At 72.1% G+C, this 57,671-nt stretch carries 46 protein-coding genes and 1 tRNA gene (1 of these 47 running past the window's edge); 27 read left to right on the top strand and 20 right to left on the bottom strand.

The annotated features are described in order from the left end of the window. On the top strand, nt 1-785 hold the 3' portion of the coding sequence (locus tag MTF69_RS16670; RefSeq protein WP_243335209.1) for a cyclopropane-fatty-acyl-phospholipid synthase family protein. Its footprint begins 538 nt before the window's first position; the window shows 785 of its 1,323 coding nt (coding positions 539-1,323); the start codon falls outside the window, past its left edge; the stop codon is at nt 783-785. Between the two features lie 84 nt (nt 786-869). Here the strand turns inward: MTF69_RS16670 and MTF69_RS16665 are convergent, their stop codons facing one another. Next, entirely contained in the window at nt 870-3,422 is a 2,553-nt protein-coding gene (locus tag MTF69_RS16665) for an ABC transporter permease (RefSeq protein ID WP_243335207.1), read from the bottom strand. Nucleotides 3,423-3,477: 55 nt separating this feature from the next. Further along, entirely contained in the window at nt 3,478-4,242 is a 765-nt protein-coding gene (locus MTF69_RS16660) for an ABC transporter ATP-binding protein (protein ID WP_243335608.1), read from the bottom strand. Between the two features lie 568 nt (nt 4,243-4,810). Here MTF69_RS16660 and MTF69_RS16655 point away from each other — a divergent pair. Together MTF69_RS16655 and MTF69_RS16650 are read left to right on the top strand one after the other, a co-directional pair. Beyond that, nucleotides 4,811-4,892, top strand: a tRNA-Leu gene (locus MTF69_RS16655). A gap of 191 nt (nt 4,893-5,083) precedes the next feature. Further along, the gene (locus MTF69_RS16650; protein ID WP_243335204.1) at nt 5,084-5,941 is read left to right on the top strand and encodes a Bax inhibitor-1/YccA family protein; all 858 of its coding nucleotides are present in this window, start codon (nt 5,084-5,086) and stop codon (nt 5,939-5,941) included. A 149-nt stretch (nt 5,942-6,090) separates the two neighbouring features. Here the strand turns inward: MTF69_RS16650 and MTF69_RS16645 are convergent, their stop codons facing one another. Next, on the bottom strand, nt 6,091-6,321 hold the full coding sequence (locus MTF69_RS16645; protein ID WP_243335202.1) for a DUF4287 domain-containing protein: 231 nt from the start codon (nt 6,319-6,321) through the stop codon (nt 6,091-6,093). 101 nt (nt 6,322-6,422) lie between these two features. On the opposite strand from MTF69_RS16645, the gene MTF69_RS16640 reads away from it, so the two are divergent. Continuing rightward, the gene (locus tag MTF69_RS16640) at nt 6,423-6,809 is read left to right on the top strand and encodes a hypothetical protein (protein WP_243335200.1); all 387 of its coding nucleotides are present in this window, start codon (nt 6,423-6,425) and stop codon (nt 6,807-6,809) included. A 37-nt stretch (nt 6,810-6,846) separates the two neighbouring features. Here MTF69_RS16640 and MTF69_RS16635 read toward each other — a convergent pair whose 3' ends face one another. The 3 genes from MTF69_RS16635 to MTF69_RS16625 all read right to left on the bottom strand — a co-directional run bounded on the left by MTF69_RS16635 (nt 6,847) and on the right by MTF69_RS16625 (nt 10,443). After that, nucleotides 6,847-7,656, bottom strand: a complete 810-nt coding sequence (locus MTF69_RS16635) for a hypothetical protein (protein ID WP_243335607.1) — start codon at nt 7,654-7,656, stop codon at nt 6,847-6,849. Nucleotides 7,657-8,072: 416 nt separating this feature from the next. Continuing rightward, entirely contained in the window at nt 8,073-9,293 is a 1,221-nt protein-coding gene (locus MTF69_RS16630; RefSeq protein WP_243335198.1) for an acetyl-CoA C-acetyltransferase, read from the bottom strand. 67 nt (nt 9,294-9,360) lie between these two features. Beyond that, on the bottom strand, nt 9,361-10,443 hold the full coding sequence (locus tag MTF69_RS16625) for an SGNH/GDSL hydrolase family protein (RefSeq protein WP_243335196.1): 1,083 nt from the start codon (nt 10,441-10,443) through the stop codon (nt 9,361-9,363). Between the two features lie 167 nt (nt 10,444-10,610). Here MTF69_RS16625 and MTF69_RS16620 point away from each other — a divergent pair, with 167 nt between their 5' ends. Next, nucleotides 10,611-11,996, top strand: coding sequence for a cystathionine beta-synthase (locus MTF69_RS16620; RefSeq protein WP_243335605.1), 1,386 nt, complete (start codon nt 10,611-10,613; stop codon nt 11,994-11,996). Between the two features lie 395 nt (nt 11,997-12,391). Here the strand turns inward: MTF69_RS16620 and MTF69_RS16615 are convergent, their stop codons facing one another. Further along, complete coding sequence (locus MTF69_RS16615; protein ID WP_243335194.1) at nt 12,392-12,781, bottom strand: hypothetical protein; 390 nt, start codon at nt 12,779-12,781, stop codon at nt 12,392-12,394. Between the two features lie 9 nt (nt 12,782-12,790). Beyond that, entirely contained in the window at nt 12,791-14,053 is a 1,263-nt protein-coding gene (locus tag MTF69_RS16610) for an MFS transporter (protein WP_243335193.1), read from the bottom strand. Between the two features lie 244 nt (nt 14,054-14,297). On the opposite strand from MTF69_RS16610, the gene MTF69_RS16605 reads away from it, so the two are divergent. Next, the gene (locus MTF69_RS16605) at nt 14,298-15,140 is read left to right on the top strand and encodes a MurR/RpiR family transcriptional regulator (protein WP_243335191.1); all 843 of its coding nucleotides are present in this window, start codon (nt 14,298-14,300) and stop codon (nt 15,138-15,140) included. A gap of 16 nt (nt 15,141-15,156) precedes the next feature. On the opposite strand, the gene MTF69_RS16600 is transcribed toward MTF69_RS16605, so the two are convergent. After that, nucleotides 15,157-16,320, bottom strand: a complete 1,164-nt coding sequence (locus MTF69_RS16600) for an NAD(P)/FAD-dependent oxidoreductase (protein ID WP_243335189.1) — start codon at nt 16,318-16,320, stop codon at nt 15,157-15,159. A 94-nt stretch (nt 16,321-16,414) separates the two neighbouring features. Between MTF69_RS16600 and MTF69_RS16595 the strand changes: the two genes are divergently transcribed. Further along, entirely contained in the window at nt 16,415-17,002 is a 588-nt protein-coding gene (locus tag MTF69_RS16595) for a TetR/AcrR family transcriptional regulator (protein ID WP_243335188.1), read from the top strand. 856 nt (nt 17,003-17,858) lie between these two features. Here MTF69_RS16595 and MTF69_RS16590 read toward each other — a convergent pair. Continuing rightward, the gene (locus tag MTF69_RS16590; RefSeq protein WP_243335186.1) at nt 17,859-19,235 is read right to left on the bottom strand and encodes a diaminopimelate decarboxylase; all 1,377 of its coding nucleotides are present in this window, start codon (nt 19,233-19,235) and stop codon (nt 17,859-17,861) included. A gap of 104 nt (nt 19,236-19,339) precedes the next feature. Here MTF69_RS16590 and hutU point away from each other — a divergent pair, with 104 nt between their 5' ends. The 8 genes from hutU to MTF69_RS16550 all read left to right on the top strand — a co-directional run bounded on the left by hutU (nt 19,340) and on the right by MTF69_RS16550 (nt 29,591). After that, nucleotides 19,340-21,019 carry a urocanate hydratase gene (gene hutU, locus MTF69_RS16585; protein ID WP_243335184.1) on the top strand — a complete coding sequence of 560 codons (1,680 nt, stop codon included), beginning with the start codon at nt 19,340-19,342 and terminating at the stop codon, nt 21,017-21,019. A gap of 35 nt (nt 21,020-21,054) precedes the next feature. Then, nucleotides 21,055-22,245, top strand: a complete 1,191-nt coding sequence (locus MTF69_RS16580) for an allantoate amidohydrolase (RefSeq protein ID WP_243335604.1) — start codon at nt 21,055-21,057, stop codon at nt 22,243-22,245. Continuing rightward, on the top strand, nt 22,236-23,600 hold the full coding sequence (locus tag MTF69_RS16575; protein ID WP_243335180.1) for a formimidoylglutamate deiminase: 1,365 nt from the start codon (nt 22,236-22,238) through the stop codon (nt 23,598-23,600). The genes MTF69_RS16580 and MTF69_RS16575 overlap by 10 nt, the downstream gene beginning before the upstream one ends. A 242-nt stretch (nt 23,601-23,842) precedes the next feature. Continuing rightward, nucleotides 23,843-25,021: an imidazolonepropionase gene (gene hutI, locus MTF69_RS16570; RefSeq protein ID WP_243335178.1), complete on the top strand. Its 1,179-nt coding sequence runs from the start codon at nt 23,843-23,845 to the stop codon at nt 25,019-25,021. Nucleotides 25,022-25,253: 232 nt separating this feature from the next. After that, on the top strand, nt 25,254-25,949 hold the full coding sequence (locus tag MTF69_RS16565) for an LPXTG cell wall anchor domain-containing protein (protein ID WP_243335176.1): 696 nt from the start codon (nt 25,254-25,256) through the stop codon (nt 25,947-25,949). A gap of 17 nt (nt 25,950-25,966) precedes the next feature. Continuing rightward, nucleotides 25,967-27,058 (top strand): hypothetical protein, encoded by a 1,092-nt coding sequence (locus MTF69_RS16560; protein ID WP_243335174.1) that lies wholly within the window; start codon nt 25,967-25,969, stop codon nt 27,056-27,058. Between the two features lie 89 nt (nt 27,059-27,147). Beyond that, entirely contained in the window at nt 27,148-28,248 is a 1,101-nt protein-coding gene (locus MTF69_RS16555) for a hypothetical protein (protein WP_279345874.1), read from the top strand. Then, a complete protein-coding gene (locus MTF69_RS16550; RefSeq protein WP_243335172.1) occupies nt 28,245-29,591 on the top strand; it encodes a hypothetical protein in 1,347 nt (448 codons plus the stop codon). Before MTF69_RS16555 ends, MTF69_RS16550 begins: the two co-directional genes overlap by 4 nt. 94 nt (nt 29,592-29,685) lie before the next feature. On the opposite strand, the gene MTF69_RS16545 is transcribed toward MTF69_RS16550, so the two are convergent. Then, nucleotides 29,686-31,182: a peptide MFS transporter gene (locus tag MTF69_RS16545; RefSeq protein ID WP_243335170.1), complete on the bottom strand. Its 1,497-nt coding sequence runs from the start codon at nt 31,180-31,182 to the stop codon at nt 29,686-29,688. Between the two features lie 487 nt (nt 31,183-31,669). On the opposite strand from MTF69_RS16545, the gene MTF69_RS16540 reads away from it, so the two are divergent. Both MTF69_RS16540 and MTF69_RS16535 read left to right on the top strand, forming a co-directional pair. Next, on the top strand, nt 31,670-32,347 hold the full coding sequence (locus MTF69_RS16540) for a response regulator transcription factor (protein ID WP_243335168.1): 678 nt from the start codon (nt 31,670-31,672) through the stop codon (nt 32,345-32,347). Nucleotides 32,348-32,433: 86 nt separating this feature from the next. Continuing rightward, nucleotides 32,434-33,699, top strand: coding sequence for an ATP-binding protein (locus MTF69_RS16535; RefSeq protein ID WP_243335165.1), 1,266 nt, complete (start codon nt 32,434-32,436; stop codon nt 33,697-33,699). Between the two features lie 30 nt (nt 33,700-33,729). Here MTF69_RS16535 and MTF69_RS16530 read toward each other — a convergent pair whose 3' ends face one another. Next, nucleotides 33,730-34,278 (bottom strand): GtrA family protein, encoded by a 549-nt coding sequence (locus MTF69_RS16530; protein ID WP_243335149.1) that lies wholly within the window; start codon nt 34,276-34,278, stop codon nt 33,730-33,732. Between the two features lie 121 nt (nt 34,279-34,399). Between MTF69_RS16530 and MTF69_RS16525 the strand changes: the two genes are divergently transcribed. From MTF69_RS16525 to MTF69_RS16510, 4 genes are all read left to right on the top strand, one after another. Next, on the top strand, nt 34,400-35,641 hold the full coding sequence (locus tag MTF69_RS16525; protein ID WP_374323193.1) for a 5-(carboxyamino)imidazole ribonucleotide synthase: 1,242 nt from the start codon (nt 34,400-34,402) through the stop codon (nt 35,639-35,641). Beyond that, complete coding sequence (purE, locus tag MTF69_RS16520) at nt 35,638-36,174, top strand: 5-(carboxyamino)imidazole ribonucleotide mutase (protein WP_243335148.1); 537 nt, start codon at nt 35,638-35,640, stop codon at nt 36,172-36,174. Before MTF69_RS16525 ends, purE begins: the two co-directional genes overlap by 4 nt. Continuing rightward, complete coding sequence (locus tag MTF69_RS16515) at nt 36,171-37,382, top strand: dipeptidase (protein WP_243335146.1); 1,212 nt, start codon at nt 36,171-36,173, stop codon at nt 37,380-37,382. The genes purE and MTF69_RS16515 overlap by 4 nt, the downstream gene beginning before the upstream one ends. Before the next feature lie 205 nt (nt 37,383-37,587). Next, on the top strand, nt 37,588-38,667 hold the full coding sequence (locus MTF69_RS16510) for a membrane dipeptidase (RefSeq protein WP_243335144.1): 1,080 nt from the start codon (nt 37,588-37,590) through the stop codon (nt 38,665-38,667). A 7-nt stretch (nt 38,668-38,674) separates the two neighbouring features. On the opposite strand, the gene MTF69_RS16505 is transcribed toward MTF69_RS16510, so the two are convergent. Both MTF69_RS16505 and MTF69_RS16500 read right to left on the bottom strand, forming a co-directional pair. Continuing rightward, nucleotides 38,675-39,991 (bottom strand): glycosyltransferase family 87 protein, encoded by a 1,317-nt coding sequence (locus tag MTF69_RS16505; RefSeq protein ID WP_243335142.1) that lies wholly within the window; start codon nt 39,989-39,991, stop codon nt 38,675-38,677. A gap of 205 nt (nt 39,992-40,196) precedes the next feature. Then, nucleotides 40,197-41,549: a UDP-glucose/GDP-mannose dehydrogenase family protein gene (locus tag MTF69_RS16500; RefSeq protein WP_243335140.1), complete on the bottom strand. Its 1,353-nt coding sequence runs from the start codon at nt 41,547-41,549 to the stop codon at nt 40,197-40,199. 208 nt (nt 41,550-41,757) lie between these two features. Here MTF69_RS16500 and MTF69_RS16495 point away from each other — a divergent pair, with 208 nt between their 5' ends. The 3 genes from MTF69_RS16495 (at nt 41,758) to MTF69_RS16485 (ending at nt 44,946) form a co-directional block, all read left to right on the top strand. Continuing rightward, nucleotides 41,758-42,930 (top strand): acyl-CoA dehydrogenase family protein, encoded by a 1,173-nt coding sequence (locus tag MTF69_RS16495; protein WP_243335139.1) that lies wholly within the window; start codon nt 41,758-41,760, stop codon nt 42,928-42,930. Between the two features lie 141 nt (nt 42,931-43,071). Continuing rightward, nucleotides 43,072-43,722 (top strand): hypothetical protein, encoded by a 651-nt coding sequence (locus MTF69_RS16490; RefSeq protein WP_243335137.1) that lies wholly within the window; start codon nt 43,072-43,074, stop codon nt 43,720-43,722. Nucleotides 43,723-43,863: 141 nt separating this feature from the next. After that, on the top strand, nt 43,864-44,946 hold the full coding sequence (locus tag MTF69_RS16485) for an NDP-sugar synthase (RefSeq protein ID WP_243335135.1): 1,083 nt from the start codon (nt 43,864-43,866) through the stop codon (nt 44,944-44,946). A 68-nt stretch (nt 44,947-45,014) separates the two neighbouring features. Here MTF69_RS16485 and MTF69_RS16480 read toward each other — a convergent pair whose 3' ends face one another. Then, nucleotides 45,015-46,388 (bottom strand): LCP family protein, encoded by a 1,374-nt coding sequence (locus tag MTF69_RS16480; RefSeq protein WP_243335132.1) that lies wholly within the window; start codon nt 46,386-46,388, stop codon nt 45,015-45,017. A 106-nt stretch (nt 46,389-46,494) separates the two neighbouring features. On the opposite strand from MTF69_RS16480, the gene MTF69_RS16475 reads away from it, so the two are divergent. Next, nucleotides 46,495-47,037, top strand: coding sequence for an acyl-CoA thioesterase (locus tag MTF69_RS16475; protein WP_243335130.1), 543 nt, complete (start codon nt 46,495-46,497; stop codon nt 47,035-47,037). Nucleotides 47,038-47,058: 21 nt separating this feature from the next. Here MTF69_RS16475 and MTF69_RS16470 read toward each other — a convergent pair whose 3' ends face one another. Continuing rightward, nucleotides 47,059-48,582 (bottom strand): LCP family protein, encoded by a 1,524-nt coding sequence (locus MTF69_RS16470; protein ID WP_243335128.1) that lies wholly within the window; start codon nt 48,580-48,582, stop codon nt 47,059-47,061. 141 nt (nt 48,583-48,723) lie between these two features. Here MTF69_RS16470 and MTF69_RS16465 point away from each other — a divergent pair, with 141 nt between their 5' ends. Further along, the gene (locus MTF69_RS16465; RefSeq protein ID WP_243335126.1) at nt 48,724-49,764 is read left to right on the top strand and encodes a glycosyltransferase family 2 protein; all 1,041 of its coding nucleotides are present in this window, start codon (nt 48,724-48,726) and stop codon (nt 49,762-49,764) included. A gap of 94 nt (nt 49,765-49,858) precedes the next feature. Here MTF69_RS16465 and MTF69_RS16460 read toward each other — a convergent pair whose 3' ends face one another. The 4 genes from MTF69_RS16460 to MTF69_RS16445 form a co-directional block, all read right to left on the bottom strand. Continuing rightward, nucleotides 49,859-51,538 carry an LCP family protein gene (locus MTF69_RS16460; protein WP_243335125.1) on the bottom strand — a complete coding sequence of 560 codons (1,680 nt, stop codon included), beginning with the start codon at nt 51,536-51,538 and terminating at the stop codon, nt 49,859-49,861. 101 nt (nt 51,539-51,639) lie between these two features. Then, the gene (locus tag MTF69_RS16455) at nt 51,640-53,376 is read right to left on the bottom strand and encodes an LCP family protein (RefSeq protein ID WP_243335123.1); all 1,737 of its coding nucleotides are present in this window, start codon (nt 53,374-53,376) and stop codon (nt 51,640-51,642) included. Between the two features lie 222 nt (nt 53,377-53,598). Continuing rightward, nucleotides 53,599-54,825, bottom strand: a complete 1,227-nt coding sequence (locus tag MTF69_RS16450; RefSeq protein WP_243335121.1) for an LCP family protein — start codon at nt 54,823-54,825, stop codon at nt 53,599-53,601. Between the two features lie 179 nt (nt 54,826-55,004). Beyond that, the gene (locus MTF69_RS16445; RefSeq protein WP_243335119.1) at nt 55,005-55,754 is read right to left on the bottom strand and encodes a TIGR03089 family protein; all 750 of its coding nucleotides are present in this window, start codon (nt 55,752-55,754) and stop codon (nt 55,005-55,007) included. A gap of 149 nt (nt 55,755-55,903) precedes the next feature. On the opposite strand from MTF69_RS16445, the gene MTF69_RS16440 reads away from it, so the two are divergent. Continuing rightward, on the top strand, nt 55,904-57,331 hold the full coding sequence (locus MTF69_RS16440; RefSeq protein WP_243335116.1) for a peptidoglycan recognition protein: 1,428 nt from the start codon (nt 55,904-55,906) through the stop codon (nt 57,329-57,331). The last annotated feature ends 340 nt before the right edge of the window (nt 57,332-57,671 follow it).

Raw genomic sequence — 57,671 nt, 5'->3', positions numbered from 1 at the left:
CCTACTGGACCCCCGGCGGGAGCCTGGAGGACGCCCAGCAGGACAAGCTGGACCTGGTCTGCCGCAAGCTCGCGCTGGGCCCCGGGGACCGGCTCCTGGACGTCGGCTGCGGCTGGGGGTCGATGGCCCTGCACGCGGCCCGGGAGTACGGGGCCAAGGTCACCGGGATCACGCTCTCGCGCGAACAGGCCGCCTACGCCCGCAAGCGGGTCGCGGAGGAGGGCCTGGCCGACCTCGTCGAGATCCGGGTCCAGGACTACCGGGACGTCAAGGACGGTCCGTACGACGCCGTTTCCTCCATCGGGATGGCCGAACACGTCGGCGCCGACCGCTACCGCACGTACGCCCGGAGCCTGTACGGACTGCTGCGGCCGGGCGGGAGACTGCTGAACCACCAGATCGCGCGGCGCCCCGAGCCGGACGAGGAGGCCTACCGGATCGATGCGTTCATAGACGCCTACGTCTTCCCCGACGGCGAGCTGTCCCCGCTGGGCACCACCGTCGGCGAGCTGGAACGGGCCGGCTTCGAGGTCCGCGACGTGGAGGCGCTGCGCGAGCACTACGCGCTCACCCTGCGGGCCTGGGTGGCCCTGCTGGAGGAGCACTGGGAGGAGGCCGTACGGCTTACCTCGCCCGGGAGGGCCCGGGTCTGGCAGCTGTACATGGCCGCCTCGGCGCTCGCCTTCGAGCACAACCGGCTCGGCGTCAACCAGGTGCTCGCGGTGCGCACCGGGACCCGCTCGGCCTCCGGGATGCCGCTGCGCGCCCGGGAGTGGCCGCAGTAGCCGTACGGGCAGGGAGACGGCGAAGGGCCCCGCGACCGGAGAGGTCGCGGGGCCCTTGGCATGCGCACGGGTGGGGCCGTACGGCTACTCCGTCTTGATCGCGGTCAGCATGTTCAGCCGGGCCGCGCTGCGGGCGGGCCACATGGCCGCCAGGGCGCCGACGATGCCGGCCAGCAGCATGAAGATCGCGATCCGGTCGAAGGGGATCTCCAGGGCGTAGTTCGGGATCGAGCCCTTGATGGTCTCGCCCACGGCCCAGGCGATGAAGGTGCCCAGCGCCACGCCGATGACCGCGCCGAAGAGCGAGATCACGATGGCTTCCAGCCGGATCATGTTCTTGACCCGGCCGCGGTCGAGGCCGATGGCCCGCAGCATGCCGATCTCCTGCGTCCGCTCGTACACCGACATCGCCAGGGTGTTGACGACGCCGAGGACCGAGATGATCAGCGCCATGGCGAGCAGGCCGTACATGATGTTCAAGGCGGTGTTGATCATGCCGCCCATCTCGTTGCGGATGTCCTGCTGGGTGGCGAAGGTGATCGCCGGGTTCTTGCCGAGGGCGTCGACGAGGGACTGCTCGGCCTTCTCGGAGGGTCCGCCGTCCATCTTGACGAGGACCTCGCGCAGGTACGGCTTCTCGCTGTGCTTGTCGAGGATCCGGGAGTCGATCACGTACGGGGAGAGCATGCCCTCCATGTCCTTGTAGACCGCGCCGACCTTCAGGTTCGCCTTCTTGTCGTCCAGGAAGGTGACCTTCAGGGTGGAGCCGACCGACAGGCCGTCCTCCTTCGCGGTCTTCTCGGCGACCGCCACCTCGCCCTTGGCGAGGCTGGTGAGCTGCCCGCTGACCACGTCGAAGTTGAGGAGCTGGCCGATCGTCGCCGGGTTGACCCCGGAGACCGAGCGGTAGGAGTCGCCGTCGCCGACCCGGAAGTCACCGGCCTGCTGCGGGGAGACCGCCTTGACGCCCGGGGCCTTCTCCAGGGCCGGGATCACGGAGGCGTCCAGGCTGCCGAAGCTCTGGCCCATGGAGACCGTGTAGTCGGCCCTGAGGTTGTCCGTCGTCATCCGGTCGATGGCCTTGCCCATCGTGATGCCGAGCACGGACAGGGCGGTGACCAGGGTCAGGCCGATGGCCAGCGAGGCGGCGGTGACGGCGGTGCGGCGCGGGTTGCGGACCGCGTTCTGCGCGGCCAGCTTGCCGGCGACGCCGAAGACCTTCTCCAGCAGCGGGCGGACCGCCGCGATGACCGGGCGGGAGAGGGCCGGCAGCAGGATGATGATGCCGATCATGGTGAGGAAGGCGCCGGCGCCGATGAGCATCTTGCCCTCCTTGCCGGTCATCGCCCCGCCGAGGATGCCCAGCAGACCGAGCAGGGTGACGGCGCCGCCGATGCTGTTGCGCAGCACCAGGGACTTCGCGGAGGCCGGCAGGTGGGCGCTGCCCATGGCGGCGACCGGGGAGATCTTGGCGGTGCGGCGCGCGGGCAGCCAGGCGGCGAGCATCGTGACGACGATGCCGATGCCGATCGCCGCGGCGATGGTGACCGGGGCGACGACCAGCGGACCGGCCGGGATCTTGACGTCGAAGGCGTTCATCGCGGAGCGCATGCCGACGGCGAGCCCGACGCCGGCGATCAGGCCGATGGCGGAGGAGATCACGCCGACGACCAGGGCCTCGGCCAGGACCGAGCGCTTGACCTGGCCGCGGTTGGCGCCGACGGCGCGCAGCAGGGCCAGCTCCTTGGTGCGCTGGGCGACCAGCATGGTGAAGGTGTTGTAGATCAGGAAGATGCCGACGAAGAGCGAGATCAGCGCGAAGGTCAGCAGCATCTGGTTCATGCTGCCCATGCCGGCCTCGATGTCCTTGGCCTGCTTGGCGGCGAGCTGCGCGCCGGTCTCCGCCGTGACGTCCTTGCCGACGACCGGCTTGATCTCGGTGAGCAGCCGGTCGGCGGAGGCGCCGGCCTTGGCGCTGACCGCGAGCTCGTCGTAGAAGCCGGGCTCCAGGTAGAGCTGCTGGGCGGTCGGGGTGTCGAACAGGACGAGCGAGCCGCCCGCGTTGACCGCGCCGTCCTCGGTGGAGAAGACGCCGGCGAGCGTGTACTCCTTGGCCGGGCCGTTGTCGGCCACCCGGACCTTGTCGCCCACCTTGTACTTGCCGCGCTTGGCGGTCTCCTTGTCGAGGGCGATCTCGCCGGCCCTGGCCGGGCCGTTGCCCTCGGTGAAGGTGTAGCGGGGGTCCTTGCCGTCCTTGAGGGGGACGAAGTTGGCGCCGGTGTTGGACCAGCCGTTGCCGATCAGCTTTCCGTCCTGGTCGCCCACGGCGGCGAAGCCGTGGACGCGGCCGGAGACGGCGTCCACGCCGCCGAGCGCCTTGACCTTGTCGAGGGTCCGCTGGCTGATGCCCGGCTCGCCCTCCTTGACGCCCTCGTCGTTTCGGGTGGGGCCGTGGGAAGTGACCGAGACGGCGACGCCGGCGAAGCTCTTGGCGGACTGGTTCGACATCGCCTTGCCGACGGTGTCGGTGAAGACGAGCGTGCCGGAGACGAAGGCGACGCCGAGGACGACGGCGAGCACCGTCATCAGCAGCCGGGCCTTGTGCGCGAGCACGTTGCGCAGGGCGGTACGGAACATGGTGGAGGAGTCCAGGTCTAAGGGGTCAGCGGGGACGGGGGGCGAGGGTCGTCCCTCAGCTGGTGCGGCCCTTGGCGTCGAAGGCCTTCATGCGGTCGAGCACGCCGTCCGCGGTCGGCTGGATCATCTCGTCGACGATGCGGCCGTCGGCGAGGAAGATGACGCGGTCCGCGTAGGAGGCGGCGACCGGGTCGTGGGTGACCATGACGACGGTCTGGCCGAGCTCGCGCACGGAGTTGCGCAGGAAGCCGAGGACCTCGGCGCCGGAGCGCGAGTCGAGGTTTCCGGTGGGCTCGTCGCCGAAGATGATCTCGGGGCGGGAGGCCAGGGCGCGGGCCACGGCCACGCGCTGCTGCTGGCCGCCGGAGAGCTGGGTGGGGCGGTGGGAGAGGCGGTCGGAGAGGCCGACCATGGTGATCACCGAGTCCAGCCACTGCTTGTCGGGCTTGCGGCCGGCGATGTCCATGGGGAGCGTGATGTTCTCCAGGGCCGTCAGGGTCGGCAGCAGGTTGAAGGCCTGGAAGATGAAGCCGATCTTGTCCCGGCGGAGCTGCGTGAGCTGCTTGTCCTTCAGGGTGGACAGCTCGGTCTCGCCGATGCGGACGGACCCGGCGGAGAAGGTGTCCAGTCCGGCGACGCAGTGCATCAGCGTGGACTTGCCGGAGCCGGAGGGGCCCATGATCGCGGTGAACTGGCCCTGCGCGAAGTCCACGGAGACGTTGTCCAGAGCGACCACCTGGGTCTCGCCCTGGCCGTACACCTTGGAGAGGCCGGAGGCGCGCGCGGCGACGGCCTGGGCGGTGTGCGGGGCGTAGTTCATGGTGGTCACGGGGGCGACTCCTCGAGGGGCGGACCGGGCTCACGGTCCGCGGTTGGCGGGACTCCTCCATGGTTGCCGCGCCCGCCCCGCTCCGGATCAGCCGTGATGCCCGTTCTCCGGTCCACTGGAGTCTGACCGCGGAGGACCGCGCCTCCTCCTTTGGTATGACAGCCGCCCGGAGGAAGTGCGGGGGAGCCGCCGGAGGGGCAGCCTCGGGGGCGGCGGGCGCAGGCACCGCGGGAGGTGCCGCGGGAGGCCCCGCGGGAGGTGCCGGCGGAGGCCGGGACGGGGGCGGAACCGGAGGCCGGACGGGGGCGGAAGCGGAGCCGGGCCGAGGGGGTGGCGCACGGGGTGGCGTGCGGGGTGGCGCGGGCCATCGAAATCCCGTCAATCCCGTGGCGGCCATGATCGACGCCCGGAACGTGCCGACCGCGCCTTCTGTCCCCTGACGGGGCATCAAGCGCCAATAAAATCAGACAACATCGGTGAGACGCCCAGGTGGGGGCGCAAGTGTTCCGGATAGGCTCGGCGCAGCGTTCAAGGCTTTTCCACGGGGCCGCTACGCCCTGCCCGGATGGTGGAATGCAGACACGGCGAGCTTAAACCTCGCTGACCCTCGGGTCGTGCCGGTTCAAGTCCGGCTTCGGGCACGCTGATGTTGGGGATGTTCCGTTTCAGGCCGGAACACGCGGACGGCGGGGGCACCACGGGTACCCCCGCCCGTCCCGCGCAGCGGGCCCGTACCAGCCGGGAAAGATCCTCCTCCAGCAGTAGGGCGATTTCTTTGCGTTCGCATTACTCTTGATTCCAAGGCCGCGCACGGTGGCCATGGAGGAGTGAGATGAGGAGCAGCAACCCGGTCTTCTCGCGACGGGGGTTCAGCCGCGACAACGGTGCTTATGCGGGCTTCGGCACGCAGCAGCCCCAGGCCCAGGCCGGGACCGCCACCAACCCGTACGCGACCAACCCCTACGCGACCGACCCGGCCACGGGTATGCCGCAGGCGCCGGTCCGCGGCGACGCGATGACCATCGACGACGTCGTGAGCCGCACGGCTCTGACGCTCGGCACGGTCATCCTGACGGCGGCCGTCTCCTGGATCGCGCTTCCGGTCGACCCGGCCAACATCAACAAGTCCTACGGCATCGCCATCGGCGCCGCGCTCATCGCGTTCGTCTTCGCGATGATCCAGTCGTTCAAGGGCAAGCCGGTCCCGGCGCTGATCCTGGCGTACGCGGCGTTCGAGGGTGTCTTCCTCGGCGTCATCAGCTCGGCCGTCAGCACCTACGTCGGTCCCGGTACGGTCGTCCAGGCCGTCATGGGCACGATGTGCGTCTTCGCCGGCGTGCTGGTCGCCTACAAGATGCGCTGGATCAGGGTGAACCGGCGCTTCGTCGGCTTCGTCATGGCCGCTGCCATGGGCTTCCTGCTCCTGATGGTCGTCAACCTGCTGTTCTCCGTCTTCGCGGGCGGCGACGGCCTCGGCTTCCGCAGCGGCGGCCTCGGCATCCTCTTCGGTGTCATCGGCATCCTCCTCGGTGCCGCCTTCCTCGCCATGGACTTCAAGATGGTCGAGGACGGCGTGGCCTACGGCGCCCCCCGCGAGGAGTCCTGGCTGGCGGCCTTCGGCCTCACCATGACCCTGGTGTGGATCTACATGGAGATGCTGCGCCTGATCTCCATCCTCAAGGGCGATTAGTTCGGCCCGGCGCCCACGCGCCGAGCTGCCCACGCGCTGAGCTGAGGAAGGCCCCGCGAGCACACGCTCGCGGGGCCTTCCCGCATGTCGGGGGTCAGCAGATCGGGTGGTCGTGGAGTCGGGGGCTACGGGCAGGGGCAGGGGCCGGCTCAGCCGAACTTGCGGGCGGCCCTGCGCAGGTCGTACTCGTGGATGATCGCCTTGGCCTGGCCGTACGACAGCTCGTGCGCGCCGAGGAGCCAGCTGACCTTCTCTTCGAACCGGACGAGGGAGGGGCCGTCGTCCACGGTCCGGAGCCAGTCGGAGAGTTCACGACCGGTGGCTCGGGGGATTCTGTCGATCATGTTGCGGTGGGTCTGCTCGGAGAACTCGACGGACATGGGCGCCTCCGGAGGTATCGCCGTGCTGCTCTCTTCACGCCACCGTGCCGGAGAGTTCGCCCGTTGGCAATGGCGCCGGGGCGGCGCGTAAGGTCGGCCGGGTGCTCGATACCTCACCCTTGACCGCCGCCGTGGAACGTTTCGCCGACCGGCTGCGGGCGGCTCCGCAGAGCCGGCTCCAGCAGGGCGCCGCCGAGGTGGCGCTGGACCTGGCCCGGGAGCTCTCCCTGAGGGCGCAGCGGCTGGAGGCGGCCTCCGCGGACGGTACGGCCGCCGGGGACGGCACGGGGGCGGCTCCGGCGCGGACGATGCCCGACGCCGGGATCTTCGTCGTCGGCGACCAGCTGGCCGTGGCCGGGCTGGACCTCGCCGAGGCCCTGCACGCCGCGACGGACGCGCGGGGCGAGGACATGGCGAAGGCCCCGTCCGAGATGCTGGACGAGGCCGTTCGGCTGGTGGATCAGGCGGAAGCCAGGGCGCTGCGTTGACTCAGGGCGCTGCGTTGACTCAAGGCGCTCCGAGGACTCAGAGCGACGCGATGACGCGGTCGGCGAGGATGTAGACGTTGCTGTCCGGGTCCTCGGCGTCGCCGCAGGAGAAGGTCAGGGCGTAGGCGCCGGAGATGCCCGAGCCGCCCAGCAGGACCGGTGCGCTGCCCGAGCGCAGGGCGTCGGCGAGCCGCTCGGCGGTCTCCCGGTGGCCCGGGGTCATGCAGAGCGTGGTGCCGTCGGTGAAGACGTACACGTCCAGGGTGCCCAGCGGGCCGGGGCGGACGTCCGCGAGGGCCGTACGGGCCTCCGCGAGCTCCTCCAGGCGGTTGACCGTGCGCTCGTGGTCGGCGCCGGGGTGCGAGGCCTGCACGGGGACGAAATCGGGGTGCGAGGGGTGGCGCCGGCGGGCGGCGGCCAGCTCGGCCGAGTCCTCCGGGTACCCCTGGTAGTCCTCGGCGTCGTCGCCCAGGAGCGGCTCCAGGCCGACCATGTCCGCCTGCCGGGGCAGAAAGACGGGGCTCTCCTCGCCGAGGCCGGACAGGCCGCCCAGCAGCGAGGGGGCGTCGGCGGCGTCGCGCGCCTCCTGGGCGGCCCAGAAGGCACGCGCCTCGGCGAGCTCGCGCTCGCGCTCCTCGGCGAGGGCCTCGGCCACGGCGGCTCGTATCTCGGCGGCGGGGGACTCCACGGCGCTGCGGGCGTGCGGGACGGTGACACCACGGGGGTGCGAAACCGTCAGCTCACCGCGCAGTGCGGTGACCTGCTTGCGCAGGCCGTGGACGGCGTGCAGCGCAGCAGCGCCGACGGCCGTGGCAGCGGCCGTGGTCAGCAGTAGGGCAAGAGACATGGCGCTCACTGACTAACTCCTGATTGATTCGATCCCCCGACTTCCTACATCAGCTTGTCCCGTCCTGGGAATGGGCAGCAGTGCATTACGTCATGAATTGGACAGGCCTTTCGTCCTGAGGCCCCCGCTCGAACCTGGCCTGACCTGGGAAAACAATGATCCCCCAGGACTAAGGTCACATCCTGGGGGACATTTGGTCACAGAATGGCCGCGACAGGATTAGATTCGGTGTCAGTACGGCGCACGGGATCAATCAGATCCCTTACGGCGTCTGGCCTCGGCTCTTGATCCCGACGACCCTGCCCACTGCGGACCTAGCTAAGCCGCTCGATCCTGTGGTCGCGCTGAGCTTCGCCTCCGCGGCGGGCAGGTGCCGTCCTTCGTGCCTCAGGACGCCCCCTACCCGCCGCTGCGGCTCAGCTCAGCCGCTCGATGATCATGGCCATGCCCTGTCCGCCGCCGACGCACATGGTCTCGAGGCCGAACTGCTTGTCGTGGAACTGCAGGCTGTTGATCAGCGTGCCGGTGATGCGCGCGCCGGTCATCCCGAACGGGTGACCGATGGCGATGGCCCCGCCGTTGACGTTCAGCTTCTCCAGCGGGATCTCCAGGTCCCGGTAGGAGGGGATCACCTGGGCCGCGAAGGCCTCGTTGATCTCGAACAGGTCGATGTCGCCGACGGTCAGGCCCGCCCGCTTCAGCGCCTGCTTGGAGGCCTCGACCGGGCCCAGGCCCATGATCTCGGGGGAGAGGCCGGTGACACCGGTGGAGACGATCCGGGCCAGCGGGGTCAGGCCCAGCTCGCGCGCCTTGGTGTCGCTCATGACGACCAGGGCCGCGGCGCCGTCGTTCAGCGGGCAGCAGTTGCCGGCTGTGATCAGGCCGTCGGGGCGGAAGACGGGCTTGAGGCCCTGGACGGCCTCCAGGGTGACCCCGGCGCGCGGGCCGTCGTCCTGCGAGACGACCGTGCCGTCCGGGGTGGTGACCGGGGTGATCTCGCGGGCCCAGAAGCCGTTCTTGATGGCTTCCTCGGCCAGGTTCTGCGAGCGCACGCCGAACTCGTCCATGTCGGCGCGGGTCACGCCCTTGAGCCGGGCCAGGTTCTCCGCGGTCTGCCCCATCCCGATGTACGCGTCGGGGGTGCGGTCGTCCTCGCGCGGGTCGTGCCAGGAGGAGCCGGTGGACTCGGCGACCTCCTTGGTACGGGCCTCGGACTCCGCGAAGAGCGGGTTGTGGGTGCCCGGGATGCCGTCGGAGGAGCCGTTCACGGACCGGGAGACCATCTCGACGCCCGCGGAGATGAAGACGTCGCCCTCGCCCGCCTTGATGGCGTGCAGCGCCATCCGGGAGGTCTGCAGCGAGGAGGCGCAGTAGCGGGTGATCGTGGTGGCGGGCAGGTGGTCCATGCCCATCTGCACCGCGACGATCCGGCCCAGGTTGTGGCCCTGCTCGCCGCCCGGGAGACCGCAGCCCAGCATCAGGTCGTCGATCTCGCGCGGGTCCAGGCCGGGGACCTTGGCGAGGGCGGCCTGGATGACCGTGGCGGTCAGGTCGTCCGGGCGGACGTCCTTGAGGGACCCCTTGAAGGCGCGCCCGATCGGCGAACGGGCGGTCGAAACGATGACGGCTTCGGGCATCGGGGCTCCAAGGGAGGTGGTGTCGTACCGGGACCGCATGCGAAGTTACCGCCCCGTACCGTCGAGGTCACTGCCCACGCGATGTGACTCCGGTCGCTCTGGACGCGTCCGCGGCGGCGTCCGTGGCGGCGCCCGCCGCGCCGGCCGGCGCGGCTTCTCCAGTCTGCTCCGTGAGGTCCTCGCCCGGCACCCGGCGCCTGCGCCGGTACTTCAGCAGTGCCCACGCGCCGCGGGCCCCGGTCACCTCCGTGCCGGCCTGTCCCGCCGCCGCCGAGGCGGCCTTGGCCAGCGGGAGCATGTCCTCGTTGCGCGACACGTCCAGCCGGTCCGACTCGGGCCAGACGCCCAGGGCCGCGCACAGGGTCGGCAGTATGGCCATCGCGGCGGTCGCGTACCCCTCCGCCGACGGGTGGTAGGAGTCCGGTCCGAACATCTCGCGGGGGTTCGCCGCGAACTCCGTCCCCATCAGGTCGCCGATCGAGACCGTACGGGCGCCCAGTGCGAGCACCCCGATCGTCTGGGCGGCCGCGAGCTGGCGCGAGACCCGGCGGGCCAGCCACCGCAGCGGCTGGTAGACCGGCTCGATCGTGCCGAGGTCCGGGCAGGTGCCGACCACCACCTCGGAGCCCGCGAGCCGCAGCCGGCGTACGGCCGCGGTCAGCAGCCGCACCGACTGGGTCGGCGGCATCCGGCGGGTCACGTCATTGGCGCCGATCATGATCACGCACACGTCGGGGGCCGGGCCGTCACCGTCCAGCAGCAGCCCCGTCTGGCGGTCCAGGTCGTCCGACATGGCACCCGAGAGCGCCACGTTGCGCAGCTCGACCGGCCGCTCGGCCACCGCCGCCAGCCCCGAGGCCAGCAGGGCGCCCGGAGTCTGTCTGGCCCGCCGCACCCCCAGCCCGGCGGCTGTGGAATCGCCCAGCACGCCGAACCGCAGCGGGCCCGGACTCAGCTCGGGGCCGCCGAACTCGCTCCCGTACAGCCCGTCCGCGCGCGGCGGATCCGGCAGGCCGGTACCGACCGTCCGCTTCGCGAACTGCATCTCCGCCACGACCAGCCCCACCGCGGCCGCCCCGACGAGCCCGAGCCCGCCACCGCCGTACGCCGCTCCCGCCGCGATGCGGCGGGCCGTCCTCGCCCTGGACACCCTTCAAGCCACCTTCTCGGTCCCGTGGCCGGATCCCTGCGCCGTCCTTGCAGACCCCGCCGTCCTGTTGACCTACCTGCCCCGTACGGCCGGTCGGCCAATCCCTTTCCGCATAGTCTGGCGGTGCCTCCCGGAGAACCCGTGGAGTCCCCTCCTTGGAGAACATGGTGCAATTCCACGACTCGATGATCAGCCTCGTCGGCAACACCCCGCTGGTGAAGCTCAACCGTGTGACCGAAGGCCTCCAGGCCACCGTCCTGGCCAAGGTCGAGTACTTCAACCCCGGCGGATCCGTGAAGGACCGGATCGCCGTGCGGATGATCGAGGCCGCCGAACAGAGCGGAGCACTCAAGCCCGGCGGCACCATCGTGGAGCCCACGAGCGGCAACACGGGTGTAGGACTCGCCATCGTGGCCCAGCAGAAGGGTTACAAGTGCATCTTCGTCTGCCCTGACAAGGTCTCGGCGGACAAGATCAACGTCATGCGCGCGTACGGCGCCGAGGTCGTGGTCTGCCCGACCGCCGTCGACCCCGAGCACCCGGACTCGTACTACAACGTGTCCGACCGCCTCGTGCGCGAGACCCCGGGCGCCTGGAAGCCCGACCAGTACAGCAACCCGAACAACCCGCGCTCGCACTACGAGACCACCGGTCCCGAGCTCTGGGAGCAGACGGCCGGGAAGATCACCCACTTCGTCGCCGGCGTCGGCACGGGCGGCACGATCTCGGGCACCGGGCGGTACCTCAAGGACGCCTCCGACGGCCGCGTGAAGGTCATCGGCGCGGACCCCGAGGGCTCGGTCTACTCCGGCGGCTCGGGCCGCCCGTACCTCGTCGAGGGCGTCGGCGAGGACTTCTGGCCCACCGCCTACGACGCCACCGTGACCGACGAGATCATCGCGGTGTCCGACAAGGACTCCTTCCAGATGACCCGCCGCCTCGCGAAGGAGGAGGGCCTGCTCGTCGGCGGCTCCTGCGGCATGGCGGTCGTCGCCGCACTGCGGGTGGCCGAGGGCCTCGGCCCGGACGACGTGGTCGTCGTCCTGCTCCCGGACAGCGGGCGCGGCTACATCAGCAAGATCTTCAACGACGAGTGGATGGCCGGACACGGCTTCCTCGAGGACGCGGGCCCCTCCGCCCGCATCCGTGACGTGCTCGCGGACAAGTCGGGCGGCATCCCCTCGCTGGTCCACATGCACCCCGAGGAGACCGTCGGCGAGGCCATCGAGGTGCTGCGCGAGTACGGCGTCTCGCAGATGCCGATCGTCAAGCCGGGCGCCGGTCACCCCGACGTGATGGCCGCCGAGGTCATCGGCTCCGTCGTCGAGAAGGAGCTGCTGGCGGCCCTGTTCGCCCAGCGCGCCTCCCTCGGCGACCCGCTGGAGAAGCACATGAGCGCGCCGCTGCCGCAGGTCGGCTCGGGCGAGCCGGTCTCCGAGCTGATGGCGGTGCTCGGCGAGGCCGACGCGGCGATCGTGCTGGTCGAGGGCAAGCCGACCGGTGTGGTGAGCCGTCAGGACCTGCTGGCGTTCCTGGCGAAGAACGCCAAGTAGCGCGTACGGGGCTGCGTGCGCGGCTGCGTACCGGGCCGGTTGCCGGGCCGGTTGCCGGGCCGGGTACGTGGCCGCGTGCGGGCGTCGCACAAACGGTACGGGCCCGACACGTGACGGCAGCACCGGCTTAACACGGCTCCGGCACAGTGGTGGTTGTCGGCAGGGAACCCCGGGAAACCGGGACCCGGCCGGCAACACGAACGGCGTCGGCGCACCTCCGGAGCGGCTCCCGGACCGCGTTGGACGCCACGGACGCGCGGACGGCCCTGACCCGGCCCGTGTCCTGCGCGGGGACCGCCGTCGTCCCGCCCCCGGGAAACCGGGGTGCGGCGGTCCCCGCGCACAACCATGCGCGGCGGCGGTTCGCCGGGCCTTGCGTACGCTCTGTCTGCCCGTCAGTCCAGCGGGTCGGTACCGCGCTCGCCCCGGTGGCGGCTGCGGAACTTCGCCGCGTGGACGTAGTTGACGCCCAGGATGCCGAGCCAGGCCACGACCAGGCCGCTGAGATGGGCCTGTGCGGCGCCGATCGCGGAGAGCGGGATCGCCAGCACCAGCGTGATGATCGCGAAGCCGAAGCGCTCGCCGAAGTTGCCGTCCGGGGAGTCCGCCGCGCTCGGGTGGGTACCGCGGGCCGCGGAGAGCCGCTCCTCGGCGAGGCGCCGGCGCACCTGCGTGTCGACCTTCTCCACGAACGAGTCCACCAGCGCGGCCTCGTACTCCGCCCCCAGCTCCCGCCGGGCGTCGAGCGTGGCGGAGAGTTCCTTCTTCAGCTCCTGGGACTCCATCCCGCCACCCTAGGAGCCGCCGCCCTTGCCGGCACTGGGGCTAGCCCCCGTATCGCGCCGCAGGAGTCCGCGGACGGGGCGGACGACGATCAGGGCGAGGGCGCAGCCGAGGCTGATCGCGGCGCCGGCCAGCAGGAGCGGGCGGACGCCGAAGAGGCTGCTCGCCGGGCCCGAGAGGACCTGGCCGAGGGGGATGGCGAGGATCGAACCGCCCACCTCGTACGCGGTCACGCGGTTGAGCCGGTCCTCGGGGATCTGGGTCTGCACCGTGGTGGACCACTGGACGCCCCAGAACGCCCAGCCCACGCCGCTGATCGCGTAGCCGAGCATGAGCAGCGGCAGGGCCGGGACCAGGGCCGCGGCCAGCGGCATCATCGGGAACAGGAACATCGCGAAGCCGCCGCCGAGCAGCGGGCGGGCCGGGCGGATCCGGAGCGCGACGACGCCGCCGAGGACGCAGCCGGCCCCGAAGGCGCCCTCCGCGTACCCGAAGGCGGCCTTGCCGTGCTCCGCGATGATCGAGGCCGCGCCGAGGGGGGTGAGCGGGCCCCAGACGAAGACCCCGAGCACCCACCAGATCAGGATCACGGCCCACAGCCAGGACCTGGAGCGGAACTCGTCCCAGCCCTCCCGCAGGTTCGTCAGCGTGGACTGTGAGCGGTCGGGTTCGAAGCGAGGGAGCCGCAGCGCGAGCAGGCAGACCCCGCTGATCGCGAAGGTGGCGGCGTCGATCACGAACACCCAGGCCGTCGAGGTGGCGGCGACGAGGACGCCGGCGAGCGCCGGCCCGGCCATCGTGGCCATCCCCTGGCTCACCCGCAGCACCCCGTTGGCCTGGGTGGGGTCGGTGGAGACCTGGGGGACGAGGCTGGAGGTGCCCGGCTGGAACATCGCGGTCGCGATGCCGCCGAGGACCGATCCTGCGATGACGAACCACAGGCCGGGGTGGCCGAGCCAGAGGTAGACGGCGAAGGAGCCCTGCGCCACGCACCGGACCGCGTCGGCGCCGATCATCTGCGGCAGGGGGTGGAAGCGGTCCGCGATCACCCCGCCGAAGACGATGAAGAGGGCGAAAGACCCCATCCAGGCGCCGAGCGCGTACCCGATGCCGCTCACCCCGTAGCCGAGGGAGATCATGGCGACGGCCAGGGCGACCGGCATCATCATGTCGCCCAGCATCGACACGATGCGGGCGGTGAAGAACAAGCCGAAGTTCCTGGTCCACAGGGGGGTTCCGGGCAGGGGTGGGGCGGAGACGGACGAAGACACCATGGGGGCCAATTCGCTTGAATTCGGCGGGGGTTGACCGGGTGGATCCCGGCGGCCGGCCCTTGAGGATCAAGCGCCGGCCGAGGGCCGGTCAAGCGAATTGATCCGGGTCCGGGGGCGGCTGGGGAAGGTCTCGGATCGCGGGCGCGGGTTGCCGTCCTGCATAACCGCATGCAGAGTGCTCGGTGAGTGAATATCCCGTCGGCGGCCGCCCGGCCGCCGGGTGGGCGGGACGGAGGGGAACGGGATGAGCGAGAGCCCTGCGGCCCGGCTGCAGAAGCTGTTCGAGGGGCACCGGCTGACGCCGACCCAGCGGCGCATCGCGCACTGCATGGTGCGCGGGGCGGCGGAGGTGCCCTTCCTGTCGAGCGTGGAGCTCGCCGAGCTGGCCGGGGTGAGCCAGCCGTCGGTGACCCGGTTCGCGGTGGCGCTGGGCTTCGACGGCTACCCCGCGCTGCGCCGGCACCTGCGGGAGGTGGCCCCCGCCGAGCGGGCGGGGAGCGGGGACGAGGACGCGTACAACGAGTACCAGCAGGCCGTGCAGGGCGAGATCGAGAACCTGCGGCAGCTCTCCTTGATGCTCGCCGACCCGGCGCCGGTACGGGAGGCCGGGCGGCTGCTGGCCGGGTCGAGCCCGCTGCCCGTACTGGGGCTGCGCGCGGCGTCCTCGCAGGCGCGCGGGTTCGCGTACTTCGCCGCGAAGGTCCACCCCGACGTACGGCTGCTCGACGAGGGCGGCTCGATGCTCGCCGACCGGATCGACGCGGCCGCGGGCGCCGGGGCCTCGGCCCTGCTGTGCTTCGCGCTGCCCCGCCATCCGAAGGAGGTGGCGGAGGCCCTGGAGCACGCGCGGGGGGCCGGGCTGACCGTGGTGACGGTCGCCGACTCGGCCTTCGCGCCGGTGGCCCGCAACTCCGACCTGCTGATCCCGGCGCCCGTCGGCACCGGCCTGGCCTTCGACACGGCGTGCGCGCCGATGCTGCTCGGGCGGGTGCTGCTGGAGGCGATGGCGGACGCGCTGCCGGACGCGCAGGCGCGGCTGGAGGCCTTCGACGCGCGGGCCGCTGCGCGCGGGCTGTTCGTGGAGTAGGCCGGTCGGGGCGGCCCTAGCGGTAGCGGAGCTCTGCCAGCTCGGTGGCCAGGCGCTTGTTCAGGGCCGGGACGCGGGCGAGGAGCGGGAGCAGGGTGTTGCGTACGGCGCGCAGGGCGGGGTTCCGGTTGGTGGCGAGCCGGGTCAGCCGGTCGGTCAGCGCCACGACGTGCAGGGCGACCGGCCGGCGGGCGGCCCCGTACGCGTCGAGGGCCTCGTCCGTACCGGTGGCGAGGGCGGTGGCGAGGGCGCGGCCGAGGGCATGGCCGTCCTGGATGCCGGTGTTCATGCCCTGGCCGCCGGCCGGGCTGTGCACGTGCGCGGCGTCGCCCGCGAGCAGCAGGCGGCCCGCGCGGTAGCGGTCCGCGACCCGGTGGTGGACCCGGAACCGCGAGGACCAGACGACGTCGGTGACGGCGGCCTGGCCGGGGGAGCGGGCGTCCAGCAGGGCCTGGACGAAGGCCAGGCCGGGCTCGGAGGGAGCGTCGGCGGCGGTGGCGACCACCCGGTAGCGGCCTCCGGGAAGCGGGGCCACCACGGTGGGACCGGCCGCGCTGAAGGTCATGGAGACCTCCTCGGGGCCCGGGGCCCAGTCCATCCGCACGTCGGCGAGGACGAAGGACTCTGCGTAGGGGCTGCCGGTGAAGGCGATCCCGGCGGCCCCGCGGACCGTGCTGTGCATCCCGTCGGCTCCGACGGCGTAGTCGGCGTACAGGGTCTCGCCGGTGGCGGTGGTGAGGGTGACCCCGACCGGGTCGGCGGACTGGGTGACGGCGGTGACCTCGTACGGGCGGTGGACGTCGCCGCCGAGGGCGCGCAGCCGGTCGAGGAGCACGGCCTCCGTCTGGTCCTGGGGGATCATCAGGGCGTACGGGTGGGCCGTGGGCAGGCCGTCGAAGGTGACGGCGGCGAGCGGGCGGGCGCCGTCGCGGATCCGGAACCGGGTGACGGCCTTGCCCCGCCGGACCAGCTCGGCGCAGGTGGCCGGGTCGAGCTCGTCGAGGACCTCCAGGGTGCGGGCGTGGACCACGGCGGCGCGGGAGGTGTTGGCGCCCTCCGCCTGGCGGTCCAGGAGCACGAAGTCGATGCCGGCCTCGGCGAGGGTCAGGGCGAGGGTGAGGCCGGTAGGGCCGGCGCCGACGATGGCTACGCGGGTGCGGGTGGTGGTGGGGAGCGACATGGCCTTGTTCTCCTCCTGGATGCCAACGGTTGTTGACTTAAGGATGCGGCGGGGGTGATGGCATGTCAACGGGTGTTGGCCTACGCTTGTTGGCATGACGCGAGACGGAGTGGCCGGCGTGACGGGGGAGACTCGGGGCGGGCAGACCAAGGCGGCGATCCTGCGGGCGGCGCGGGAACGGTTCGCCGCGCAGGGGTACGAACGGACGACGATCCGCGGCGTCGCGGCGGACGCGGGGATCGACCCGTCGATGGTGATGCGGTACTTCGGCAGCAAGGAGGGGCTCTTCGACGCGGCCCTCGCGGTGGACCTGCGGCTGCCGGACCTGTCGGGGGTTGCGGCGGGGGAGTTGGCGCAGGTGCTCGTGCGGCACTTCGTGGAGCGGTGGGAAGGGGATCCGGCGGACGATGCGCTGCTCGTGCTGTTGCGCTCCGCGGTGACCAATGAGGCGGCGGCGGCGCGGATGCGGGAGGTTTTCGCGGTGCAGGTCGCGCCGGCGCTGGCGGGCGCGCTCGGGGCCGAGCGGGGGCTGCGGGTGGCGGGCCTGGTCTCGACCCACCTCCTGGGCCTGGCCCTGACCCGCTACCTGCTCCGCCTTCCCCCGATGGCGGGGCTCTCGCCGGAGGCGGTGATCGCGGCGCTGACGCCGTCCCTGGAGGCGGCGGTGCTGGCTTCGCCCTGACCCGGATCCGGGTGCGGCGCCGCTGCCGGGGACCGGTCCCCGGGCCCCTGCGCCTCAAACGCCGGCGGGGCTGGGTTGTGGCCGGCGTCGGCCTGTACGTGGCGGGTCGTGGGGCTGGGCTGCGGGGTGGGCCGGTGCCGGGGTCGGGGTGGGGTGTCGGCCTGGACTGCATGATTTAGGCGCCCCCTGTTCTACTCCGACAGGGCGCGGGCTGCACCTGCGCCACAAATCACGCTCTACGTCCAGGCCGACACCCCACCCCGCCCCCGTCCCCGTCCCGGCCGCCCCCAGCCCCGCCCGGCCAAGCCTCCGACCCCGGCGGGGCGAGCTTCCGACCCCGGCCGGGCGAGCTTCCGACCCCGGCCGGGCGGGCCTCTGACCCCGGCCGGGCGGGCTTCCGGCCCTGGCCGGTCGGGCTTCCGACTCCGCCCGGTCGAGCTTCCGACCCCGGCCGGGCGGGCGTCCGGCCCCGCCCGGCCAAGCCTCCGACCCCGGCGGGGTGGGCTTCCGGCCCTGGCCGGTCGGGCTTCCGACTCCGGCCGGTCGGGCTTCCGGCCCCGGCCGGGCGAGCGTTCCGTCTCGGCCGGGGTTGGGCTTTTCAGCCGTCCGGCGTTTGAGGACCGGGGTCTGGGGCGGAGCCCCAGGGGGCCGGGCGGAGCCCGGGGCCTTTTCCCGGGCGGAGCCCGGTGGCATTCCTCAGCCTCGCCGGCGTTTGAGGTGCGGGTCCGGGCTGGTCCGGGGAACGGTGGAAGGGTGGGTCGGGGACTTTGCCCCGCAGGGCCGAACCTGCTGCACACGGGCTCCGCGCAGCGGGTTCGCGGGGGCGCAGCGCCCCGGGTCGGGCCCCCCGGGGGCGTTAGAGGAGGGCGTTCGGGGTGGCTGCGCCGGCTTCTGCCGGGATCGTGGAGACGGGCTGGGCCGCGCGGGCCAAGGCGAAGCGGACCCCGCCCGAGGGGTCCACGGTGAATCCGTGCACCGCCGGCCGCGGCAGGCTGTTGTACCCGTAGTGCGCGGTGAAGGCGTACGCCCCGGTGTCGGGCACGCAGACCAGGTCCCCCGGGGCCAGCAGCGGCAGCTCCCGCGCAGCCGCCAGCAGGTCACCCGCGAAGCAGGCCGGCCCGGCGATGTCCTGGGCGACGACCGGCCCCGTCAGCGGAGCCCCCTTCGCGGAGTACGGCAGGATGCGGAGCGGCCAGGCCGCCGGGGCGTACACCGTTCGGGTGGCCAGCTGGACCCCCGCGTGCGTGAGCGCGATCGGCCGCCCGCCGGTGGTCTTCGTGTACTCCACCCGCGTGAGCACCAGCCCGTGCTTGGCGGTCAGGGACCGCCCGAACTCCGTGACCAGCCCGTACGCCCCCGAGAAGAGCCCGGGGACGGCCGAGCGCAGCGCGCTCACGTACTCCGCGTAGGTGGGGGTGACCGCGTCCGAGCTGAAGTTCACCGGCAGGCCGCCGCCGATGTCCAGGGTGTCCACCTGGCGCCGCCCGGCCGCCTCGTTGATCTCCTCGGCCAGCGCGTACAGCTCCCGCACTCCTTCGGCGATGAGCGCCAGTGACACCCCCTGGGACCCCGAGTGGGTGTGCAGCCGGGTGAGCCACGGCCGGTCCAGGTACGCCCGTACGAGCCACTCGCGCGCGCCCGGATCGCGCAGCGCGATGCCGAACTTCGAGGTGGCCGTGGCGGTGGAGAGGGCGTCGATGGTGCCCGCGCCGGTCTGCGGGTTGATCCGTACGCCGATCGGGGAGGTGGTGGGCGCCGTCGCGACGAGCGCGTCGAGGCGTTCCAGCTCCTGGCGGTTGTCGGCGTTCACCGCGACGCCCAGGGCGAGGGCCTCCCGCAGTTCGGCGGCCGTTTTCGCGGGGGAGTCGAGGACGATGCGGTCCGGAGATACCCCCGCCGCGCGGGCCAGGGCCAGCTCGCCGGGGCTGGCCACCTCGCAGCCGAGCCCGGCGTCGGCGAGCAGCCGCAGCACCGGGACGAGCGGGGCGGCCTTGACGGCGAAGGCGTGCAGGGCGGGGGTGCCGGGGGCGAGGGCCGCCGCGAAGGCGCTGGTCAGGGCGGTGGCGGAGGCGCGGATGCCGGCCGTGTCGAGCAGGCAGAGGAGGGGCGCGTCCTCGTCGATCAGGCCCTGCTCCACGGCGGCCCGTACGGCCAGGTCCCGTCGCCCGGCGGAGCCCGCGGCGGCGTCTGCGGCGGAGTCCCCGGCGGCGTGCGCGTGTGCGTCGACTGCCATGTACGTCATCCCATCATCCGGCGCGTCCGCCCGCAGCTGTTGACTGAATCTATTCAGGGGGTAAAGATGTGAATAGATTGACCAACACCGGAGGAGGCACCGCCATGTCAGGACCCCGCCCCGTACGTGCCGCGCGAGGTAACGAGCTGAGCACCCTGGGATGGCAGCAGGAGGCCGCGCTGCGGATGCTCCAGAACAACCTCGACCCCGAGGTCGCCGAGCACCCCGACAAGCTCGTCGTCTACGGCGGCACCGGCAAGGCCGCCCGCGACTGGCGCTCGTACGACGCGATGGTCCGCACCCTCCAGACCCTCAAGCAGGACGAGACGATGCTCGTCCAGTCCGGCCGCCCGGTCGGCGTCATGCAGACCCACGAGTGGGCGCCGCGCGTGCTGCTCGCGAACTCCAACCTGGTCGGCGACTGGGCCAACTGGGAGGAGTTCCGCCGCCTGGAGAACCTGGGTCTGACCATGTACGGCCAGATGACCGCCGGTTCGTGGATCTACATCGGCACCCAGGGCATCCTGCAGGGGACCTATGAGACCTTTGCCGCCGTCGCCGCCAAGAAGTTCAACGGGACGCTGGCCGGCACCATCACCCTCACCGCCGGGCTCGGCGGCATGGGCGGCGCCCAGCCGCTGGCCGTGACGATGAACGACGGCGTCGCCATCTGCATCGACGTCGACCCGCGCGCCATCGACCGCCGCATCGAGCACCGCTACCTGGACGTCAAGGCGGACAGCCTGCGGCACGCGCTGCAGCTCGCCGTCGAGGCGCGCGACGCCCGCAAGCCGCTCTCCATCGGTCTGCTCGGCAACGCCGCCGAGCTGCTCCCGCAGATGCTGGCCGAGGGTGCCCCGATCGACATCGTGACCGACCAGACCTCGGCCCACGACCCGCTCGCCTACCTGCCCGTGGGCGTCGACTTCGACGACATGGCCGACTATGCGGCCAAGGACCCGGCCGGGTTCACCACCCGCGCCCGCGAGTCGATGGCCACGCACGTCGAGGCCATGGTCGGCTTCATGGACGCGGGCGCCGAGGTCTTCGACTACGGCAACTCCATCCGCGGCGAGGCCCAGCTGGCCGGCTACGAGCGCGCCTTCGCCTTCCCCGGCTTCGTCCCCGCCTACATCCGGCCGCTGTTCTGCGAGGGCAAGGGCCCCTTCCGCTGGGCGGCGCTGTCCGGCGAGGCCTCGGACATCCACAAGACCGACAAGGCGATGCTGGAGCTCTTCCCCGAGGCCGATTCTCCTCAAAACGCGTCGCTGCACCGCTGGATCAAGATGGCCGGCGAGCGCGTCCACTTCCAGGGACTGCCCGCCCGCATCTGCTGGCTCGGCTACGGCGAGCGCGACAAGGCCGGCGAGCGCTTCAACGAGATGGTCGCCGACGGGACGCTCGCCGCGCCGCTGGTCATCGGCCGTGACCACCTCGACTGCGGCTCGGTGGCCTCCCCGTACCGCGAGACCGAGGCCATGCTCGACGGCTCCGACGCCATCGCCGACTGGCCGCTGCTCAACGCCATGGTCAACGTGGCCTCCGGCGCCTCCTGGGTCTCCATCCACCACGGCGGCGGCGTCGGCATGGGCCGCTCCATCCACGCGGGCCAGGTCACGGTCGCCGACGGCACCAAGCTCGCGGGCGAGAAGATCCGCCGCGTCCTGACCAACGACCCCGGCATGGGCGTCATCCGCCACGTCGACGCCGGCTACGACATCGCCGAGACGGTCGCCGACGAGCGCGGCGTCCGCATCCCGATGCGCGAGGGCGACGACGCGTGAGCGAGGACGCCGCCGCCGGAGCCTCCTTCCACTCCATGTGGGCCGAGCTCCGGCCCATCGGCCGCCACGCGGACTCCGGCGGGTACCGCCGCTACGCCTGGACCGGCGCCGACGCCGACTGCCGGACCTGGTTCCAGGCGCAGGCCGAGGCCCGCGGGCTCGCGTACGAGACCGACCGCAACGGCAACCAGTGGGCCTGGCTCGGCGACCCCCTCGCGGGGGACGCCGTCGTCACCGGCTCCCACCTGGACTCCGTCCCCGACGGCGGGGCCTTCGACGGCCCCCTCGGGGTGGTGTCCTCCTTCGCGGCCCTGGACGAACTCCGCAGGAGGGGAGCGGAGTTCTCCAGGCCCCTGGCCATCACCAACTTCGGCGACGAGGAAGGGGCCCGCTTCGGCCTGGCCTGCGTCGGCTCCCGGCTCGCCGCCGGACAGCTGACCAAGGAGAAGGCGTACGAGCTCCGCGACGCGGACGGCGTCAGTCTCCCGCAGGCCATGGAGGAGGCCGGATACGACCCGGCCGCCATCGGCGCCGACCCCGAACGCCTCGCCCGCATCGGCGCCTTCGTCGAACTGCACGTGGAACAGGGCCGGGCCCTCGACCTGTCCGGGGACCGGGTCGGCATCGCCTCGGCGATCTGGCCGCACGGCCGCTGGCGCTTCGACTTCCGCGGCGAGGCCAACCACGCCGGCACCACCCGGCTGGCCGACCGCCGAGACCCGATGCTCACCTACGCGCAGACCGTGCTCGCGGCCCGCGCCGAGGCGGCCCTCGCCGGGGCCGTGGCCACCTTCGGGAAGATCTCCGTCGAGCCCAACGGCGTCAATGCCATCCCGTCCCTCGTACGCGGCTGGCTCGACTCCCGCGCCGCCGACCAGGCCACCCTCGACACGGTCGTGACCGCGATCGAGAAGGCCGCCCGCGAGCGCGCGGACCACGAGGGGATCGACCTGGACGTGGTCCGGGAGTCCTTCACCCCGGTCGTCGAGTTCGAGCACGCCCTGCGCGAGGAGATGAACCGGATCCTCGGCGGGTCCGTCCCCGTGCTCGGCACGGGCGCGGGACACGACGCCGGAATCCTCTCGGCGGCCGTCCCGACCGCCATGCTGTTCGTACGCAACCCCACAGGGGTCTCGCACTCCCCGCGGGAGTTCGCCGCCGAGGACGACTGCGTGGCAGGCGTCCTCGCCCTCGCCGACGTACTGGAAGGCCTCGCGTGCCGCTGAAGACGTACTGGCTGGAGCACGCCTGGCTCGGCACTCATGTCGAGCCGGGCGTCGCCCTGGACGTGTCCACGAGCGGCTCCGCCGCGGAAGCCGGCGACGGGCGGATCTCCGCCCTGCGCACCGGGGTCGAGACCCCGCCCCCGGGCGCCGAGGTGCTGCGCGGACTGACCCTCCCGGGTCTGGCCAACGCGCACAGCCACGCCTTCCACCGGGCCCTGCGCTCCACCGTGCAGGTCGGCAGCGGCACCTTCTGGACCTGGCGCGACTTCATGTACAAGGTCGCCCAGAACCTCACGCCCGACAGCTACTTCGCGCTCGCGCGGGCCGTCTACGCCGAGATGGCGCTGGCCGGCATCACGGCGGTGGGCGAGTTCCACTACGTCCATCACGCCCCGGGCGGAGTCCCGTACGCCGATCCCAACGCTATGGGCGAGGCCCTCATCGCGGCGGCCTCCGAGGCCGGCATCCGCATCACCCTGCTGGACACCGCGTACCTGGCCGCGGGCTTCGGAGAGGCACCCAACCCCCACCAGCTCCGCTTCTCCGACTCCACCGCCGACGCCTGGGCGGAGCGGGTCTCGGCGCTCAAGCCCCGCGAACACGCCCTGATCGGCGCCGCGATCCACTCGGTCCGCGCCGTACCGGCGGGGCAACTGGCCACCGTGGCCGACTGGGCCGCGGAGCGCCGGGCTCCGCTCCACGTCCACCTCTCGGAGCAGACCGCCGAGAACGAGGCCTGCCTGGCGGCCCACGGCCGCACCCCGACCGAGCTGCTCGCCGACCACGGGGTGCTCGGCCCGCGCACCACCGGGGTGCACAACACGCACCTCACCGACGGGGACATCGCCCTCCTGGGCTCCACCACCACCGGCACCTGCATGTGCCCCACCACCGAACGCGACCTCGCCGACGGCATCGGCCCGGCCGTACGCCTCCAGCGCGCGGGCAGCCCGCTCTCGCTGGGCAGCGACAGCCATGCGGTGATCGACCTGCTCGAAGAGGCACGGGCGATGGAGCTGAACGAGCGGCTGAGCAGCCGTACGCGCGGCCACTGGACGGCGAACGCCCTGCTCGCCGCCGCCACCGAGGACGGGCACGCCGCCCTGGGCTGGTCCGAGGCGGGCCGTCTGGAGTCGGGATCCCTGGCGGACTTCACCACGATCGCGCTGGACTCCGTCCGTACGGCCGGCGCGCTGCCCCGCCTCGCCGCGGAGACGGCCGTCTTCGCCGCCTCGGCGGCGGACATCCGCCACACGGTGGTGGGAGGCCGCCACATCGTCCGCGACGGGTCGCACACCCTGATCGAGGACGTCCCGTCCGCCCTCGCCACCACCATCGCGGCCCTCCGCTCCTGACGACCCCGCCTGCGGCGGGCCTCCCCCCACCCCGCCCCTTCCCGAAACCGGGGGCTCCGCCCCCGGACCCCCGCGCCTCAAACGCCGGCGGGGCTGGATTTGCCCCCGCCGGGGGCAAATCCAGCCCGCGCGGCGTTTGAGCGCACCGGGCGCGCAGCGCCCGGAACGGGGTCCGGGGCGGAGCCCCGGTTTCGGGAAGGGGCGGGGTGGGGGAACAAACAACTCGACGACCCCGAGGGATCATGACCACCACAGCCATCACCAACATCGGCAGCCTCGTCACCAACGACCCCGCCCTGGGCGACGGCACCCCCCTCGGCCTCATCGCGAACGCGACGGTCGTCATCGAGAACGACACCATCGCCTGGGTCGGCCCCGCCGACAAGGCCCCGGCCGCGGACGAGCGGCACGACGCCGAGGGCCGCGCCGCGATCCCCGGCTTCGTCGACTCCCACTCCCACCTCGTCTTCGCGGGCGACCGCACCGCAGAGTTCAACGCCCGCATGTCCGGCCACAGCTACTCCGCCGGAGGCATCCGCACCACCGTCGCCGCCACCCGCGCCGCCTCCGACGCCGAGCTCGAGGCGAACCTGCTGCGCCACCTCCACGAGGCCCGCCGCCAGGGCACCACCACCTTCGAGACCAAGTCGGGCTACGGCCTTACGGTCCAGGACGAGGCACGAGCACTCCGCATCGCCTCCGCGCACACCGAGGAGGTCACCTACCTCGGCGCGCACATCGTCTCCCCGGACTATGCCGACGACCCGGCCGGCTACGTGGACCTCGTCACCGGCGAGATGCTGACCGCCTGCGCCCCGTACGCCCGCTGGGTGGACGTGTTCTGCGAGAAGGGCGCCTTCGACGGGGACCAGGCCCGCGCGATCCTGACCGCCGGCGCCGCCGCCGGGCTCATCCCGCGCGTCCACGCCAACCAGCTCTCCCACGGCCCCGGCGTGCAGCTCGCCGTCGAGCTGGAGGCCGCCTCCGCCGACCACTGCACCCACCTCACCGACGCCGACGTCGACGCCCTGGCCCAGGCCGCGGACACGACCGTCGCGACCCTGCTCCCCGGGGCGGAGTTCTCCACCCGCGCGCAGTGGCCCGACGCGCGGCGGCTCCTCGACGCGGGGGTGACCGTGGCGCTGTCGACCGACTGCAACCCGGGCTCCTCCTACACGAGTTCGATGCCGTTCTGCATCGCCCTCGCCGTCCGCGACATGGGGATGACCCCGGACGAGGCCCTGTGGTCCGCCACCGCCGGCGGCGCCCGCGCCCTGCGCCGCTCCGACATCGGCACCCTCACCCCCGGCGCCCGCGCGGACCTGGCCCTGCTCGACGCCCCCAGCCACGTCCACCTCGCCTACCGGCCGGGCGTTCCGCTGGTCTCGGCCGTCTGGCAGAAGGGCCGCAAGACGGCCTGAAACAGCCGGAATCCGGACGCCGCAGACCGCCCCCGGGTGCGGATCGCGGCGTCCGGACGGCCCATGAGCAGCCCATGAGCAGCCCATGGGCGGCCTATGGACGGGCTATGGACGGGCTGTTGATACGGCGCTGTCCTTTGTCTTCCCTCCGTAAGGCCCCCGGCGTACCTTGAGCCCCCAATCTGATGTGCCGTCAGTAACTTGTGGCCCAAGGTTCGAGGGGAAGACGAAGGTGTCCGACCGGAAACGCTCCACCGCGCTCGCGCTGGCCTCCGCGCTGGCGGGGGCGGCGGTACTGCTGGCCGCCCCCGCAGCCCATGCGGCCGTTGTCGACGTCCAGTACAACTGCAAGACCCCCATCGGGGACAAATCGGCGGTTTCGCCGATCGAGATCAAGGGAGTCAAGGAGGGCAACGGGTACAAGCTGACGATGTCCTTCCAGAAGGGCGTCTCCTCCAGCCCCATCGAGCTCGGCAAGGGCGCGATGACGCCCAGTGCCGTGATCATGGTCGGTGGCGCGGAGAAGGTGTCGGTACCGGTCTCCGGTCCGCCCAACCCCGAGGCCATCCCGGCCAACACCCCCATCAAGATCACCGACCTCGCGGGCACGTACACGCCCAAGAAGTCCGGCAAGGTCACCCTGACCGCGGGCGTGCTCACGATCAAGGCGATGGGGACCACCACCACCTGCACCCCGGGCAACAGCCCGGGGCCGTCCCTCGAACTCGACGTGACGGCCCCCGGCGGCGGCAGCGCCACCGGATCGACCGGCTCCACGGGATCGACCGGCTCCACCGGGGGCAGCCTCCCGCAGACCGGCCCCGAGGACTCCGCCATCGCCCTCGGAACCCTCGGCGCCACCGTGATCCTCTCCGGAGCCGCCGGTGTGCTCTGGCTGACCCGGCGCGGCCAGCGGGCCCGGTCCTGAACGGAGCGCACCCGGTCATGCCCGTGCTCCACTCGCCCCGAAGGTCCGGCGGGTTCCTCCTCGCCGCCGTCGCCGCCGTGGCCGCCGCCGTGCTCTCCTGCGCGGTGGCGGCCCCGGCCGCCGCCGACGGGCCCGGCTGGACCGCCGAGCCCGTCGCCGGGAGCGCACCGGCGGCGGCGAAGGCCGGGGCCCGCCCGTACTCCGCCCGCCCGTACTCCGCCCGCCCGTTCTTCTACGTCGCGGGTCCCTCCGGCACGGTGCTGGAGGACCGCCTCGCCCTGGCCAACACCAGCGACCAGGAGCGCACCATCACCCTGCGCGGCGCCGACGCCTACAACACGGCGGCCGGCGCCTTCGCGCTGCGCTCGGCCAAGCCCGCCGCCGGAGGCGGCTCGGAAGGGGCCGCCACCGGCGCGGGCCGCTGGATCAGCTTCGGCGCGGGCACCACGGTCAAGGTCCCGGCGCACACCCGCGCCGTGGTCCCCTTCACCGTCACCGTGCCGCCCGGCACCCCGCCCGGCGACCACCCGGCCGCCGTCGTCGCCACCGAGGCCGGCCGGGAGGTGGGCGTACGGGTCCACCTGCGCGTCGGGGGCCCGGCGCTGGCGGCGCTCACGGTCGAGGACGTCTCCGTACGGGGCAAGGGCGCGACCGCGCGCGTCGCGTACACCCTGGTCAACCGCGGCAACGTGGCCCTCGCCCCCGAGCTCGTCATCCGCGCCGAGGGCGCCCTCGGCAAGGTCGCGGGCCGCAGCGCCCGCGCCCTGCCGGTCGAGGTGCTGCCCGGCCAGCGCGTGGAGCTGACCGAACCCTGGCCCGGCGCGCCCGTGTTCGACCGGGTCGCCCTGACCCTCACCGTCACGGCCCCCGGCGGCGCCCGCGCCACGGGGAGCGCCTCGGCCTGGTTCGTGCCCTGGGGGATCGCGGGTGCGACCGGCCTCGGGCTGCTGGGCCTCGGCGCCGTCGCGGCGGCCGCCCTGCTCCTCGAACGCAAGCGGCGGATCCGGTCCGGCGGGTCTGGACCGGGGTCCGGGCCCGCGCCGCACGGGAGCGCCGTACCCGAAGAAGCCCCAGCGCAGGAACACGAGTTGACGGGAGCACCCAGGTGAGCGCCAAGGCCGGTGGGAGACACGGCGGCAGGGTCAGGGCCCTGGCCGCGGCGGGACGCGGGGGCCTGGCGGCGGGTCTGACGGCGGCTCTGGTGGCGTGCGTGCTGGCGCTGTTGGCGGCAGCACCGGCCGCCGCGGACGACGGGGCCAAACCCGCCGTGGCCCTCTCGCTCAAGGAAGCGGCCAAGGGCACGGAGATAGCCGTCACCGGAACGGGCTGGCGGCCCAAGACGATGGTGATGCTGCTGGTCTGCGGGCAGAACATGATCGGCGGCACCAACAGCTGCGCCAACGCCGACGGCGTGGCCGTCTCGGTCGCCGACAACGGGCACTTCTCCGCCCAGCTCCCGGTGGTCGGCCCGCCCAAGCCCTGCCCCTGCGTGGTCAACGTGACCTCCGTCAACGGCGACCAGTCCACCGTCGGGGCCCCACTGAAGATCACCGACCACCCGGTGGCCGACCTGCCCGCCGAGGGCGGCACGGCCCGGCTCGCCCTGCTCACCGGAGTCCAGCTCAAGGGCGAGGACGGGGTGCTGACCTGGTTCGGGGCCCCGCCCGGCCGGAAGTTCACGGTCACCGTCGGCAATCTCGGCTCCGCCGCGGTCAAGGACCCGGTCTTCCAGCTCGGCACCGCCCACGGGGTGTTCGCGCCGACCTGGGAAGAGGTCCGATGGAAGGGCACCATCCCGCCCGGGGGCAAGGCGGAGATCTCCCTCGACGCCACCCTGACCGCCGGCGCCCACGGGGACTACGCCCTCTCCCTCAAGTACGGGGAGACGGTCCTGGCCACGCAGCCCTGGGGCGTCGCCCGCCCGTACGGGGTGCTGCTGTTCTGGGGCCTGCTCCTCCTGGTGATCCCGGCCGGGATCTTCCGGATCGGCATGGCCGTCGTCGACAAGGTCCGCCCCCGAGAATCAGGCCGCCACCGCGGCCACCGGCCGCAGCCCGACCCGGCAGCGGCGGTGACCGCCCGGCTGCCGCGGATCCCGGCGGTACGGGGGCCCGCGCGAGGTCCCGTACGAGGACCGCTGGCCCGCTCCGCACCGGCGGCCGAACCCCCACAGACCACCACGGCGGTACTGCCGTGGTTCACCCCGGACAGCGCGCCGGGGACACCGGAAACAGAAGCAACTGCACCACAGACGTCCGCACCGTCTGAGAACAGTCCGACGACGAAGGGACTTCAGTGAATACCCAACGGAGGGCGAGCGCGGCCGCGGTCGCGCTGCTGCTCGGCGGCGCGGGCATCGCCATGGGAGCCACGCCCGCTCAGGCGGACGTGGTCGACGTCAAGTACGACTGCAAGACGCCGATCGGGGACAAGTCGGCGGTCTCGCCGATCGACATCAAGGCCGTGAAGGAGGGCAGCGGGTACAAGCTGACGATGTCCTTCCAGAAGGGCGTCTCCTCCAGCCCCCTCGAACTCGGCGCGGGCGCGATGAAGCCGAGCGCGAAGATCGTCCTGGGCGGTGACGACACCGGGACGGTCGATGTCGACGGCCCGCCCAACCCCGAGCCCATCCCGGCCAACACCCCGATCAAGATCAGCGACCTGACGGGCACGTACACGCCCAAGAAGTCGGGCAAGGTCACTTTCACCGCCGGCGTCCTGCTGATCAAGGCGATGGGGACGACCTCCACCTGCACCCCGGGCAACAACCCGAAGCCGTCGCTGGAGCTGGACGTGACGGTCGGCGGCGGCACCACACCGCCGACCACCCCGCCGCCGACCAGCCAGCCCCCCACGACCCCGCCGCCCACCAGCCAGCCCCCGACCACCCCACCGCCCACCAGCAAGCCGCCGACCACCCCGCCGCCCACCAGCAAGCCGCCGACCACCCCGCCGCCCACCACGGCTCCGCCCACCAGCCCTTCGCCCAGCCCGACCGGCGGCGGCCAGAGCGACTTCCCGGGCAAGCCCGTGGAAGTGGCGTACGAGTGCGGCGAGACCGTCCCCGACGGCATCAAGGCCCCGGTCACGATCAGTGCGAAGAAGGTCGGGGGGGACTTCGCCCTGACCGTCAAGTCCCAGGGTGCGATGGACAGCCCGGCGCCCCTGCCCGTGGGGGCCCTCAAGCCCTCGATGATCATCACGCTCGGCGGCGCCGACAACACCACGGTCAAGGTCGTTGGCGTGGCCAACGCGGCGCCGATCCCGGCGGGCTCGAAGGTCAGCCTCGGCGAGATGACGGGCACCTACAAGCCGGGCAAGACCGGCAGGGTCACGCTGAGCCCGGGCAACATGGCGATCGTGGTCACGCTGCCCGCGCTGCCCGCTCCCCTCACGGTGAACTGCGTCGCGAAGTCCACCGGCGTCTCGCTGGAGCTGGACACCGTCGCCCAGGCGGGCGGCTCCGGCACCTCCGGCTCCTCGGGCTCCTCGGGCTCCGGCACCTCGGGCGGCCTCGCCGAGACCGGAGCATCGGACGACGGCGGCATCAAGGCCCTGGCCCTGGTCGCCGGCACGGTCATGCTGCTCGGCGCGGCCGTCTTCACCTTCACCCCGTGGCGCCGCCTGCGCGGCCAGCGGTAACGGCACCCACGCAGCAACAGCAGCGGCCGCAGAAACAGCAGCGGCCCGGCACACCTCGCGGTGTGCCGGGCCGTTCGCCCTGTCGGGGGGTGCGTCAGTGCACGCCGCCCATGAGGGGCTGGACCTTCTTGCGGTACATGTAGATCGCGATACCGGCGAGCACCGCGAGCACGCCCTGGGTGGCGAACCAGCCCTGGGTGTCCGTCGGGGCGCCGAGCAGCTGGAGCAGCGCGATCGTGGAGTCACCGGCGGTGACCGCGAGGAAGAAGACACCCATCATCTGGGAGGCGTACTTCTGCGGTGCCAGCTTGGTGGTCAGCGACAGGCCGACGGGGGAGAGGGTGAGCTCGCCGACGGTCTGGATGAAGTAGACGCCGACCAGCCACATCGGGCTGACCTTCGTGTCACCGGTGGCCAGGCCCTGGGCGATCATCATGACGCCGAAGGAGACGCCGATCATGACCAGCGCGAAGGAGAACTTCGCGAGGGTGGTGGGCTCCTTGGAGCGACGGGACAGCGCCACCCACAGCATCGCGAAGAGGGGCGCGAGCGCCATCACGAACAGCGGGTTCAGCGACTGGAACCAGCTCTCCGGGAAGTTGAAGCCGAACAGCGTGCTGTCCGTGCTGTCCTTCGCGAACAGGGCCAGCGTGGAGCCGGTCTGGTCGTAGATCGCCCAGAAGATCGCGGCGGCGGCGAAGAACCAGACGTACGCCGACATGCGCGAGCGCTCGACACCCGAGAGGTCCTTGTCGCGCTTGATGCGCAGGATCGCCCAGGCGGGGAGGACCAGACCGGCGATGGTCAGCGGCCACAGCGCGTAGTTGATCGTGAAGATGCCGGCCAGGCCGATGATCGCGTAGGCGGCGACGGCGACGCCGAGCCAGATCAGGCCCTTCTTGAGGACGGAGGACTTCTCGGCGGCGCTCAGCGGGCTCGGAACCTGGTTCGAGACCGGGTTCAGGTGGCGGAAGCCGAAGAAGTAGAAGGCGAGGCCCAGGGCCATGCCGACACCGGCCATGGCGAAGCCGAGGTGCCAGTTGATCTCCTGGCCGACGTAGCCGATGGTCAGCGGCGCGACGAAGGCACCGAGGTTGATGCCCATGTAGAAGATCGTGAAGCCGCCGTCACGGCGGGGGTCGTTCTTGTCGGTGTACAGCTGGCCGACCATCGTGGAGATGTTGGCCTTGAGGACACCCGAACCGGCGGCGATGAGCGCCAGGCCGATGAAGAACGAGATGGACGAGGGCACCGCCAGCAGGAAGTGACCCGTCATGATCACGACACCGGCAACGGCCACGGCCTTGCGGGCACCCCACACGCGGTCACCGAGCCAGCCGCCCGGGAGGGCGAGGAGGTAGACCATCGCGTTGTACACGGAGTAGATCGCGACCGCGGTCGCGTCGTTCATCCCGAGACCACCGTCGGCGACGTTGGTGGCCAGGAAGAGCACGAGCAGCGCGCGCATGCCGTAGAAGCTGTAGCGCTCCCACATCTCCGTCATGAAGAGGAAGGCGAGGCCGCTGGGGTGGCCGAGGAAGGTCTTCTCGGTGGCGTTACCGGCCGAGTCCTTCGTCAGGCTGGAAGCCATGGTCGATCCTTGCTTGCTCGGGACGCTTCGCTTCGTGAGCGGAACTGCGCCCGGGACGAGTGGCCGGTACCGGCTGCGGGCCTCCCACCCCACGCCCGGGGGTCTCGCCCCTGTGGGGGCGAAGGGACATCCGTAACCGGGATCCACGCCCGCTCGCGCACCATCGCGCGGCGGGCCCGGCCCCATAGGTCATTCACTGTCATCGAGTCCGGACGGGTGAGTCCATCGAGACTGCCCGTCCGATCAGGACAGAAATAGAGACCTTCGGCTGTGTTTGGCTCGAAAGTCTCTTGGAGGTAGTGCATCAGGCGTCTCGACACCATACGACACGACAGTGCCGCATATGAAAGCACTTGAGATATGGATCACAGGTTGCAGTGGAACCAACTGGGTACATTCGAAGGCCGTTAGCGGTCCGTAAGCCCAGATAGACAGGGGTCTGCAAGCAGGCCTCTTCTTTCCCCCGCCGCGGACTACCATCACCCACATGACGCGTGTACTGCTCGCCGAGGACGACGCATCCATCTCGGAACCCCTGGCCCGCGCCCTGCGCCGGGAAGGGTACGAGGTCGAGGTCCGGGAGGACGGCCCCACCGCCCTGGACGCGGGACTGCAGGGCGGCATCGATCTCGTCGTCCTGGACCTGGGCCTGCCGGGCATGGACGGTCTGGAGGTCGCCCGCCGGCTGCGCGCCGAGGGCCACGGCTTCCCGATCCTGGTCCTGACCGCCCGCGCCGACGAGGTCGACACGGTCGTGGGCCTGGACGCCGGCGCCGACGACTACGTGACCAAACCCTTCCGGCTCGCCGAGCTGCTCGCCCGCGTCCGGGCCCTGCTGCGGCGCGGCGCCACCGAGGCCTCCCAGGCCCCCGCCACCCACGGCGTGCGCATCGACGTCGAATCGCACCGCGCGTGGATGGGCGAGGAGGAGCTCCAGCTCACGGCGAAGGAGTTCGACCTGCTGCGGGTCCTGGTCCGCGACGCCGGCCGGGTCGTCACCCGCGACCAGCTGATGCGCGAGGTCTGGGACACCACCTGGTGGTCCTCCACCAAGACCCTCGACATGCACATCTCCTGGCTGCGCAAGAAGCTCGGCGACGACGCGGCCAACCCCCGCTACATCGCCACGGTCCGTGGAGTCGGCTTCCGCTTCGAGAAGAGCTGAAACCGCCCCGGACCGCCCCGGACCACCGGATCGCCCCGGGCCACCCCGACCACCCCGGACCGCACATCTAGGGCATTCTCGGAGCCATGCGCCGCCGTCTGATCAACTCCACGCTCGCCGTGGTGCTCGTCGTCATCGCCGTCTTCGGGGTCTCCCTCGTCATCGTCGAGACCCGCACCATCACCAGCAGCGCCCAGGACCGCATCGAGTCCGAGGCGCTGCGGCTGGTGGGCATCGTCGAGAGCGACGTCCTGGAGAAGAAGCAGGTCGACCCCGGCGCGATCGCCGAACAGCTCGACCCCGGCCGGTACGCCCGGATCACGATCCCCGGCCGGGAGCCCGTCGAGATCGGGACGCGGATCACCGACAGCGTCATCCGGGGCACCGCCCGCGGGGAGCAGGGCGAGACCGTGGTCGTCGAGGAGTCCCGCTCCACCGTCACCCGCGAGGTCGGCCGGACCCTGGCCGTGGTCGGCGCCGTCGCCCTGCTCGCCGTCGTGGCGGCCGTCCTGCTCGCCGTACGCCAGGCCAACCGGCTGGCCTCCCCGCTGACCGACCTCGCCGAGACGGCCGAGCGCCTCGGATCGGGCGACCCGCGCCCCCGCCACAAGCGGTACGGGGTCCCCGAGCTGGACCGGGTCGCGGACGTACTGGACTCCAGCGCCGAGCGGATCGGCCGCATGCTCACCGCCGAGCGGCGCCTGGCCGCGGACGCCTCGCACCAGCTGCGCACCCCGCTCACCGCCCTGTCGATGCGGCTGGAGGAGATCACCGTCACCGACGACCTGGCGACCGTACGGGAGGAGGCGACGATCGCCCTCACCCAGGTGGAACGGCTCACGGACGTGGTCCAGCGGCTCCTGACGAACTCCAGGGACCCGCGCACGGGCTCCGCCGTCCCCTTCGACCTGGACGAGGTCGTCAAACAGCAGCTGGAGGAGTGGCGCCCCGCCTACCGCAGCGCCGGCCGGGCCGTCGTCCGCTCCGGGAAGACCGGCATCCGCGCCGTGGGCACCCCGGGCGCCGTCTCGCAGGTCCTGGCGACCCTGGTGGAGAACTCCCTCATGCACGGCGGCGGCACCGTGGCGCTGCGCACCCGCGTGATCGGCAACCAGGCCGTACTGGAGGTCACGGACGAAGGCCCGGGCGTCCCGCCGGACCTCGGCAACCGGATCTTCGAGCGGGCCATCAGCGGCCGCAACTCCACCGGCATCGGCCTCGCCGTGGCCCGGGACCTCGCGGAGGCCGACGGCGGCCGCCTGGAGCTGCTCCAGACCCGGCCGCCGGTGTTCGCCCTGTTCCTCAGCCGGACCGCGCCGGAGCGCTCCGATCCGGAGCGGACGGTCCGCTGAGGGCGGCCGCGGGCAGGCGGCCGGGGGGTCTCAGTTCGCGGCGGTCTCGGGGGTCCGCGCCGGCGGGGCCGGTATGTCCGCCGGGACCTGGCCATCACGCTGCTCGACGACCAGGGAGGCCGCGGGGGGCGCGGGCAGGGCCTTGAAGACCCAGGTCCGGTAGGACCAGAAGCGGAACACGGTGGCGATGCCGATGCCGGTGAACTTGAAGAAGTTCGAGGCGAGCGGCCCGTCCCAGTGGAAGCCGTAGGTGGCCGTGAACAGGATGCCGTTCTCGATCACGAGCCCGATCGCGCTGAACGCGAGGAAGAGCACGAGCTCGCGGGTGCGGCCCGCTCCGGTCCGGTCGGCCCGGTCCCGGTAGGCGAAGTAGCGGAAGCCCAGGTAGTTCGTGACGATCGCCACCAGGGTGGCTATCACGCTCGCGCGCACCACCTGGAGGTCGGTGACCTGCCTGATCAGGTTGAAGACACCCAGGTTGACCAGGACTCCCAGCCCGCCGACGGCCCCGAACCTGGCGATCTCGCGCGCGAGCCCGCGCACGCGATCGAGGACGGATCCGTTCTCCGGCTTGCTCATATGAGGCTCAGTCCTGTCTTCGGGGCCCCCGTATGAGGCGTCACACGTTTACGTCACTCGTTTACCTGTGCGCGCCCATGCTAAGTGTCGCCCCATCGGTACGTCTGCGCCTTCGGACACCGTGCGACACACGGCACACCCGCCACCCGCCAGCGCCGGGTACCGGCCAAGGACGTCCCCATGCGGGTCCAGATGGCGGAATACCGCCGGATACCCTGGAGGAGTGACGTTCCCGGTAGTCGGCATGGTCGGCGGCGGACAGCTCGCCCGCATGACCCACGAGGCGGGTATCCCCCTCGGCATCAGATTCAAGATCCTCAGTGACACCCCACAGGACTCGGCGGCCCAGGTCGTGAGCGACGTCGTCATCGGCGACTATCGCGATCTGGAGACCCTGCGCGCCTTCGCGCGCGGCTGTGACGTGATCACCTTCGACCACGAGCACGTGCCCATCGCGCACCTGCGGGCCCTGGAAGCCGACGGCATCCCCGTCCGCCCGGGGCCCGACGCGTTGGTGCACGCCGCGGACAAGGGGGTGATGCGCGCCAAGCTCGACGAGATCGGCGCGCCCAGCCCCCGCCACCGGATCGTGAGCGATCCGGCGGACGCGGCGGCCTTCGCCGAAGAGGTCGGCGGGTTCCCCGTCATCCTCAAGACGGTGCGCGGCGGGTACGACGGAAAGGGCGTGTGGTTCGTCCGTACGCAGGCGGACGCCGAGGCCCCGTTCAGGGCGGGCGTCCCGGTGCTGGCCGAGGAGAAGGTGGACTACGTCCGCGAGCTCGCGGCCAACATCGTCCGCTCCCCGCACGGCCAGGCGGTGGCCTACCCCGTCGTGGAGTCCGTCCAGGTGGACGGGGTCTGCGACACGGTCATCGCCCCCGCCCCGAACCTCTCGGAGGCCCTGGCCGGCGAGGCGCAGGCCCTGGCCCTGCGCATCGCCAAGGAACTCGGCGTGACCGGCCACCTGGCCGTGGAGCTCTTCGAGACCACCGACGGCCGGATCCTGGTCAACGAACTGGCGATGCGCCCGCACAACAGCGGCCACTGGACCCAGGACGGTGCCATCACCTCCCAGTTCGCCAACCACGTACGGGCCGTCCTGGACCTCCCCCTCGGCGACCCGCGCCCCCGCGCCCGCTGGACGGTCATGGCGAACGTGCTCGGCGGGGACTACCCCGACATGTACGCGGCGTACCTGCACTGCATGGCCCACGACCCCCAGCTGAAGATCCACATGTACGGCAAGGACGTGAAACACGGCCGCAAGGTCGGCCACGTCAACACCTACGGCGACGACCTGGACGATGTGCTGGAGCGAGCACGTCACGCAGCCGGCTACCTCAGAGGAACCATCCAAGAATGAGCACCTCCGCAGCAGCTCCCGTCATCGGCATCGTCATGGGCTCGGACTCCGACTGGCCCGTCATGGAGGCGGCCGCCCAGGCACTCGACGAGTTCGAGATCCCCTACGAGGTGGACGTGGTCTCCGCCCACCGGATGCCGCGCGAGATGATCGCGTACGGGGAACGGGCCGACGGGCGCGGCCTCAAGGCGATCATCGCGGGCGCGGGCGGCGCCGCCCACCTGCCCGGCATGCTCGCCTCCGTCACCCCGCTGCCCGTCATCGGCGTTCCGGTCCCGCTGAAGTACCTCGACGGCATGGACTCCCTGATGTCGATCGTCCAGATGCCGGCCGGGATCCCCGTCGCCACCGTCTCGATCGCCGGTGCCCGCAATGCCGGGCTGCTCGCCGTACGGATGCTGGCCGCGCACGACCCGGAGCTGCGGGCCCGCATGAACGACTTCCTCCAGGACCTGAACGACCAGGCCACGGAGAAGGGCAAGCGGCTGCGCAACAAGGTCGCGGGCCAGGAGTCGTTCGGATTCGGCAAGTGAGCGCGGCGGGCACGGCGGGCGGGACGGGCGCCGTCCGGCACCTGGACGCGGCGCGCGAACTGCTCGCCGAGCACCCGGTCGTCGACGGACACAACGACCTGCCCTGGGCCCTGCGCGAGACCGTGCGCTACGACCTGGACCGGCGGGACATCGGCCGCGACCAGAAGGGCCACCTGCACACCGACATCCCCCGGCTGCGCGCCGGCGGAGTCGGTGCGCAGTTCTGGTCGGTCTACGTGCGCTCCGACTACGCGGGGGACGACGCGGTCAGCGCCACCCTGGAGCAGATCGACGTCGTCGCCCAGCTGATCGACCGTTACCCGCGCGATCTGGTGCGGGCGCTGACGGCCGACGACATGGAGGCGGCGCGCGCCGAGGGCCGGATCGCCTCGCTGATGGGCGCCGAGGGCGGGCACTCCATCAACAACTCGCTCGCCACCCTGCGCGCCCTGCACCAGCTCGGCGTGCGGTACATGACGCTCACCCACAACGACACCATCGACTGGGCGGATTCGGCGACCGACGAGCCCCGGCACGGGGGCCTCAGCGAGTTCGGCCGCGAGGTCGTCCGCGAGATGAACCGGATCGGCATGCTCGTCGACCTCTCGCACGTCGCCGCGACCACGATGCGCGACGCGCTCGCGGTCACGGCCGCGCCGGTGGTGTTCTCGCACTCCTCGGCGCGGGCGGTCTGCGACCACGTGCGCAACATCCCCGACGACGTGCTGGCGCTGCTGCCGGCCAACGGCGGGGTGGCGATGGCCACCTTCGTGCCCAAGTTCATCCTGCCGGCGGCCGTCGAGTGGACCCTGGCCGCCGACGAGAACCTGCGTGCGCACGGCCACCACCACCTCGACACCACCCCGGCGGCGATGGCCCTGCACCGGGCCTTCGAGGAGGCGCGCCCGCGCCCGGTGGCCACGGCCGCCACGGTCGCCGACCACCTCGACCACATGCGCGAGGTGGCCGGCGTCGACCACATCGGCATCGGCGGGGACTACGACGGCACCGCCTTCACCCCGGCCGGGCTGGACGACGTGGCCGGGTACCCGAACCTGGTCGCCGAGCTGCTGGAACGCCGCTGGTCCAAGGCCGACCTGGCCAAGCTGACCTGGTCGAACGCGGTACGGACGCTGCGCGACGCCGAAGCGGTGGCGCGCGAGCAGTCGGCCTCCCGGGGCCCGTCCAACGCGGTGCTCCAGGTGTGAGGCCGAGGAGCCCCGCCGCTTCCTGACCGGCCCCGCCCGGCGGATCCGGCGTACGGCTGTGACCAGCGAACACCTGCCGGTTACACCCGAACGCCACATCCGCCGGGCGCCTCCGGCGTCCCACATGTCACGGTGGCAACGTCTTCCCTGCTTCTCTCCCGCTGCTTTTCGCAACGACACAGCCGCCGAGACCGGAGCGCACGCCATGGCCGACCTGCAGGACGAACCGCACACGAACCCGGTGACCCCCGTGGGCCCCGGCTCCCTAGGAGCCGAGGATCCCACCGGCACATTGCTCTCAGGGGTCCTGGACCGGGCCGCCGCACTGCTTTGCGTCCATCCCGTCGCGGATGGCTGCAACACCCTCGTCTGGACCCTTCGGAGAAGTCCGTACCACGACATCGACACCTCGGACGCGGGAGTCGACACCGACATCCCGCGGCTGCGCGCCGGGGGAGTGGGTGCCCAGTTCTGGTCGCTGCTCACGCCGCGCGAGGCCCCGGTCGCCGACCAGGTGGTGGCCGACACCCTCGAACAGATCGACGGGGCGCTGGCCCTGATGCGCCGCTACCCCGACAGCCTCTGCCTGGCGCTGACCGCCGACGACCTGGCCGACGCCCGCAACCGCGGCCGCATCGCCTCCTTCCTCGGCCCCGTCCCCGGCCGCACCCTGACCGACTCGCTGGGCGCGCTCCGCGCCTTCCACGCGCTGGGCGTACGGATCCTCGCGCCGGCCGGGGCCCCCTGGGCGATGGAGGGACTGACCGCCTTCGGCCACGAGGTGGTCAAGGAGATGAACCGGCTGGCGATGCTGGTGGACCTCAAGGCCTGCCCGCCGGCGGCGGCCTGCCAACTCGCCGCGGCCTCCAAGGCGCCGGTGATCATCTCGCACACCGGGGCGGCCGCCCTCAACCCGCACCCGGACAACGTCACCGACGAGGTGCTGCTCGCGCTGCGCGCGGCGAACGGCCTGGCGATGGTCAGCTTCGACACCGCGCTCACCGGGGACTCCCTGCACGCGGTCGCGGACCACGTGGACCACGTACGAGCCGTCGCGGGCCCTTGCTGCGTGGGCCTGGGCGCCGGCTTCGGCGCCGAGCCGGGAGTCCCCCGGCCGGCCGGCCTGACGGACCCCTCGGGCTATCCGCGGCTGATCGCGGAACTGCTGGAGCGGGGCTGGCCGGAGACCGACTTGGCGCTGCTGACCTGGGGGAACGCCCAGCGGGTGGTGCGCGACGCGGAGTTCACGGCCCGCGCGGCGCAGCACCGTAGGGCAGCGCCCTGAGCGGGAGCTAGACGCGCGCCGGCACTTCGGAGCCGGCCTTGGGCGCCGGGGCCGTCGCGGTCCCGGCGTCGTTCCCGTTCCCGTTCCCGTTCCCGTTTCCGGTTTCGGGTACGGGGCTCACGCTCGCCCGCCACAGGCGCAGGCAGGACCAGACGGCGGCCCAGCCCAGCAGGCCGTTGCGGAGCACCAGGAGGAACGTGCCGAAGCCGGTGCCCGGGAGGATCTCCGAGCCGTAGGTCAGCGGGTAGATCACCGTGCTGAGCGCGGTGGAGGCCACGATCAGCCAGGCCACCGGCCGCTGCGTGGTGTGCTTGCAGGTCAGGCAGACGGCCGCGAGGCCGACCAGCCAGATCAGGTACTGCGGGCTGAGCACGCGGCTGGTGATGGTGAAGACGAGGATGGCGCACAGCGCGGCGTCCAGCGGGGTCGCGGTCGTCCAGCGCCGGGCCTTCACCCGCCACAGCAGCAGCCAGGCGAACCCGACGACCGTGAGGCCGACGGAGAGCAGGGCGACGCTGGAGACGTACGGGCCGAGGTACTCGTAGGCGCCGTAGCGGACCTCGACCTTCCCGGACCAGGCGCCGACGAGCTTGCCGAGCATCAGGGCCGAGCCGCCGAGGGACTCGACCTGGATGCCGCGGTTGCCCTGGTTGCCCAGGAAGCCGAGGGTGTCGCGGAAGAACAGCGCGAGCACGGCGAGCAGGACGGCCCCGGCCGCCACGGCCGACAGGACGGCGTCGCGGGTGGTGCGGCCGCGCGGGGTGCCGATCAGCGTGAGCAGCGGCCAGACCTTGACCAGGGCGCCGACTCCGGCGAGGACGCCGCCGAGCTTGCGGCGGAAGCGCAGGCACAGCAGCGAGCCGACGGCGAGCAGGGTGACCTGGAGGTCGTAGCGGCCGAAGGGCAGCGACAGCAGCAGCGGCAGCGTGGTCAGCCACAGCACGGCGCCGGCCAGGCTGCCGTCGGCGCGGCGGGCGGCGCGGACCAGGCCGATGGCGATCAGCGCGTCGCAGATGACGGTCAGGGCGACGAAGGCCTGGAAGTAGCTGAGGAAGGGGAGCAGGTCGGGCGACAGGAAGATCGCCGCCGCGGCCGGCGGGTACTGCCACATGACGTCGTCGTGCGGCATGGTCCCCGTGACGAGGACGTCGTACCAGTTGTTGTAGGTCTGGGTGATCTCCACGCGCACCGAGGAGGTGCCGTGCAGGTTGACCACGAGGAGGACCACCATCAGCGTCCGGGTGGCCAGCCAGAAGCCCGCCATGGCCAGGCGGCCGGCGCGCCCCCGGAGTGCGGAGTCGATGGTCGTGCTCGTACTGGTCATCGGCCGCGAGTCTAGCGATCCCTCGCGCGCGGTCCCGGCTGCTCTGGCCAACGATCCGGTGACGAGATGTGAAACCGCGCATTCCGCAACGAAGCGGATCAAGGGCTGCCGGGGGTCGGCTGCCGGGGTCGCGGGTCGGCGGTCGCGGGTCGGTCGTCGCAGGTCGAGCGTCGAGCGTCGAGCGTCGCGCGTCGCGCGTCGCGCGTCAGGCGCGGGGGCGGCCCATCGCGCGGTAGGTCCAGCCGGCGGCGCGCCACCGGTCGGGGTCGAGGGCGTTGCGGCCGTCGAGGACGAGCCGGTCGGTGACGACCTCGCCGAGGGCGGCGGGATCCAGGTCGCGGAACTCCCGCCACTCGGTGAGGTGCAGGACGACCTCGGCGCCGCGGGCGGCGTCCAGGGCGGTGCCCGCGTACCCGAGGGTGGGGAAGACCCGGCGGGCGTTGTCCATGCCCTTGGGGTCGTAGACGGTGACCTGGCCGCCCTGGAGGTGGATCTGGCCGGCCACGTTCAGCGCGGGGGAGTCGCGGACGTCGTCGGAGTCCGGCTTGAAGGTGGCGCCCAGGACGGCGACGCGCTTGCCGAGGAAGGAACCGCCGACGGCCTCGCGGGCCAGCTCGACCATGTGGCCGCGGCGGCGCATGTTGATGGAGTCGACCTCGCGCAGGAAGGTCAGGGCCTGGTCGGCGCCGAGCTCGCCGGCCCTCGCCATGAACGCGCGGATGTCCTTGGGCAGGCAGCCCCCGCCGAAACCGATGCCGGCGCGCAGGAACTTCTTGCCGATGCGCTCGTCGTGTCCGATGGCCTCGGCCAGCTTCGCCACGTCGCCGCCGGCGGCCTCGCAGACCTCGGCCATGGCGTTGATGAAGGAGATCTTCGTGGCGAGGAAGGAGTTGGCGGCGGTCTTGACCAGCTCGGCGGTGGGGAAGTCGGTGACGACCAGCGGCGTGCCCTCGCCCATGGGGGTCGCGTAGACCTCCCGCAGGACCTTCTCGGCGCGTTCGCCGCGCTCGCCGTCGACCCCGATGACGATCCGGTCCGGGTGCAGGGTGTCCTGGACGGCGAAGCCCTCGCGCAGGAACTCCGGGTTCCAGGCGAGCTCGATCTCCTCGCCGGCCGGGGCGAGCGCGGTCAGCTTCGCGGCGAGGCGCTCGGCGGAGCCGACGGGCACGGTGGACTTGCCGACGACCAGGGCGGGCCGGGTCAGGTGCGGGGCGAGCGATTCCATGGCGGAGTCGACGTAACTCATGTCGCAGGCGTACTCGCCGTGCTTCTGCGGGGTGTTCACGCAGACGAAGTGGACGTCGCCGAAGGCGCCGACCTCCTCCCAGGAGGTGGTGAAGCGCAGCCGGCCCGTGGAGCCCGGCAGTCCGGCCACGTGCGCGGCCAGCAGTTCCTCCAGCCCCGGCTCGTACATGGGCACGCGCCCGCCGGCCAGCATGGCGATCTTCTCCGGCACCACGTCCAGTCCGAGCACCTCGAACCCCAGCTCCGCCATTGCCGCGGCGTGCGTGGCGCCGAGGTATCCGGTGCCGATCACAGTGATCTTGAGGGGGGCCATGAGTGCTCCTGGAGGTGCGGGGCCGTTCGCGGCAACCGAGCATAGTCGGGCCGGTGGCCGGGGATGCATTCCGGAGTCCGTCACCGGGTAGCCGCCCCGCTGTCATGCAACTCACGTGCGACGGCCGTGTCGCGGTCGGCGGCCGGATACTAAGCTTGGGCTACTTAACGGTAGTTAACACCACGCACCACCTGGGGAGTGAGAGATCTTGGCGGGTTCTGCCGACTTCGACCTGTACCGCCCGGCCGAGGAGCACGACATGCTCCGCGAGTCCGTCCGCGCGCTCGCCGAGGCGAAGATCATGCCCTTCGCCGCCGCGGTCGACGAGGAGTCCCGCTTTCCGCAGGAGGCCCTGGACGCCCTCGTCGCCAGCGACCTGCACGCCGTCCACGTGCCCGAGACCTACGGCGGCGCGGGCGCCGACGCCCTCGCGACCGTGATCGTGATCGAGGAGGTGGCCCGCGTCTGCGCGTCCTCCTCCCTCATCCCGGCGGTCAACAAGCTCGGCTCGCTCCCGGTGATCCTCTCCGGTTCCGAGGAGCTCAAGGCCAAGTACCTCGGCCCGCTGGCCAAGGGCGACGCGATGTTCTCGTACGCCCTCTCCGAGCCCGAGGCGGGCTCGGACGCCGCGGGCATGAAGACCCGCGCCGTGCGCGACGGGGACTTCTGGGTGCTCAACGGCGTCAAGCGCTGGATCACCAACGCCGGCGTCTCCGAGTACTACACGGTCATGGCCGTCACCGACCCGGAGAAGCGTTCCAAGGGGATCTCGGCCTTCGTCGTCGAGAAGTCCGACGAGGGCGTCTCCTTCGGCGCCCCGGAGAAGAAGCTCGGCATCAAGGGCTCCCCGACGCGCGAGGTCTACCTCGACAACGTCCGCATCCCCGCCGACCGCATGATCGGCGCCGAGGGCACCGGATTCGCCACCGCGATGAAGACCCTCGACCACACGCGCATCACCATCGCCGCCCAGGCGCTGGGCATCGCCCAGGGCGCCCTGGACTACGCCAAGGGCTACGTCCAGGAGCGCAAGCAGTTCGGCAAGCCGATCGGCGACTTCCAGGGCGTGCAGTTCATGCTCGCGGACATGGCCATGAAGATCGAGGCCGCCCGACAGCTGACGTACTCGGCCGCGGCCCGCTCGGAGCGCGTCTCCGGCGGCGGCCCGCACGAGGACCTCACCTTCTTCGGCGCCGCGGCCAAGTGCTTCGCCTCCGACGTGGCCATGGAGGTCACCACGGACGCGGTCCAGCTCCTCGGCGGCTACGGCTACACCCGTGACTACCCGGTGGAGCGCATGATGCGCGACGCGAAAATTACTCAGATTTACGAAGGAACGAACCAAATCCAGCGGATTGTCATGGCCCGCAACCTGCCGTAGGCAGGCCCCGGCCCGTGTGAACGCGTGCGCCCCCGACATATGCCGGGGGTGCCGCGGACGCCCCGTACGGCGTGGCTAGGCTGTGCGCCCGGCCGGTCTTCGGTACGGGATCAGGGGCGGGTTTCGGGGCGGGGAACGAACGTGTTCGTAGAACGTGACATAGCGGAACTGATGCAGCAGATCGCCCGGCAGGACGTCCTGGAGATCGGCTCCAACGGGACCATCCAGCACGTGCGGGGTGCCTCCCTGGCCCACATCGCCGAGTGCTACGGCTTCGAGTACTACGAGACGCTGCGCACCGGGCATCAGAAGGCGTACGTCCTGGTCCGGATGTACCGGGACCCGCGCCCCGAGGCCCGGGCCCGCGAGGCGGCCGCGATCACCGCACACCCGCAGGCGGGCAACGGCGGGACGGTGCCGGGGATGCGGCAGGGAACGCTCAAGCCCCTGGCGGAAGCGGCGGAGGCCGTCGCCGGGATGAAGGACCGGATCCGGTTCGACATCGGGGGTGCCGCGGTGGACAAGCGCCAGCAGATGACCGCGTACGGGTTCTGCGCCTTCGCCGCCCTCTTCATGGCGGCCCTCGGAAAGCCGGTCCTCGGGCTCGTCGTCGGCGTCACCCTCACCGCCTTCCTGGTCGGCGCCTTCCGGTTCGGCGCGGTCCGCCGGAGCCGGATCGCACAGCGGCTGCGGGACGCCGGGTACCTCCAGGTGCGCGACGAGCGGGGAGCGGAGCGCTTCCTGCGCCCCGGCCAGCAGCTCCCCGGTCACGCCAACCCCTTCGCATCCTGACCGACATGACCGCCGCGACCGCCGTGACGCCCTGAGCAGCGGCGCAGACGGCCGCACACATCGGGCACCTGCCCCCTGGGGATCCCCCGGATGGGCTAAATTTGGACCTTCGTACGCCGGAACCGGTTGGGGAGAACGCAAATGACGGAAGCGATCCTGCTGGTCGGCGGACAGGGGACGCGGCTGCGCCCCGTCACGGTGAACACGCCGAAGCCGATGGTCCACACGGCAGGTGTTCCCTTCCTCGCCCACCAGATCGCCCGCGCCGCCGCCGCCGGCGTCACGCACATCGTGATGGCCACCTGCTACCTCGCCGAGGTCTTCGAGCCCTACTTCGGGGACGGGTCCGACTTCGGCGTCCACCTGGAGTACGTGGTCGAGGACGAGCCCCTGGGCACCGGCGGCGCCATCCGCAACGCGGCGCGGCTGCTCACCGGCGGGCCGGACTCCTCCGTGCTCGTCTTCAACGGGGACATCCTCACCGGCCTGGACATCGCCGGGCTCGTCGAATCGCACAAGGCGGCCGACGCCGACGTCTCGCTGCACCTGGTCCGGGTCGACGACCCGCGCGCCTTCGGCCTGGTCCCCACCGACGCCCACGGGCGGGTGCTGGCCTTCACCGAGAAGCCGCAGACGCCCGAGGAGATCATCACCGACCAGATCAACGCCGGCTGCTACGTCTTCCGGCGCAGCGTGATCGACACCATCCCGGCCGGCCGGTCCGTCTCCGTGGAGCGCGAGACCTTCCCCGGGCTGCTCGCCTCCGGGGCCACCCTGCACGGGGTCACCGAGAACACGTACTGGATGGACCTCGGGAAGCCGGAGGCGATCATCCAGGCCTCCGCCGACCTGGTCCGCGGCGTCGTCCCCTCCCCGGCCGTCCCCGGACGCCGCGGCGAGTCCCTCGTCCTGCCCGGCGCCCACGTGGCGGCCGGCGCCAAGCTGTCGGGGGGCACCGTCGTGGGCGCCGGAGCCCGCGTCGAGGCCGGTGCGGTCGTCCAGGGCTCCATCGTGCTGGCGGACGCGGTCGTCGGCCCCGACGCACAGGTGTCCGCCAGTCTGATCGGCGCCGGCGCCTCGGTGGGCGCGCGGACCGTACTGGACGCCGCCGTCATCGGTGACGGAGCCGTCGTGGGGGCCGACAACGAGCTCCGTGCCGGCGCCCGGATCTGGTGCGGGGCGCAGCTGCCCGACGCGGCGATCCGGTTCTCCTCCGACGCCTGAGCCGACGCCCGGGCCGGAGCCCGGGCGTCGGCTCAGGCGCCCCGGCAAGGGGCGCCCCGCCTCCGTGATCAGTTCCCGCGGACGGTGACCTTCTCGTCCTTCTGGATCTGCTGGACCAGCTGCTGCACCTTCGCCTTGTCCCAGACGAGGTTGCCGCCGCGCTGACCGGAGATCGGCATGTTCATGGACACGCCGTCACCGCCGCTGATGCCCTTCATCGCGAAGAACATCGACCCCATGTCGTACAGGCCCATGTCCTTGTCCACGATCAGCGTGTCCAGACCCGCGCCCAGCACCGGGTACAGCGAGAACGGGTTCAGGATCGTCGTCGGGGTCGCCGCCTGGCTGGCCAGCGCCGACAGGAACTTCTGCTGGTTCTTGGTCCGCTGCAGGTCCGACTCGGCGAAGGCGTACCGGGTCCGTACGTAGGCCAGCGACTGCTCGCCGTTCAGCGTCTGGGTGCCCTCCTTGAAGTCGGCCCCGGACTTCTCGTCCTTGAACCCCTTCTCGATGTTCAGCTCCACCCCGCCCAGCGCGTCCACGATGTTCGCGAAGCCGGCGAAGCCGATCTCCGCGTAGTGGTCGATGCGCAGGCCGGTGTTGAACTCCACCGTCCGCACCAGCAGCTCCGGGCCGTCCTGCGCGTACGCCGCGTTCAGCTTGGTCCGCTTGCCGGTGCCCGCGAACTTCTTGCCCGACTCGGAGCCGACGAAGGACGGGATCTCCACGTCGGAGTCGCGCGGCAGGGAGATCATCGTGTTCCCGCTGGAGCACTTGGCGAGGATCATCATCGAGTCGGTGCGCTTGCCCTCGGCCGAGCCGGTGTGGAGCTTCTTCTTGTCCTCGGCGGACATGCCCTCACGGCTGTCGGAGCCCACGATCAGGTAGGTCGTGCAGTCGCCTTCCTTCGGGCGCTCGATGACCTTGGAGAGGTCGACTTCGCGGCGGACGTTGGAGTCGGCCCAGAAGTACGTTCCGATGCCCGTCACGAGCAGGCCCGAGACCAGCACGATCGAGCCGATCTTGATCCGCTTGCGCCAGTCCGGGGCCGGTCCCGCCGACCGGCCCGGGCCGCCGGGGCCACCCGGTCCGCGCCCGCGCGGCCCGGCGGGCGGGCGGGCGGCCTGGCCGCCGCCGTAGACCTGGCCGGTGTTGTAGCCGCTGTCGTAGCTGCCGCCGGAGCTGCCGCCGCTGTACGAGCCGTCCTGCTGCGGAGGCACGTAAGCGGGCCCGGCCGGCGGCTGAGCCGGGCGGCGCGGGGGCTGCTGCGGCTGCGGCGGCAGCTGGGGCTGCCGGGACGCCTGGGGGCCGGGGCCGGGCCGCTGGACGTGCCTCATCCGCCGCGCGCCTTCCGGCTCCGCCTGGCCGCTGCCGCGGCCGTACCCGTCATCGCGGCGGCCGCGCTGGTCCTGCTCGCCGCTCCACCCGTCCCTGTCACTCATGTCCCCAAGAATGCCTGGCCGGGAGGACCGCGGAACACCCCGGGTGGCTCTTCGTACCGGTGCTGTTGCAGAGCTGATGCCGGGGCAGCGCACTTAAGCTGTCCCCATGACAGACATACCGGGCGACCCGGCGGGGAAGCCGATCTCGGCTTCCCGCACCACCCTGAGCCACATCATGACCGCCAACGACACCAACCTCCTCGGCACGGTGCACGGCGGTGTGATCATGAAGCTGGTGGACGACGCGGCCGGCGCCGTGGCCGGCCGCCACTCCGGCGGCCCGGCGGTCACCGCCTCCATGGACGAGATGGCCTTCCTCGCCCCCGTCCGCGTCGGCGACCTCGTCCACGTCAAGGCCCAGTGCAACTGGACCGGCCGCTCCTCCATGGAGATCGGCGTACGCGTCCTCGCGGAGCGGTGGAACGAGTCCACCCCCGCCACCCAGGTCGGCAGCGCCTACCTCGTCTTCACCGCGGTCGACGCCGAGGGCAAGCCCCGCCAGGTCCCGCAGGTGATCCGGGAGACCGAGCGGGACGAGCGGCGCTACCAGGAGGCCCAGATCCGCCGCACCCACCGGCTCGCCCGCCGCCAGGCCATCCGCGACCTGCGGGAAGAGCGGTCCGCACAGGGGCTGGACGCCGACGTCTAGGCCCCTCCCCGCCGGGTCCGGTCAGGAGCCGCCGCAGACCACCTGGTCACCGGTGACCACGCCGAATTCGCCCTGGTACGGGTCCTCCGCGCGCACCGCCACCACCTTGCGGTAGTCGGCGCCCGCGATCACCACGACGGTCCGCCCCTGCCCCCGCACGGCCCGCATCTCACTGCCGGGCAGCGCGGTCGACACCGTACGGGCCGACCGGTCCCAGCGCGGGTCGTACGTGATCACCGTGCGCTTGACCTCCCGGCTCGCGCCGTTCCCCGGAGCCCGGGTGGTGTCGAAGCCGGTGGCGCGCAGCGCCGAGTCCACCCGGGTGCCCAGTCCGTCGATCCGGGTGCCGTTCTCCACCTGGACCCGGACCTGCCCCGGGGGCACGTCCACCGGCACCGCCGGCTGCCGGCGCACCGGCTTGCCGGGTGCGGGGGCCGGGGACAGCGGGCGGTCGTCGCGCAGCGCCTGGAAGAGCTTCGCGGCCTTGCCCTCGTCCCATTTCACGGTGGAGCCGATGCCCTTGACCGGGAAGGACGGGTTGCCGACGGGCACGGAGGCGAACTCCGAGGAGGACGGGGTGAAATCGCGCATCGCCTGCCCGAGCGCCAGCATCTGCTCCGAACCGAAACCCCTGTCGGCCCGCACCGAGCCCAGCAGGGTGGAGCTGACCTGCTTGAACTTGACGGGGTTGAGCAGTACCCCGCCCCCGGTGGCCTGCTTGATCAGAGCGGCGATGAACCGCTGCTGGCGCTGCATCCGGCCCAGGTCCGAGGCCCCGTCGACATGGCGCGAGCGCACGTACTGCAGGGCCTGGCCGCCGCTGAGCCGGTGGGTGCCGGGGAGCAGGTCGAGGCCGGTGTTGGGGTCCTTCATGGTCTTGGCGGTGCAGATCTCCACGCCGCCCATGGCGTCGACCGTCTTCATGAAGCTGGTGAAGTCGACCTCCAGGTAGTGGTCGATCTTCACGCGGGTCATGTTCTCCACGGTGCGCACGGTCAGCTGGGGCCCGCCCTCGGCGTAGGCGGCGTTGAGCTTCACGGGGTGGGCCCCGTGCGGTTTGCCGCTGGAGCCGTCCACGTGCGCGGGCAGCTCCACGAAGCTGTCGCGGGGGAGGCTGACCACACTCGCCCGGGCCCGGTCCGCCGAGAGGTGGACCAGCATGACGGTGTCGGTGCAGTGGCAGGGCGCGCCGCCCAGGCGGTACTCGCGCTTCTCCTCGGCGGTGATCTTGTCGCGGCCGTCGGTGCCGACGAGCAGGAAGTTCACCCCGTGCCCGGCCTGCGGGCGGTTCTTCATGTCCTTGAAGGGGTCCACGCGCTGGATCCCGGTGTCCAGCCCGGTCATCACGGCGTGTCCGAGGGCTCCCGAGCCCAGGACCAGCGCCGACAGCCCCGCGGCGAGCCGGACCCCCCATCGGGGTCTGTCCGCAGGCCGGTACCCGCCCGCCCGGGATCCGGCCGGACCGCCGGGCCGCGGCGCGCGCTGCGACGGCCGGGCGGACCGGGCGGGCAGGGCGGGTCGGGTGGGACGGTGCGGCTGGGGCACGGGGGACACCTCGCACGTTCGGCAGATTCGTCAGAACAGTAGGTCCATACGATCAGCCGTTGTCCGTACTGCTCATCCGGCGCGCACCCGGTTCCCCCGTACGCGGTAACGTGACACCGATACCCGACCTTGAAGGACCACATGCCCGCCCAGCAGCCCCCAGTCTCGGTGATCATGCCGGTACTCAACGAGGAGCGCCATCTGCGCGACTCGGTCCACCACATCCTCGGACAGGAGTACGGGGGTGAGATGGAAGTGGTGATCGCGCTCGGGCCCTCCACGGACCGTACGGACGAGATCGCCGCCGAGCTGGTACGCGAAACTGCGTCCAATCAACGCGCCAGGGTCCACACCGTCCCGAACCCCACCGGCCGCACCCCCGCCGCCCTCAACGCGGCCATCCAGGCCTCGCGCCACCCGATCGTGGTGCGCGTGGACGGCCACGGCATGCTCTCCCCGAACTACATCGCCACCGCGGTCCGCCTCATGGAGGAGACCGGCGCGCAGAACGTCGGCGGCATCATGCACGCCGAGGGCGAGAACCCCTGGGAGGACGCCGTCGCCGCCGCGATGACCTCGCGGATCGGAGTCGGCAACGCCGCCTTCCACACCGGTGGCAAGGCCGGCCCCGCCGACACCGTCTACCTCGGGGTGTTCCGCCGGGAGGCCCTGGAGGCCGCCGGCGGGTACAACGTGGAGTTCATCCGCGCGCAGGACTGGGAGCTGAACTTCCGCATCCGCGAGGCCGGCGGGCTCATCTGGTTCTCGCCGGAGCTGAAGGTCCAGTACCGACCGCGGCCCTCGGTGCGGGCGCTCGCCAAGCAGTACAAGGACTACGGGCGCTGGCGCCACGTGGTGGCCCGCTACCACTCGGGCTCCATCAACCTGCGCTACCTCGCCCCGCCGGCCGCGGTCTGCGCGATCGCCGCCGGTCTGGTCGTCGGAGCGGCCGTCACCCCGTGGGCCTTCGTCGTCCCGGCGGGCTACCTCGCCGCGATCACCGCCGGGTCCCTCCCGGCCGGCAAGGGCCTGTCGGTCAGGGCCCGGCTGCGGATCCCCGTCGCCCTGGCGACCATGCACCTGTGCTGGGGCTACGGCTTCCTGACGAGCCCGCGCTCGCTCGCCGCCAAGGTCATCGCGAGCCGCCGCCCGTCGGTGAGCCGGGACGCCGCCGAGCTCTGAGCTCGCGTACATGCACCGAAGGGGTGACCCGGTCCTCGTGGGACCGGGTCACCCCTTCGGTGTGTTCGGCTCGCTTCAGTGTGAAGGTGTCAGCTCACCAGCGGTACGGCTTGTAGATGTCCATGCAGCTGGTGTCCGTGCCGTTGAGCACGTCGGCCGATTCCGGGACGTCGCCGGCCTCGGGCGGCGCCTGCTGCGGGTAGACCGTGCCCTCGCGCCAGTCCGCGCCCACCAGGACCGTGATCCTGGACGCCGCGGCCGACTTCTGCACGGAGGTGGCGGGGATGCCGAGCGCCGCGGCCACGCTCTGCGCGTCGGCGGCCTGCGCGTCCGTGGCGTAGCGGACGACCGTCGCCTTCTCCGGGGTGAGCGCGCCGTCCGCCTTGGCCAGCGCGAACCCCTTGGCGACGAGCTGGCCCGCGATGGCCGTGGCCCGCTTGCCCACCGGCTGCGCCCCGACACCCGTGCCGTTGACCACCTGCACGGCGATCTTCGCGGGGTCGGAGGCCGGCGGCGCCGAGGACGGCTGCGGGGTCGCCGCGGGGGCCGACGGCGATCCGCTCCCGGCGGGCGCCGGGTCGCCGTTCTTGTCCATGGCGACGTCCTTGCGGATCAGGTCCCACACCTTCGGGGCGTCCGTGGGGTTGACGATCAGCCGGTTCCTGTCGCTCGGCGCCGGCAGCACCGGGATCGTGGCCGTCGTGATGCGGTTGACGGGCACGTCCTTGAGCAGCAGGGCGAGGTCGAGGAGCTTCTTGACCGTCCCGATCTCCTCCGACACCTGAAGCGACTTCGTGGCCGCCTCGGCCAGGCCCGTGAGGCGGGGGAGGTCGGTGAAGGCGTTCTGGCTCTTGAGCCCGCGCATCATCGAGTTCATGTACATGTGCTGCGCCTTGGCCCGGCCCATGTCACTGCCGAAGGCGTGCCGGGTGCGCAGCCACTGGAGCGCCTGCTCGCCCTGGATCGTGGTCTTGCCCGCCTCCAGCCTGAGGCCGGAACCGCCCTTCTCCAACCCCGGCTTCCAGGAGTCGTCGACGTTCTGGTTGACGCAGACGTCGACGCCGCCGATCGCGTCGGCCATGCTCACGACACCGGCGAAGTCGATCGTCATCCAGTGGTCGACGTAGACGTTGGCCAGCTTCTCCCAGGTGGCCAGGGTGCAGCCGGCACCCCCGCGCCCGAAGCTCTGGTCGATCGTGGCCTTGGTGGCCTTGTACTTCTCGCCGGACTTGGGGTCGGTGCACTCCGGGATGTCCACGATCGTGTCGCGCGGAACGGAGGTCACCGAGGCGTTCTTCCGGTCGGCCGATATGTGGATCAGCATCTGCACGTCGGCCCGCGCGGGGGCGCCGACCAGGTCCCGGCCACCGCCGAGTTCCTGGTTCTCCGCCTTGTCGCGGCTGTCGGAGCCGAGCATCAGGATGTTGAGCGGGCGCCGGCCCGCGGCGTCGGCCTCGGTCCTGGCGACCCCGCTGTCGCCGCTCAGGCGCTGGCCGCTGCGGATGTTGCCGTTGAGGTGGCGGTAGTAGAGGTAACCGGCCGCCGCCGTCACGAGTATGAGCAGCGCCACGATGGAGGCCGCCCAGCGCAGTACGCGCCGCCCCCGCCGGACCGGCCGCTTGCCGCCGCCGCTCCCGCGACCGGCGCGGCGGTGACCGGAGCCGGACCTCGGCGCGGGTACGGCACTGGTGGCCGTCGGACGGGTGCCGGCGCCGGATATGCCGTCGCCGGCCGGGCCCGGCGCCCCCTCCCCTTGCACGCTGCTGTGCCTCACGCGTCCCCCATCACGATCACTCTGTGTCGGTATTGTGCCGGTCCGATGTGCTCCGGCACGTCATTTCGTGACCGCGGAGGGCCGGTCGGCCCGCCTGTCGGTCACTTGGCGCAGACGGCCTTGTCCGCCTCGACCCGCTGGACGCCCTCCGGCGCCTTCTGAGGCGCCGTCATGGAGACTCCCGCCCCCTTGAAGTCCGCGCCGAGCGTCAGCTTCATCGGCGTCCTGGGCGCGGCGTCGGCCGTGCCCGGCTTCAGTGCCGTCGCGGGAAGCCCCATCATGTCCGCCAACGCCCTGGCCTGATCGGCCTGGTTGGGTGCGTACTCCAGCTGCGTGGCCGCCACCTTGGCGGGCGCGTTGCCCAGGTTGCTGGACTTGAGCACCCCCTCGGTGTTCTGCAGCCAGTTCAGCGTGCCGGACGCGGATCCGGCCGGGCCGCCGCCGTTGTAGACGTCCACCCGGACGTCCTTGGCCGCCGCGCGGGGGCCCTGCATGAGGGCGTCCAGCTTGGCCTTCGCGTCCGAGGCCGCCGCGTCCTTCGCGGCCTGTTCCTTCTTCTCGACCTCCGTGAGCGAGACGTCCCCGCGGATCATCTGCAACAGCGGTTCGGCCTGAGCCTGGTTGACCACCACGGTGGCCTTGACCTTCTCCGCCGGATTGTCGAGCACCGGAAGCGTGGTGAAGGTGATGTTCTTCAGGTCGATGCTCTTCAACTCGCCCGCGAGAGCGGTGAGTTTCCCGATCGAACCTATCCCCGAATCCACGCTCAGCGACTTCGTGGCGGCTTCCGCGAGGGAGAGGAACTTCTTCGGACTCGTCAGCGTTTCCTTGGACTTCATCTCGCGCATCATCGAACCGAGGAACTGCTGCTGGGTCTTGATGCGGTCGAGGTCGCTCTCGTTGCCGAAGGCGTGCCGGGTCCGTACGAAGGCCAGCGCTTGCTCGCCCTGCAGCCGGTGCTCGCCCGCCGTCAGCTTGAGCTTGGAGTCCTTGTCGTTGACGTCCTTGGCCACGCACACCGGCACCCCGCCGACCGCCGTGCTCAGGTTCTTCACCGCGTTGAAGTCGGCCATCATGAAGTGGTCGACCTGGATCCCGGTGAGCTCCCTGACCGTGCGCATCGTGCAGCCCGGGTCGCGGCCCGACTGCCCGAGACTGGTGTTGAAGCGGGCCCCGCGCTCGCCGGGGATGTCCTTCGTCGAACCGTCCGGCTGCTTCGTGGGACAGACCGGCAGATCGGTGATCAGGTCGCGCGGGATGGACAGCGCCGTGGCGTTGGAGCGGTCCTTCGAGACGTGGAAGAGGATCGTCGTATCGGCGTGGCCGACGCTGCCGGCGTCCCCGTACCCCTCGTTGCCCGCGCCGCTGCGCTTGTCCGTGCCGATGACCAGGATGTTGATCGGCTGGTCCTTGCGGAAGCCGCCGCTCGTGCCCGCGTCCCCGACATCGGTGACCACGATGTTGCCGTTCAGGTGCTGGTAGTAGAGGTATCCCGCCACCGAGCCGCCGACCAGCAGCACCGCCAGGGTCCCGCCGGTGATGGTCAGGGCCCGTTTGCGGCCCCCGCCGCCGACTTTGCGCGAACGCGCGCCGCGCCGGCCGCCGCCGGGCGGAGGGCCGTCGCCGCGGCGCGGTCCGGGGACCGCGGGGGACGGGGCCGCGGGGGAGCGGGGAGGAACGGGGGCTCTGCGGGGCGCCGCGCGGGGGACGGACCGCTGCGCGGGTGCTTGCGCAGCGGAATCTTCCAGTCGCAGCTCGTAGTTGCCGGTGCGGGGGTTGAGTACCCACTGGTCTGCGGGGTCGATCTCGTCGGCCCGTCCACGGCTTTGCGCATCCACGGTTTGCTCGAATCCTCCGTCGGTGCTTCGCGACGCGCCTCCCCCAGGCGCACGGTCAACGATCCGGCTGCTGGCACACGGCCTCTGTGCTGGCCGGGCGCCGGATCGCTCACCTTATCCGGACACGTTCGCCGCAAACCATGCTGGTGATGAATTCCACGCACTTACAACGGGGCAATCGCCCCAACAAGCTCGGCCCGGGCACCGGCTTTTGGGATTGCTTTACCGGCAGTCCGCCACACCGGCCGTGGTGCCGGTGAACGTGGGGACGGGAGTGGGGGGCTGGTCCGCGGTTCCCGGCCCGTCCGCCGTGGCGCGCGTCGCGTCGCCGGCCGCCGCCTCGTCCCGCTCCCCGGCCGGAGCGGGCGTGGCCGTGGCCGCGGGCGGGGCGATGGTGAGCGGCTGGTCCGCCCGCAGCCGCTGGAAGAGCTGGGTCGCGTCCGGCTGGCGCAGTTCGTCCCGGTTGCGGTCGGCGGCGTACGGCCGGCGCGGCACCGTGAGGAACTTGATCTGGTCGGTCGGGATGTCGCGTACGCCCCGGACCAGTTCGTACAGCCCCCGCAGCGAGGCCAGCCCCGGGTCGGTGGTCACCGAGGAGGTCGCCGCGTCCAGCAGCGGGTACAGCCGCGCCGGATTGAGCAGCACCCCGTTGCTCTGCACCTTCTTGACGAGCGACCCGAGGAACGCCTGCTGGCGCTCCATCCGCTCGGTGTCGCTGCCGTTGCCCAGGCTGTAGCGGGCCCGTACGAAGCCCAGCGCCTGCTCGCCCTGCAGGGTCTGCCGGCCCGCCGGCAGCTTCAGCTTGGCCTCGGTGTCGTCCACCGGCCGGCGCAGGCACACCTCCACCCCGCCGATGGCGTCGATCATCTTCTTGAAGCCGTTGAAGTCCAGCACCATGTGGTGATCGACCCGGATCCCGGTCATCGCCTCGACCGTACGGATCGTGCAGGCGGTGCCGCCCCACTCGAAGGCCCAGTTGAACTGGGCGAACTGCTCCCGGGTGCGGCTGCCGTCCGCCTTCAGGCAGGCGGGTACCTCCGCCATCAGGTCCCGCGGTATCGACACCGCCGTGGCGCTCTTCCGGTCCGCCGGCAGGTGCAGCAGGATCGTGGTGTCCGAGCGCTGCGTGCCCTCGTCCTGCCCGTACGGGGCGTTGCCTGCACCGGTGCGCGAGTCCGAGCCGATCAGCAGGATGTTCTGCGCGCCGCCCGCCAGGTGGGCCGGGCGCTCCTTGTCATAGCGCCGCAGCTCGGCGGCGGCCGAGGTGTCCTCGGCGATGTTCCCGTCGAGCTTGGAGTAGATCCACCAGCCCGTGCCCGCCCCGACGACGACGAGCAGGCCGGTCCCTAGCCCGATCCAGCGCAGCAGCCGGCGCCGCTTGCGGCCGTTCGGAGGCTGCTCGCCTCCGGCCGCATCGGTGCCGCCCGGTATGCCCGCGCTGTCCGTCACTCGCGTTCCGTCCCCTCACCCGAACCGGTACGGGCCGTACGGGTGAGTACGGCCTGTGCCGATCCTGCCCCCGGGTGATCGATGCGGCCCGGGGGCGCGACCGTGTATAGGGCCATGTGGGTGACAAATGGCCGATATCCGGCATTGGGCGGTGTGGGTGACGGCGGGGGCGGGCCGGGTCAGGCCGTGTGGGTGACCCGCTCGCTCTCGATCCTCTGCGCCAGCGCCCCGTCCGCCAGCCCCTCGGCATTGCGGCACAGCACCACGGAGCCGCCCGTGGCCAGGGCCGCGTAGAGCCCGGCCGAGAGACCCTCCCAGCTGTCGTAGCCCTGCCGGGACAGCACCCGCGCCCCCTCGCCGAAGCCGAGCTTCGCCGCGTCCTCGCGGGCCCGCTCGCAGATCCGGGCGTACGAGAGCTCCTCGCCGCCCACCACCAGCCCCGGGCCGTCCGCGTCCACGGGCTGGAAGGGCGCGAAGCGGTCGCCCTGCCCCGGCACCTCCACGGCGTAGTCGGCGAACCCGGCCGGCGGCTGCGGGAAGCGCCCGCCCAGCGGGCGCAGCGCGAGCGCCACCCGCTCGCCGGAGCACGCGGAGGCCTCCTCCAGCGTGTCCGGGCCGCTCACCACGAGATCGGCGCCGCCCGGATCCCCGCCCACCTCCACCACGACCCCGACGGAGGCGCAGGCGAGCAGCCACACGGCGCTCTGCCAGTGCGCGGGGAGCAGCAGGGCGAGCCGGTCGCCCGGCTCGGCGCCCAGGTCGCCCTGGAGCAGATTGGCGGTTTTGGCCACCCAATTGGCGAGGGTGGCGACGGACAATTCGACGCGCTCGCCCGTGGCGTCGTCGTAGAAGGTGACGAGCGGGCGGCCGGGATCGGCGGCGAGCGCGGATCGCAGCAGGTCGGCAGGGGTGCGGTCAGTGGCGTTCACGGACCAGAGCCTACGCGGGGCGGCCCGCGCCCCTCCTCCGTACGGCCGCAGCACGATCCCCCGTACGGAGGAGGGGTATGCCGCCCGGACCGGACGGCGCGTCAGTTCTCGGATGGCGCCGGCCCCGGGCAGTCCCGAGCATCCTTTCCATGCGTGCATTCCTTGCTTCCTCGATCGGCGTCGCGACGGCTGCCGCACTGGCCCTGCCGCTCGCGCTCTCCTCCACGGCCCTCGCCCACCCGGCAGCGACGCAGTCATCGGCCGGGGCGGGCTCGGCAGCCCCCGCGGCCCCCGCCGGATCCACCCAGTCCCTGCCGCTCGTCCCCGTGGGACCCGCGGCGGACCGCGCCCCCGTGGCCCGCGGCATGAGCACCTCGCCCCGGCTGCCCGAGACGCGGGGCCTGTCGGCGCGCGAGGTCAAGACCTTCTCGCTGGTCGGCGTCGTCTGGGACGACGCGAGCACCCACCTCGACGGCCGCGTCCAGGTCCGCACCCGCTCCGTGGTCACCTCGGCCTGGTCCGAATGGCAGGACGTCGACACCCACAGCAGCGAACACGCCGCCGACCCCGACACGGTCGAACGCGGCTCCGGCCGGGTCCGCGGCAGCACCGCCCCCCTGTGGGTCGGGCAGTCCGACGGCATCGAGGTCCGCGTCCACGCGGAACCGGGCGGCCACGTGGTGAGCAGCGGGCTCCCGACGGGCATGCGCATCGAACTGGTGGACCCGGGAGACTCGTCCCGCCCCCACTCGGACGCGAAGAACGGCACAGCGGAACCCTCGCCCGTCGTCGACGACGACGACAAGGGCGAGCTGGCGCTCCTCCCCGGCATGACGATGGAGATGGCGGAGTCCTCCTCCGCCAACGTCCCGATGGCACCCCTGGGCGCCCAGGAGATCCCCGCCCTCAACAAGGCCGACTCCACCGCCGACGCGGTCCTCGCCGACGAGGCGCTCGCGGCCGCCCCGTACATCGGCCCCCGCCCGAAGATCGTCACCCGGCTGGGATGGGGCGCGGACGAGAGCCTGCGCGAAAAGGGCTTCGTCTACACGAACACGGTCAAGGCCGCCTTCGTCCACCACACCGCCTCGGGCAACAACTACGCCTGCAAGGACGCCCCGGCGGTCCTGCGCAGCCTGTACCGCTACCACGTGGTCAGCAGCGGCTGGCGCGACATCGGCTACAACTTCGCCGTCGACAAGTGCGGCACCGTCTACGAGGGCCGGGCGGGCGGAGTCGCCAAGGCGGTGCTCGGCGCGCACACCATGGGCTTCAACACGGACAGCATGGGCGTGGCCGTCATCGGCACCTTCGCCTCCACGGCGCCCCCCAAGCCTGCGGTGGACGCGGTGGCCCGCCTCACGGCCTGGAAGCTGGGCCTCTTCGGAGCGGACCCCCGCGCGAAGACCACGCTGCGCTCGGGCGGCGGCAACCTCTACACGAAGGGCAGCAACGTCCGCCTGAACGTCATCTCGGGCCACCGGGACGGCTTCGCCACGGAATGCCCCGGCCGCCACCTCTACACCCAACTCCCCCCCACCCGAACCGCCTCAGCCAAACTCCAGGGCCGCCCGTAGCCACGCGTTCCTTCTTGACGCGGCACTCGCACCACTCGGCCCTGGCGGGCCTCCCGGGCTTCGCGCCGCTGCGCCGAACTCCGTCCGGCGGGGGCCGGTCCGGGCTGCCGCCACTGCCGTCCCGGCGCGGGGGACGGTGGGCGCGCGCGGCTGGCTGGTCCCTGAGGGGCGGGTTCCCCCACCCACCCTTCGCCCGCTCCCCGGGCGCCGCCCGGACCCGTTCCCGGGGGCGTCGCCGCTGCACGGAGGCCCGCCCCCGGCCCCCCCCCGTTATGTTTTTCGCGGTCCTGCAATGGGGCCACTGGCCTCCGGGCCCGGTATGACTGTGTCCCCTCTGTCG

The organism is Streptomyces sp. AP-93 (assembly GCF_022808175.1).
In the GTDB taxonomy this organism is placed as follows: Bacteria; Actinomycetota; Actinomycetes; order Streptomycetales; family Streptomycetaceae; genus Streptomyces.
The sequence above is the reverse complement of the archived record's forward strand: the minus strand, read 5'-3'. Positions and strand labels throughout refer to the sequence as shown.

Bases quoted from the DNA above. Each gene is read 5' to 3' on its own strand.
- MTF69_RS16505 (WP_243335142.1), bottom strand. From the start codon at position 39,991: ATGACCAGTACGAGCACGACCATCGACTCCGCACTCCGGGGGCGCGCC.
- MTF69_RS16630 (WP_243335198.1), bottom strand. From the start codon at position 9,293: ATGCCCGAAGCCGTCATCGTTTCGACCGCCCGTTCGCCGATCGGGCGC.
- MTF69_RS16510 (WP_243335144.1), top strand. From the start codon at position 37,588: ATGGCCGACCTGCAGGACGAACCGCACACGAACCCGGTGACCCCCGTG.
- MTF69_RS16610 (WP_243335193.1), bottom strand. From the start codon at position 14,053: ATGGTGTCTTCGTCCGTCTCCGCCCCACCCCTGCCCGGAACCCCCCTG.
- MTF69_RS16635 (WP_243335607.1), bottom strand. From the start codon at position 7,656: ATGTCTCTTGCCCTACTGCTGACCACGGCCGCTGCCACGGCCGTCGGC.
- MTF69_RS16530 (WP_243335149.1), bottom strand. From the start codon at position 34,278: ATGAGCAAGCCGGAGAACGGATCCGTCCTCGATCGCGTGCGCGGGCTC.
- MTF69_RS16650 (WP_243335204.1), top strand. From the start codon at position 5,084: ATGAGGAGCAGCAACCCGGTCTTCTCGCGACGGGGGTTCAGCCGCGAC.
- MTF69_RS16465 (WP_243335126.1), top strand. From the start codon at position 48,724: ATGCCCGCCCAGCAGCCCCCAGTCTCGGTGATCATGCCGGTACTCAAC.
- MTF69_RS16600 (WP_243335189.1), bottom strand. From the start codon at position 16,320: ATGTCGCTCCCCACCACCACCCGCACCCGCGTAGCCATCGTCGGCGCC.
- MTF69_RS16540 (WP_243335168.1), top strand. From the start codon at position 31,670: ATGACGCGTGTACTGCTCGCCGAGGACGACGCATCCATCTCGGAACCC.
- MTF69_RS16605 (WP_243335191.1), top strand. From the start codon at position 14,298: ATGAGCGAGAGCCCTGCGGCCCGGCTGCAGAAGCTGTTCGAGGGGCAC.
- MTF69_RS16475 (WP_243335130.1), top strand. From the start codon at position 46,495: ATGACAGACATACCGGGCGACCCGGCGGGGAAGCCGATCTCGGCTTCC.
- MTF69_RS16560 (WP_243335174.1), top strand. From the start codon at position 25,967: ATGCCCGTGCTCCACTCGCCCCGAAGGTCCGGCGGGTTCCTCCTCGCC.
- MTF69_RS16615 (WP_243335194.1), bottom strand. From the start codon at position 12,781: ATGGAGTCCCAGGAGCTGAAGAAGGAACTCTCCGCCACGCTCGACGCC.
- MTF69_RS16545 (WP_243335170.1), bottom strand. From the start codon at position 31,182: ATGGCTTCCAGCCTGACGAAGGACTCGGCCGGTAACGCCACCGAGAAG.
- MTF69_RS16440 (WP_243335116.1), top strand. From the start codon at position 55,904: ATGCGTGCATTCCTTGCTTCCTCGATCGGCGTCGCGACGGCTGCCGCA.
- MTF69_RS16590 (WP_243335186.1), bottom strand. From the start codon at position 19,235: ATGGCAGTCGACGCACACGCGCACGCCGCCGGGGACTCCGCCGCAGAC.
- MTF69_RS16595 (WP_243335188.1), top strand. From the start codon at position 16,415: ATGACGCGAGACGGAGTGGCCGGCGTGACGGGGGAGACTCGGGGCGGG.
- MTF69_RS16580 (WP_243335604.1), top strand. From the start codon at position 21,055: ATGTGGGCCGAGCTCCGGCCCATCGGCCGCCACGCGGACTCCGGCGGG.
- purE (WP_243335148.1), top strand. From the start codon at position 35,638: ATGAGCACCTCCGCAGCAGCTCCCGTCATCGGCATCGTCATGGGCTCG.
- MTF69_RS16645 (WP_243335202.1), bottom strand. From the start codon at position 6,321: ATGTCCGTCGAGTTCTCCGAGCAGACCCACCGCAACATGATCGACAGA.
- MTF69_RS16500 (WP_243335140.1), bottom strand. From the start codon at position 41,549: ATGGCCCCCCTCAAGATCACTGTGATCGGCACCGGATACCTCGGCGCC.
- MTF69_RS16665 (WP_243335207.1), bottom strand. From the start codon at position 3,422: ATGTTCCGTACCGCCCTGCGCAACGTGCTCGCGCACAAGGCCCGGCTG.
- hutI (WP_243335178.1), top strand. From the start codon at position 23,843: ATGACCACCACAGCCATCACCAACATCGGCAGCCTCGTCACCAACGAC.
- MTF69_RS16660 (WP_243335608.1), bottom strand. From the start codon at position 4,242: ATGAACTACGCCCCGCACACCGCCCAGGCCGTCGCCGCGCGCGCCTCC.
- MTF69_RS16480 (WP_243335132.1), bottom strand. From the start codon at position 46,388: ATGAGTGACAGGGACGGGTGGAGCGGCGAGCAGGACCAGCGCGGCCGC.
- MTF69_RS16485 (WP_243335135.1), top strand. From the start codon at position 43,864: ATGACGGAAGCGATCCTGCTGGTCGGCGGACAGGGGACGCGGCTGCGC.
- MTF69_RS16535 (WP_243335165.1), top strand. From the start codon at position 32,434: ATGCGCCGCCGTCTGATCAACTCCACGCTCGCCGTGGTGCTCGTCGTC.
- hutU (WP_243335184.1), top strand. From the start codon at position 19,340: ATGTCAGGACCCCGCCCCGTACGTGCCGCGCGAGGTAACGAGCTGAGC.